The 46,134-nt window shown below is 67.3% G+C and carries 26 protein-coding genes and 7 pseudogenes; 21 read left to right on the top strand and 12 right to left on the bottom strand.

Going from position 1 to position 46,134, the window contains the following annotated elements; all coding sequences use genetic code 11:
• Window positions 1-89: 89 nt before the first annotated feature.
• Both ACFVGS_RS33495 and ACFVGS_RS33490 read right to left on the bottom strand, forming a co-directional pair.
• Entirely contained in the window at window positions 90-536 is a 447-nt protein-coding gene (locus ACFVGS_RS33495; protein WP_385695841.1) for a hypothetical protein, read from the bottom strand.
• A gap of 1,113 nt (window positions 537-1,649) precedes the next feature.
• A complete protein-coding gene (locus ACFVGS_RS33490; RefSeq protein WP_385695834.1) occupies window positions 1,650-2,906 on the bottom strand; it encodes a helix-turn-helix domain-containing protein in 1,257 nt (418 codons plus the stop codon).
• Window positions 2,907-3,140: 234 nt separating this feature from the next.
• Here ACFVGS_RS33490 and ACFVGS_RS33485 point away from each other — a divergent pair, with 234 nt between their 5' ends.
• The 7 genes from ACFVGS_RS33485 (at window position 3,141) to ACFVGS_RS33455 (ending at window position 8,908) form a co-directional block, all read left to right on the top strand.
• A complete protein-coding gene (locus tag ACFVGS_RS33485; RefSeq protein WP_385695832.1) occupies window positions 3,141-3,266 on the top strand; it encodes a hypothetical protein in 126 nt (41 codons plus the stop codon).
• Window positions 3,267-3,371: 105 nt separating this feature from the next.
• Window positions 3,372-4,631 carry a TfuA-like protein gene (locus ACFVGS_RS33480; RefSeq protein WP_385695829.1) on the top strand — a complete coding sequence of 420 codons (1,260 nt, stop codon included), beginning with the start codon at window positions 3,372-3,374 and terminating at the stop codon, window positions 4,629-4,631.
• On the top strand, window positions 4,618-5,766 hold the full coding sequence (locus ACFVGS_RS33475; RefSeq protein ID WP_385695825.1) for a YcaO-like family protein: 1,149 nt from the start codon (window positions 4,618-4,620) through the stop codon (window positions 5,764-5,766). Before ACFVGS_RS33480 ends, ACFVGS_RS33475 begins: the two co-directional genes overlap by 14 nt.
• A complete protein-coding gene (locus ACFVGS_RS33470) occupies window positions 5,763-6,626 on the top strand; it encodes a class I SAM-dependent methyltransferase (RefSeq protein ID WP_385695822.1) in 864 nt (287 codons plus the stop codon). The genes ACFVGS_RS33475 and ACFVGS_RS33470 overlap by 4 nt, the downstream gene beginning before the upstream one ends.
• Complete coding sequence (locus ACFVGS_RS33465) at window positions 6,623-7,636, top strand: NAD(P)H-dependent glycerol-3-phosphate dehydrogenase (RefSeq protein ID WP_385695820.1); 1,014 nt, start codon at window positions 6,623-6,625, stop codon at window positions 7,634-7,636. The genes ACFVGS_RS33470 and ACFVGS_RS33465 overlap by 4 nt, the downstream gene beginning before the upstream one ends.
• A 77-nt stretch (window positions 7,637-7,713) precedes the next feature.
• Window positions 7,714-8,070, top strand: a complete 357-nt coding sequence (locus ACFVGS_RS33460; protein WP_385695818.1) for a hypothetical protein — start codon at window positions 7,714-7,716, stop codon at window positions 8,068-8,070.
• Window positions 8,057-8,908 (top strand): hypothetical protein, encoded by an 852-nt coding sequence (locus ACFVGS_RS33455; RefSeq protein WP_385695816.1) that lies wholly within the window; start codon window positions 8,057-8,059, stop codon window positions 8,906-8,908. The genes ACFVGS_RS33460 and ACFVGS_RS33455 overlap by 14 nt, the downstream gene beginning before the upstream one ends.
• Window positions 8,909-9,360: 452 nt before the next feature.
• Here the strand turns inward: ACFVGS_RS33455 and ACFVGS_RS33450 are convergent, their stop codons facing one another.
• The 4 genes from ACFVGS_RS33450 to ACFVGS_RS33435 form a co-directional block, all read right to left on the bottom strand.
• Window positions 9,361-9,852 (bottom strand): Imm1 family immunity protein, encoded by a 492-nt coding sequence (locus ACFVGS_RS33450; protein WP_385695839.1) that lies wholly within the window; start codon window positions 9,850-9,852, stop codon window positions 9,361-9,363.
• Between the two features lie 11 nt (window positions 9,853-9,863).
• Entirely contained in the window at window positions 9,864-16,829 is a 6,966-nt protein-coding gene (locus ACFVGS_RS33445; RefSeq protein WP_385695837.1) for a polymorphic toxin-type HINT domain-containing protein, read from the bottom strand.
• Between the two features lie 176 nt (window positions 16,830-17,005).
• Complete coding sequence (locus tag ACFVGS_RS33440) at window positions 17,006-20,689, bottom strand: LamG domain-containing protein (protein ID WP_385695813.1); 3,684 nt, start codon at window positions 20,687-20,689, stop codon at window positions 17,006-17,008.
• Window positions 20,690-21,428: 739 nt separating this feature from the next.
• On the bottom strand, window positions 21,429-21,920 hold the full coding sequence (locus ACFVGS_RS33435; protein WP_385695812.1) for a MarR family winged helix-turn-helix transcriptional regulator: 492 nt from the start codon (window positions 21,918-21,920) through the stop codon (window positions 21,429-21,431).
• 172 nt (window positions 21,921-22,092) lie between these two features.
• Here ACFVGS_RS33435 and ACFVGS_RS33430 point away from each other — a divergent pair, with 172 nt between their 5' ends.
• The 7 genes and pseudogenes from ACFVGS_RS33430 to ACFVGS_RS33400 all read left to right on the top strand — a co-directional run bounded on the left by ACFVGS_RS33430 (window position 22,093) and on the right by ACFVGS_RS33400 (window position 28,369).
• A complete protein-coding gene (locus ACFVGS_RS33430) occupies window positions 22,093-23,223 on the top strand; it encodes a GDSL-type esterase/lipase family protein (RefSeq protein ID WP_385695809.1) in 1,131 nt (376 codons plus the stop codon).
• A gap of 248 nt (window positions 23,224-23,471) precedes the next feature.
• Window positions 23,472-23,663 (top strand): annotated as a pseudogene (locus tag ACFVGS_RS33425) (IS21 family transposase); the annotation flags it as partial.
• 87 nt (window positions 23,664-23,750) lie between these two features.
• A complete protein-coding gene (locus ACFVGS_RS33420) occupies window positions 23,751-24,329 on the top strand; it encodes an ATP-binding protein (RefSeq protein WP_385695806.1) in 579 nt (192 codons plus the stop codon).
• A gap of 141 nt (window positions 24,330-24,470) precedes the next feature.
• The gene (locus tag ACFVGS_RS33415; RefSeq protein ID WP_385695803.1) at window positions 24,471-25,268 is read left to right on the top strand and encodes a DUF5958 family protein; all 798 of its coding nucleotides are present in this window, start codon (window positions 24,471-24,473) and stop codon (window positions 25,266-25,268) included.
• A gap of 246 nt (window positions 25,269-25,514) precedes the next feature.
• A complete protein-coding gene (locus ACFVGS_RS33410; RefSeq protein WP_384408046.1) occupies window positions 25,515-27,086 on the top strand; it encodes an ISL3 family transposase in 1,572 nt (523 codons plus the stop codon).
• Between the two features lie 25 nt (window positions 27,087-27,111).
• Window positions 27,112-27,465, top strand: a complete 354-nt coding sequence (locus ACFVGS_RS33405) for a hypothetical protein (protein ID WP_384408048.1) — start codon at window positions 27,112-27,114, stop codon at window positions 27,463-27,465.
• 346 nt (window positions 27,466-27,811) lie between these two features.
• Window positions 27,812-28,369, top strand: coding sequence for a hypothetical protein (locus tag ACFVGS_RS33400; protein WP_385695800.1), 558 nt, complete (start codon window positions 27,812-27,814; stop codon window positions 28,367-28,369).
• Window positions 28,370-28,476: 107 nt separating this feature from the next.
• Here ACFVGS_RS33400 and ACFVGS_RS33395 read toward each other — a convergent pair.
• Window positions 28,477-28,641, bottom strand: a pseudogene (locus ACFVGS_RS33395) (ATP-binding protein); the annotation flags it as partial.
• Between the two features lie 15 nt (window positions 28,642-28,656).
• On the opposite strand from ACFVGS_RS33395, the pseudogene ACFVGS_RS33390 reads away from it, so the two are divergent.
• A pseudogene (locus tag ACFVGS_RS33390) lies at window positions 28,657-29,061 on the top strand (primase-like DNA-binding domain-containing protein); the annotation flags it as partial.
• Complete coding sequence (locus ACFVGS_RS33385) at window positions 29,058-29,459, top strand: DUF6009 family protein (protein WP_385695798.1); 402 nt, start codon at window positions 29,058-29,060, stop codon at window positions 29,457-29,459. The pseudogene ACFVGS_RS33390 and the gene ACFVGS_RS33385, both read left to right, overlap by 4 nt.
• A gap of 339 nt (window positions 29,460-29,798) precedes the next feature.
• Here ACFVGS_RS33385 and ACFVGS_RS33380 read toward each other — a convergent pair whose 3' ends face one another.
• The 3 genes and pseudogenes from ACFVGS_RS33380 to ACFVGS_RS33370 all read right to left on the bottom strand — a co-directional run.
• Window positions 29,799-30,344, bottom strand: a complete 546-nt coding sequence (locus ACFVGS_RS33380; protein ID WP_385695796.1) for a hypothetical protein — start codon at window positions 30,342-30,344, stop codon at window positions 29,799-29,801.
• Window positions 30,341-30,598, bottom strand: a pseudogene (locus ACFVGS_RS33375) (transposase); the annotation flags it as partial. The pseudogene ACFVGS_RS33375 and the gene ACFVGS_RS33380, both read right to left, overlap by 4 nt.
• 96 nt (window positions 30,599-30,694) lie before the next feature.
• A pseudogene (locus ACFVGS_RS33370) lies at window positions 30,695-30,762 on the bottom strand (hypothetical protein); the annotation flags it as partial.
• Window positions 30,763-31,170: 408 nt separating this feature from the next.
• Here ACFVGS_RS33370 and ACFVGS_RS33365 point away from each other — a divergent pair.
• Both ACFVGS_RS33365 and ACFVGS_RS33360 read left to right on the top strand, forming a co-directional pair.
• A complete protein-coding gene (locus ACFVGS_RS33365; protein ID WP_385695794.1) occupies window positions 31,171-34,755 on the top strand; it encodes a LamG-like jellyroll fold domain-containing protein in 3,585 nt (1,194 codons plus the stop codon).
• Between the two features lie 92 nt (window positions 34,756-34,847).
• Entirely contained in the window at window positions 34,848-41,771 is a 6,924-nt protein-coding gene (locus ACFVGS_RS33360; RefSeq protein ID WP_385695792.1) for a polymorphic toxin-type HINT domain-containing protein, read from the top strand.
• Between the two features lie 358 nt (window positions 41,772-42,129).
• On the opposite strand, the pseudogene ACFVGS_RS33355 reads toward ACFVGS_RS33360, so the two are convergent.
• Window positions 42,130-42,863, bottom strand: a pseudogene (locus ACFVGS_RS33355) (site-specific integrase); the annotation flags it as partial.
• A gap of 18 nt (window positions 42,864-42,881) precedes the next feature.
• On the opposite strand from ACFVGS_RS33355, the gene ACFVGS_RS33350 reads away from it, so the two are divergent.
• Together ACFVGS_RS33350 and ACFVGS_RS33345 are read left to right on the top strand one after the other, a co-directional pair.
• Entirely contained in the window at window positions 42,882-43,910 is a 1,029-nt protein-coding gene (locus ACFVGS_RS33350) for a hypothetical protein (RefSeq protein WP_385695789.1), read from the top strand.
• Window positions 43,911-43,979: 69 nt separating this feature from the next.
• On the top strand, window positions 43,980-44,978 hold the full coding sequence (locus ACFVGS_RS33345) for a DUF4238 domain-containing protein (protein WP_385695786.1): 999 nt from the start codon (window positions 43,980-43,982) through the stop codon (window positions 44,976-44,978).
• A gap of 63 nt (window positions 44,979-45,041) precedes the next feature.
• Here ACFVGS_RS33345 and ACFVGS_RS33340 read toward each other — a convergent pair whose 3' ends face one another.
• Window positions 45,042-45,584, bottom strand: coding sequence for a helicase associated domain-containing protein (locus ACFVGS_RS33340; RefSeq protein WP_385695783.1), 543 nt, complete (start codon window positions 45,582-45,584; stop codon window positions 45,042-45,044).
• A 137-nt stretch (window positions 45,585-45,721) separates the two neighbouring features.
• Here ACFVGS_RS33340 and ACFVGS_RS33335 point away from each other — a divergent pair.
• A pseudogene (locus ACFVGS_RS33335) lies at window positions 45,722-46,134 on the top strand (hypothetical protein); the annotation flags it as partial.

Below are 46,134 nucleotides of genomic sequence, written 5' to 3'. Positions count from 1 at the left end.
CACCTGCCGCAAGTGGCCCGAGGCTACCAGTGCTTCGAACTCGTTCAAACAATGAACGCGAGGTGCGGACCTCGTCGGTGGCGACCACATCAGATAGCCCTCAAGGTCGACTCCGCGCAGCCCGTTGGACTCAGCCGCCCTGGCGGCACTGAGCAGACCGCCGGAGCCGAGTGACTCTCCGGTGTGTTCAGTAGACGGCTGATCAAGTTTTTGTTGGCGAGCGTGACGACCAGGTCCAGGAGGGCTGCGCGGAGGGGGCGTAGGTGTTGACATCGAAGGCGCGGGAGGCGCTGGTCGATACGGGCATGCGGGCCGCGGTTGCGCCGCGAGGGTCGATGCCGCGGGCCGGGCGGCAGGACGCGGCCGGCCTTGCCCCCGAGGATCCGGCACACCACGGTCTCGCCAACCGCGGCGAGCGCGCCGACGGTGTGCAGGCCGTAGCGCTGGAGGGCGGCGGCCTGGGCGGGCCCGATGCCGTGGACGGCCTGGACCGGCAGCGGGGACAGGAAGCGCTCGACGGCGCGGTGGTCGGGCAGGGACAGTTCGCCGGAGCGGTCGACCCGCGCGGAGGGCGGTGGCCGCGGTGGACCAGGCGCCGGCGACGCCGAACAGCCGGCGGGTGCCGGTCAACTGAGCCAGTCCGGCCAGCGGCGGCACGGGCTGAACGAGCGGCGTGCACTCGCCGAGCAGGTCAAGGACGTGGCGGCGGCCGTCCGGGGCGGTGTCGGGGCGGCACCGCGCGTGCCAGATCAGGCGATCCCGGCCCTCGTGGTCGTGGTGGCTCATGCCGCGGTCACCTCCTGGTGAACGGCGCGGGCGGCGAGCGGCAGCTCGGGGCGGCGGCCGGCCTGTCGGTCGAGCTGTGGTGGCATCCAAGGCGGGCTGAGCGTGACGGACGGTCGGATTACTGTCCCCGCACCCCGTGGTGCCGCAGCGTCCGGTATTGGCATGATGGGGTCTACCACGTCAGTGCGCGCTCACCTTCAGGTGACCTGCGGCGGCGTACGCGAAGGGCCCCCTGCCGGCAAAGCTACGAGGGCCCCTCGCGGTCATACGGTGTGTCGGCTTCTGGCTACCAATGCCAGGAGCCGACCGCCCACCAGGGGATAATCCCGGCAAGCTTGAGCGTCCAGTACACGGCGATCACGATCGCCGTGTACGTTGCGATCCACCGGCGCGCTCGTGGCGACCGGCGCCGCGGCGGCGCATACTGCTCCCGCTTCACCGGGTTCTCCGGACGGCGGTTCTTCCTACGGCGACGACGACCCACGGGGTCGCCCCTTTCCCCCCTGCCTGGTACGTCCAGGCGTCCGGGGCCCGCATACTTTCGGGCCCGGCCGGAGCCAGAAAGCGCGCTCCCGGACCGGAGGTGAGGGTCTGTCACCGCGACCTATCGAAGCGCACTCCGAGGGCCCCCGTCGACACGCCTCGCAACGCTCTGACCTGCGGAAATGGTCAAGTGCTCAGTCAACTTCCTTTATCTGCAAGGGAGTTAGAGGGACCGGCGAATTTTGAAGGATTCTGTCGCGGGGTTCGCCCCGGAACTCTGGGACCACCTGGCACTAGTGTGCCAGCTGCGTGACCGGCCAGACAGGGCCCGGCGTGCGGGCCCCCTGGTGTCCCAGGCCGTCCTCGGTCGCGGTAGCCGTTCAGGCGGCGAGCACCTGGTGTAGCTCCCGTACGACGCGCTCGTGGTGATGGCGGGTGGGGATCGACTGGTACAGGCCCATGGCCCGTTGGTGGATCAGGCCGGTGCGGTAGGCGGGCGTGAGGCCCGTGAGGACGTCGATCGTCTGCCGGCAGGCCTGATGGGTGTCGCCGTCGTGGTGGAGGCATGTTGCGGCGTCGATGGCCAGCAGGGAGCGGGTCATGGTGCTGGTCGGTGCGGACAGCTGAAGGGCGCGGTGCTGGCTCTCGCGGGCCCGGCGGGTGTCGCCGAGGGCGGTGAGGGCGTGGGAGAGGTGGACATGGTGCTTCTGCTCGCCGTGGGTGAGCCAGGTGTCGGCCCGGGCGGCAGGGTCGAGCTTGCCCATGAGGGTGTCGGCGGCCTGGAGGGCCTGGCGGGCCTGCTCGGGCTGGTGGGCCAGGGCGTAAGCGCGGGCGGCAACGGCGGCCGCGAGGGTCGCGGCGGCCGTGGGCCGGTCTCCGGCGGCCTGTCGGGCCTGTTCGGCGAGGGTTGCGGCGGCCCTTGGGGCGCCGTAGTTGAGCGGGACCATGGCCTCGCGCGCGAGGACCCAGGCGTGCAGCTGACGGTCGCCTGATTCCCGGGCGGCCGCGGAGGCGGTCGCGAACCACTTCTTGGCTTCGGGCCGGGCGCCGAGGTCGTGCAGCACGATGGCGACCATGCCCGCCATCTGGCCGGCGGTGTGGCACACCCTCATGCGGGTGGCGACGGGCTGCGGCCGGGCGAGCAGGGGCTTCAGGGCTGCGAAGTCTCCGGCGAGGTCGACGAGGACTTTCGTGGGGGCCTGGCCGTGGTAGCCGTAGCCGTATGCCTCGGCGGCCAGTTCGAGGTCGGACAGTTCGGCGGCCTCGGTGTCGGCGGCGAGGGCGACGTCGAGGGACTGGCGGGTGTCGGTCAGGGCGGTGAGGGCGGGTCCGGTGAGGCCGGCGGCGAGCGCGCCGCGCAAGAGCTGGCGGCGGTTCATGGGGTCGTCTCCATCGTCAGACTCCGGGTGTGGTGTCGGGGAGCTGTTCTCCCAGGGTCGCGCAGCCAGGCCCAAAAGGGCACCGGGAATCCGCAGTCCGTCCGCGACGCGTTCGATCGTGTCCATCGCGGTCACGGTCGCCTCGCCACGGGCGACCTTGGAGACGCGCTCGGGTTTCATCCCGCACGCCTCGCCCACCTTGTACCAGCTGAGCCCATGGTCGTGGGCCAGGGTGAAGACGGTGGTGAAGTCGCGCATCCGGGCGGCCTCGGTGAATGCCGGGTCGCGCAGGAGACGGTGCGGAATCTGAGCTGGCCTGGGCCGTAAGACGTCCACAAGTCCCCCTGAGACCTCACAACGTGACACAGCGTCGGGTCCCGACGATACCCCCACGGCGGGGCCCTCTTGGTGGGACTTACCGGCCATGGCGGCCGCCGGTTCACTGTCGGTGCCACGGGCCGCAAACGGCCCCCGAACCGAGGGAGAACCTCCATGGCTTCCAAGTCCCAGACCGTCGCCGCCAAGCCGGTGACCGCCGCCGCCTCGCCGTCGACCGGACCGGTCGCTGACGTCGACGGCCCCGTCGTCGTCGCCGTCGACGTGGAGGACGAGGAGTAGTCCTCGCTCGCCCGTCCGCGTCCTGACCTGGGCGCCCCTCCCGTTTCGTCTGCCCTTGCGGGACTGGGGGAGGGGCGCCCTCGCGTTTCACCTGGAGGTGCAGCAGTGATTCACGTCTACATCGGGCCGACGCTGCCGGCGTCCGAACCGCTCCTTGACTCGCCGCGCCTGCGGGTGCTGCCGCCGGCCCGGCACGGGGACTTCTTCGACACCGCAATCCGCCCGGGCGACACGGTCGTGCTGATCGACGGGGTGTACCACCAGGCTCCTGCGCTGCGGCACAAGGAGATCCTGGCCTTGCTGGGCCGGGGCGTGACGGTGCTCGGAGCGGCGAGCATCGGGGCGCTGCGAGCTGCCGAGCTGGCGCCGTTCGGGATGGTTGGCGTCGGCGCCGTCTTCACCGCGTACGTACGAGGGCAGATCACCGGCGACGACGAGGTGGCGGTGGGTCAGGCCCCGGACCGGGCGCGGGATGCGCTGACCTGCCCCCTGGTCCGCCTCCGCCGCATCCTGGAGCTGGCCGAGGCGGCCGGGGTCCTCGACGGCGAGCGCGCCGCGCGGCTTCTGGCGGGCTTGCGCGCCGTGTACTACCCGCAGCGCACGTGGGCGGCCGTACGGGCGGTGTGCCGCCGTCTCGGGGAGACGGCGTTCGCCGACTGGCTGGCCCAGCAGCGTAAATCAGACCCGTACTTCGGGGATGTGAAGCGGGCCGACGCGCTCGCCGCCGTCCACGCCGCGCTAGGCGGCGCCGCGGCCGCCGGCCCGGTCGCCGTCCAGCGGGAGGACTGGGACACCACGTACTTCCGCCGCTGGTCCAACGCCGCCGCGCGGACACGCGTCGGCGGTCAGGAGCTGGCCACCGAGGACCGCCTGGTCTATCAGCAGGTCTTCGATCCCGCGTTCAGCGAGAGGTGGGCCGCCTACCTCGAGTACCGCTCGCGGCATCCCGCCGACGGCGGGCCGCCAATGGCGTTGGCCGAGCGGCTGGCCCGGGCGACCAGCGGCAGGAATGGCCTGCCCGCCGACCGCGTGTTCCATCCGCCGGTCGACCTGCGCGACAAGCAGACCGTGGCCCTGCTGCTGGCCGGCGAGAGCGCCGAGGACCGGATCTCGCTCGTGCGGTACGCGACGGCGCTCGCACGTTTTCGCCGCTCGCGCCCTGGGCTCTGCGTCGAGTCCGTCCGCGACGACGTCGCCCGCAGCCTGCTGTTGCGCGTGTGGGACTGCACCGAGGCGGAGTTGCACGCGCAGGCCTCGGCCCGGGGGCTGGTGTCGTCGGCGCGTGCCGTGGTGGAGGCCAAGCGGCTGGTGCCGGGGTTCCTGGAAGAGGTCGAGAGGACGGAGGTGGCCCGTGGTGGGCGTTGAGGAGCTGGTGGCGTTGCCGGGCACGGTGCGTGCGCGGGCACCCGAAGAAACGTGGGAGGCGGTCCGCCCGCTGCTGGGGGAGTTCGGTATCACCCGGGTCGCGGACCTGACCGGCCTGGACTGTGTCGGCCTGCCGGTGTGGACGGCGATCCGGCCGACGTCGCGGACGCTGTCGACGTCGCAGGGCAAGGGCGCCACCTCGCTGCTGGCGAAGGTGTCGGCGGTCGTGGAGGCGATCGAGCTGTGGCACGTCGAGCAGCCGTTGCCCGTTGCCGCGGTCGGGCCCGCCGTCGAGGTGGCCCCCGACTGCCCGGTGTCCGCGCTGCCGATGACCGTCCCTCACCCCGAGCCGGCTGTGGCCCGGATCGTGTGGGAGTGGACAGCTGCCACCGGTCTGATCAGCGGGCGTCAGGTGCTGCTGCCGGTCGACCTGGTCCGCCGCCGCGTGCTCCGGTCGGAGTGGACGCCCGACGTGCTGCGCGCGACCAGCACGGGGCTGGCCTGCGGCAACACGAGGGATGAGGCGCTGCTGCATGCGCTGTTCGAGGTCGTGGAGCGCGACGTGCTGCATCGGGAGGGTCAGGACGGCGGGCGACGGCGCACGCTGATCGATCCGCTGTCGGTCGACGACCCACACGGCCGGGAGGTGATCGGCCGCCTCGCGGCTGCGGGCATGGAGTTGGAGATCGCGCTGGTCGGCGGCCCGTACGGGCTGCCGGTGTGCGTCGCGTACCTGTGGTCCGAGGACTACCCGGTCGTCTTCGCCGGGGGCGGCTGCCACAGCCGCCCTCAGATCGCGTTGACCCGGGCGGTGACCGAGGCGGCGCAGTCCCGGCTCGCCGCCATCGCCGGAACCCGCGACGACCTGCCCACCGACATCGGCGCCTTCGACGCCGTCTCTTTCAGCCCCGCCCGCACCGAGGGGCTCGCTGCCTGGGCGGAGGCCACCGGGCACTTCGCCCAGGTGGGCGGCGGCTTCGCCGAGCACGCCCGGGATGTCGCCGACCGCGTCGCGGCCGCCACCGGGCACGAGCCGGTGGCCCTGGACCTGTCCGCCCCCGGCTGCCCCCTCCACGCCGTGCAGGTCATCTGCCCTGGCACCCGCTCCCGGATCCGAAGGTCGATGCCCCGATGAACACCACCACCGTGCCGGCCCTGAGGTCGGCGCAGTACGACGCCTTCTATACCGCTCGCGCCCGCACCAACGTGGTCGCCCGCCTGTACGCCGCGGCGATGGGCGAGGACTACCCGGCCGAGGTCGCCGCCTCCAGCTCGTGTGACTGGCCCCTGCTTGGGCTGCTGACCGCGCGCCTGCGCCTGAGCCCGGGCCAGCTCCTCGTGGACGCCGCATGCGGCACCGGCGGCATCGGCCTATGGCTGGCCCGCGCGCTCGCCGTCCGCCTGGACGGCTTCGACCTCTCGCCCGTCGCCACCACCCGGGCCGGCGAGCGCCGCGCCGACTTCCTCGGCGCCGACCGCGACCGCGCGGTCTTCCGCGTGGCGGAGCTGGAGAACACCGGCCTGTCCACGGGCCACGCGCACGGCATCGTGTGCGTGGACGCCCTCGGGCGGGCAGCCGACCGCGGGGCGGCGCTGCGTGAGCTGGGCCGCGTCCTTGTGCCCGGCGGGCGCCTGGTCGTCACCCGCGCGCTGCGGCAGGGCGCGGAAACGACGTGGCACAGTCAAGTCTCGGCTGCCGGGCTGGTCGAGGAGCACGTCGACGAGCGGCCCGGCGAGCCCGCGATGTGGGAGCGGCTCTACCGGCTGTGGCTCGCGCACGCCGACGAGCTGCGGCGCGAACTGGGCGAGGGGCCGGCCGAGCGCATGCTCCGCGAGGCACAGCAGACCCTGCCCCACCTGCGCGGGCGGCGGGCCGTGCTGCTGACGCTGCGGCGCCCGCTGGACGGCCCGGCCGGGGTTGGGGCCAGCGATAGGATGGCCGAGCCCGGGCGCCCGACCATGACGCCCGTGTCCAGCGAGAGGACCCCGCAGTGACCCAGCACCACGTCCGTGCGGCCGTCTTCTCCGCCGGATCCTGGGGCACCGCCATGGGCAAGGTGATGGCGGACGCCGGTACGCGCGTGGTCATGCACGCCCGGCGCCCCGAGATCGCCGACGCGATCACCACGACGCACCGCAACCCCGGCTACTTCCCGGACATCGCGCTGCCCGACTCGGTGGCGGCCACCACCGACCCGGCGGCGGCACTGGACGGCGCCGACTACCTCGTGCTGTCCATCCCCGCACAGTCCCTGCGGACCAACCTCGCCGCCTGGGCCCCGCACATCGGCCCCGACACCGTGGTCGTGTCGCTGATGAAGGGCATCGAGACCGGCAGCGGGCTGAGGGCGAACCAGATCATCGCCGAGGTCACCGGCCTGCCCGCCGACCGGATCGCCGTGCTGTCCGGCCCCAACCTGGCCGGGGAGATCATGGCCGGCCAGCCCGCCGCGGCGACGGTCGCCTGCCCGGACGAGACTGTCGCCCACCGCGTCCAGCGGGCATGCCACACCCCGTACTTCCGGCCCTACACGTCCACCGACGTGATCGGCTGCGAGCTCGGCGGCGCGGTGAAGAACGTCATCGCGCTCGCGGTCGGCATCGCCTCCGGCATGGGTATGGGCCACAACTCCCAGGCCATGCTCATCACCCGAGGCCTGGCCGAGGCCAACCGGCTGGCCGTCGCGATGGGCGCCCACCCCGCCACCCTCGCCGGGCTCGCCGGCGTCGGCGACCTGGTGGCGACCTGCTCCTCCCCGCTCTCCCGCAACCGCACCTTCGGCACGCATCTCGGCGAGGGCATGACCATGGCCGAGGCGACCGCCGCCACCCGCCAGACCACCGAGGGCGTCAAGAGCGCGGCCGCGATCCTCGCCCTGGCCCACGCCCACGGTGTCGAAATGCCGATCACCGACGTCGTCTCCGCCCTCCTGAACGAGAAGGTCACGCTCACCGAGGCAGCGGCCGCGCTGATGCAGCGGCCCCCCAAGCCCGAGCACCACTGACCCCCGCGGCGGCCCGCAACACCCCGGAGCCGCCGGCGCCCACACCTTCACCCTCCCGACACGGAGGTCCCTCACCCATGCACGGATCCGTGCTGCCCGCCGTCCAAATCGCGCTCACCCTCGCCCTCATCGCGTGGATGATCACCGGCTTCACACCCCTGCCCGGCCGCTGGCTGCGGTGGAAAATGTTCTGCCGCGCCACCTTCACCATCGTCCAGCTCACCGGCACCACCACCGACGGCCGCACCGAGCCGGTGAACGTCTACGCCCACCTCTCACCCGGCTCGTTCATCCTCGGGCCGCCCCAGCTGCAGGCCGTCCTCGACCACCTCACCCGCAGCGGACGGTACGAACGGATCGACGGCACCGGCCGCGTCCTGTCCGCCCGCCGCGAGCAGCGCCTGGAAGTGAGGGCCAGCCGTGTGGTTCTTTGACGCACTTGCCTCCGGCTTCCGACACCCCACCGACCCCGGCGCCGTCCAGTGGTTCCGCATCCTCTTCGGCGCCGTGCTCACCGCCCGCTTCGCGCTCGCCTTCGGCCAGGGCGGATGGGACCGCCTCGCCCCCGGCTCGCTCAGCCTCCACCTCGCCGCGCAGCGCTACGGCCCGGCCCGGGCCCGTCTCCTGGCGACGGTGTACCGGCCCGCGCTGGTCCTGCGCACGATCGCCGCCGCCGCCCTGGCGGCCGGGCTCGCCCCGCGGCTCGCGCTGCTCGTGGTCCTGGCCGGCGCCGCCATGGAACTGCTCTATCTCCGCAGCCCCAACGCAGTGCGGTACACCCTGCTGACCGGCGCCTGCCTCCTCGTCGCTGGCAACCTCGGCCACGGGTTCAACATTGAGCACACCCCGAGCACCGCGAACACATGGGCGCGGTGCCTGCTCGTGCTGATGACGACCAACATCTACTGGAACAGCGCCTGGCAGAAACTCCACAGCGACCAGTTCCGTACCGGCCTCTACCTGGCTCAGTGGATCCACGCCTACGCCCAGGTCAAAGACCAGCTGCCGCGCGGCCAACACGCCGTCCCAGCCCCCGTCTGCCGCCACCTGGGCAATCTGACCGAGCGCGACGTCCAGCTGTGGCGCTTGGCTGCGGCCGCCGTGATCGCGGCGGAACTCGCGCTGCCGGCCGTGCTGCTCATCCCGGCGGCGGTGCCGTACGCAGTCGCCGGCGGCATCACGATGCACGCGGCCTTCAGCCTCTTGAAACCGCGCCAGCTCATCACGTTCTCCGGGCTGACGACCGGAACCTACGTGGCGTTCGTTCTCTGAAGGCATGCACCTGCCGCCGGTGATCGCACGTCCTTCGCCTACCAGCCGGTGACGCGGACCCTCAGCTCGTACGGGCGCGGCTGCTGATCGTCTCCGCCTGGTCGACGAGGTCGGCGGTGGAGAAGCCGAGGGAGTGTCCGGCCAGCCGTGGCGCGCAGCAAGCGGCACGATCTCCGGCGGCCGGCCGTGGGGCGTCCCCGCGAGCGCAAGATTCGGCGAAGTAGCGGGCCATGGCGCGCCTGCGGGGCTGGTCCTGGGTGGGCTGCGGACGGGCGCTGGGCGCCCTTGGGCTGGTTGAGGCCCCGCACGCCGGGGGGTGTGGGGCCGCTCCCTGCCCCCGAGCCGAGGGCGACGGCGTCTATCACGTCACGCACGGCATCGCCCGGATGCACAAGCTGCCCCCGCCGGTTAGACCGGCGGGGACAGGGTGACCATCATTTACGGGACAACGATTAGCTGTGACGCTGTCCGTTCATTTCCCCGTGAACCCAGGCTACGCACTCGGGTCGATTTCCCGTTCCAGACCTGCAGAACTCTTCCACGGCCTCTCGAATCTTCCCGGAAGGGAGAGTACTTCTCGGGTCGAAGAAGTACGGGACGCCCGGATCTGATACCACACGCGGATCAAGTGCAGGAGGATTCGGGTTGTCGGACACCCAGATATGCTCGGAGATCTCATCCTTTGCGGCTCGGTCTTGGGTTGCGAACCAAACGAGTCCACCGTATCCGGATTGAGTGTTCACCGACACCTGGAGGTAGTTATCAGGCCACCAGTCATGCACATCCTCCGAGTGCTTTCGATCGGCGAACATGAGGGTTGCAACCTCTCCTGGGTCGACCCATGGAGAATCGCTTCGCTCGTACTGAAGATTGTCCATCACTTCCGAAATCAACGAGGCCATCTCTGCCCAAGTCTCAGCGTAGCGATAGGTTCCATGAACCACGGCGTTCAGTATCACCCTACGACAGCCCTTCCCTTGATGACCTCTGGCGTCTCCGCGTTAGGGTACCAAACGGTCATCGTGTAGCCGAATGGCAGAATTTGCTGAACTGCTCCCTTGCAGCCGAACGGACCGCCGCAAACGCCAGTCTTTTTGTTGATTACAACTGTCGCTGACGTCGTTCTAGTCTTACGCATTACTGCCGCGAATTGCGTCTCGACATGCTGAGAGGCTGGGTAGTATTTCGTTTTCGGGTTGATGGGAGTCCCGTGATTCCTTAGGTACGCATCGGTTGCTTGAACGAGCGGACCGCTTCCACCTGCCTGTATTTCGCCGTGCATTTCCTTCCCGGACGCGTCAAAGATCCGTCCGTGCGTTTCGCGCTTGCCAGCGAGTTCGCTCAAAACCTGGGGAACATCGAGGCAGGTGTTGTGCACGAGAACGGGCGTTCGGCCCGCCAGAACGTAGTACGTGTGGAGATCGTCAACCGTGAAGTTGTACGTCTTCACATGCTTGGTGAAGGAAACGTTACCGTTGACCGCAACGGTCTCACCCTTGTCAGTGAGCAGGGTCATGCCCGGCTTCAGGTTCTTCGCGGCAACCCAGGAGTGCTGCGAAGCCGACCAGAAGGGGTGCTCAGCCGTTGCCGTAAGGGTTTCCGTGCCGTCGGGGGTGGCGATGGAGATTGTGTTGAGGTGCTTGGTCTCCTCGGTCCGGATCAGTTGAGTGACGGGACGCGCACCGGATTCCCCGGTTTCGGGGTCCGTCGCCAGAACCTCGTCACCGATGGCGATATCCTCGATTTTCTTGCTTGTGCCGTCGGCCAGGACAACAAGAGTTCCGGCGAGGAAGCATTGACCACCCGCCTTCGGCATCCACTTGACCCGGGTGCCACCCGCGCCCGGGCCGGCCCCGGCGCGCCCGTGCCCAAGCAACGCGACAACGAAACCGGGCACCTGATACCAGTCGGAATTCGTATCGACACCTTGCTCAAGCATCCACTGGTCGTAGTCGGCGGCGTAGTCGCAGCCAGGTGCCCCGGCTCCGCCATTCCAGCAATCCCCATCCGCCAGCCAGCCGAAGTACGAAGCAGTGTCCGGGGCGTTTCGGATCAGACCGTAGAAGACCTGGTCGACGGGCGTGGACGTGCTGGTGTCATAAGTAACGGTACCGGTGTCGCCACTGTCACCAGTGCTGGAAGTGCCTCCGTTGCCCTTCTTTGGGCAGTTGTAGTAGCAGCCGCCGGGGCCGGTTCCGCCTACCGGTTGACCCGGAGTGCTGCTTTCGTGGCCGCCCAGGGGGCCACCCGGTTCAGCGTGACCCCAGCCGTCGTCGAGCCACAGGCCGGTGCTGTCGCTTGAGGTTACCGGGGTGTTGTTGGCATAGGCGTAGCCGTTGAGGGACTGGTGCTGGTCGACAACGAGGGCCGGGTCGACGCTGATGAACTGACCGATCGACGGGTCGTACTCGCGGGCGCCGATGTGGGTGAGGCCCGTAATCTTGTCGGCCGTCTTGTCCAGGAAGCCTCGGTCCGTCGGCCAGGTGCCGATCGCCCCTCCACGCTCCGCCCCGAAGGGCGTCATGTAGCGCTTGGTGATCTTCTGGGTGGCGTCCGAGGTGACCGCGAGGCTCTGTGTGCCGTGGTGGTCGCCGGCCAGGTATAGGACCTGAGCGGTGCCGGACTGGTTGGTGCGGACCGCGATCGCAGCGCCGCCCGCCGTGTAGGTGCGCTGGGCCCAAGCCGCCTTGCCCGTAGGCAGGTGGAGCTCGGTGGCGCCGACATACAGAATCCGCTCGCCGTTCTTGGCACCGCGGATCAGCAGAGTGCCGTCGGCGTCGTAGACGTAGTCCGTGACCTCGGTGCCCTCCGCGAGTGCAGCGAGCTGCCCCGCATGCGACCAGGTCAGGTTCTGCTGCCCCGTCGCACCCGGTCGCTTGGTGGTGTTGCCTGCTGTGTCGTAGTCGTAGACCTTGTCCTTCGCCGGGTCGGCTGCGGCCTTGCAGTCCACGTCCGCGCGGGTCGTGGTGTACCGCAGTGCGTGCGGCTGCTTGTCCGGGTTGTAGCAGTACGTGGTTGTGGTGTCCCCACTCGCCGCATGCTGCGTCTCCAGCTGTCGCTGACCGCCCTGGTTGTAGGTGTACGACGTCCAGTACGGGGCCGGGCCGGCGAGCGTGCTCGCGGAACGAGCGTCCGAGCATTTCTGCGACGCGGGGGTCCACGCCTCCGTCAGGCGCAGGTGGCCGTCGTAGGTGAAGCACTGGGTTTCGGCCTTGCCAGTCCCGCCGAGGGTCGCCGGGTCGGCGATCGAGAGGACGTTGCCGACCTGGTCGAAGGTGTAGGTGAGGTCCTGCAGCATGTACGGATGCGTCTGATCCGTAACGTTGCTGCGGGTCAGCCGACCAGTGCCTGGTTCGTAGGAGTTGGAGACGTAGACGCTGCGGTCGCCGGTACCTCCGAGACCCAGGGTCATCTGCTGGACTTGGCCAAGGGCCGAGTAGTCGGCGTACTGCAGGTAGCCCGAGAGACCCTTGACGGACGTGAGCTGGCCCACCGAGCCGTATCCATACTGGACGATCTCTGACGGCAGGCCGCCCAGTGCTGGCTCGCTCGTGCTTCCGACAGTACCGTCGAGGCGGTAGCTGGTCGTGAAGGCGAGCTTGCCGTTCGGGACGGATGCGTACAGTGCCTCCGTGGCCGGCAGGGCCAGCTCGGTGGTCGTGGGGCGGCTGAGCGCGTCGTAGGACGTCACGGTCTTCGTGTACGCCTTCGAGCCCGCCTGCCCCTTGCCTCCTACATAGCGGGTGGAGGTGGCGGGCTGCCCCTTCAGGGGTGTGTCGTAGGTGCGTTCCGTCAGGAGCGTCTGGTCCGACATGCTGCCGGCCCAGGTAAAGGTGGGACGGCCGAGCTGGTCGTACGCGGACAGGACAGTCTTGCCGTCGGTGGTCGACTGCGTGACGCGGTCCATGGCGTCGTACTCGGACCAGGTCGTGCCCTTGTCGGGATCGGTCGCGGTCTTCTGACGACCGTACTGGTCGTAGGTGTAGGACCACACGGCACCGTCAGGGCCGGTGATCTTGGTCTGCTTGCCGTCCAGCGTGTACTCGAACTTCGTCGAGGTGTAGGCGGTGCCGAGAGTCGCCCCGTACTGCGCGTCAGTGGGGCTGGTGCCCGCATACTCACGGGTCTCGAGGGTCCGGCCGCGCGCATCGACAATGGTGCGGCCGGCCGTGCCACCCTCCACCGCGGTGATGGCGGTTGAGTCACCGGTGTATGTAGTGGTCGTCGTCCACTTCTCGACGCCGCCGACGAGCAAGGTGCTCGACGTCTGCCTCTCCGCACCGTCGAAGACGATCTGGGTCTGCGTCGGCGCCGCACCGTACGCGACACGCATGTAGGCGCCGTTCGGCGTGCTTCCGCTGTCGAAGATATCGGCATGCGTCTCGTACGCCAGACCTCGACTGTCGTAACGTGTGTCCGTCAGCAGCCGACCGCCCTTCGGGGTCGGCGACTGCGTCTGGAGCGGCCGTAGGAGTGCGTCGTAGATCGCGTAGCTGGTGTTGTACGTTGCTCCGTCAGCCTTGAGAGTCGAGGTCGAGACCCAGGACTGCTTGGTATTGCTGAGCGTGTACTGGAAGGTGGTGTTGGGCGACTCGCTGCCCCGGATGCGGTTGGGAAGCCAGACGTCGGTCAGGCGGCCCAGTGCGTCGTAGGCGAGCTCGGTCTTCTTTAGGTTCGGGTCGAAGGTGCTCACCGTCAGCCCGCGCCGAGGGTCCAGGTAGTTGAAGACCTTGTGCGAGGCGGCGTTGGTGGCGACCCTCCTGGTGAGCGGGCCGGCCTCTGTGGGCGTGTACGTCGTTGTCGTGGACTTTCCGTCGGCATCGCTGACGGCCGTCGGCCGGCCGAGCGCGTCATACGACGTCGACGCGATCTTCTGCCACTTGATTGGGGTGCCGTAGGTTTCGGCCCGGCCGGTCCATGTGGCAAGCCCCTTGGTGGGCTTCATCGTGTCTGACCACGCCAGATTGTCGTAGGCCATTGCCTTGTCCGACATGACGTTGCCACGGGTGCCGTCGGTGTTCTGCAGCTTCAGGTCCGCCTCGGCAAACGAGCAGTCGCTGGCGACGGTCCGCACGCGCGAGACGAGGCTCGTGAGCCCCAGGTCATCGTTGTCGGCGTACCAGGTCTGGGTGCAGGTCTCGTCACCTTCCTTGGAGAGGTCACCGTTGTCGACGACCTTGACGGCACGTCCCTCGGCGTCGAATGAGACGGTCTCCGAATTGCTGGAACGCCACTTCTGTGCCGCGGTGAGGTAGGTGTACGAGGTGGTCTTCTTCGTCCGGACGAAGCGGGCCACGTGGTCGCCTGAATCGGGCACGCCAGCCTGCCGTGCGGTCTCCTTCGACCACGGCTCATTGGCACTGGCCGAAATCGGGGTCGCGCCGTCGTAGGTGACCTGCTCGCGGAGGGTTCCGCTGTACTGGTCGCTATCTGTCACCGTGGCGAGGCCGATCGGCGGCTGGGCGAGCGGTGCGACGGGGACTGACTTGGTGGTGCCGTCCTTGTTCGGGTCGCCGTCCATCCCCTGCATGTACAGGGAGACGGTCTTGCTGCGGACAGGAGCGTTCCGCGAGCCCTTGTAGACGGTGACCTCTCGGTAGCCGCGCCATTCGGACCAGGTCCGCTCAGCCTTCGGCGTAAAGGGGTCGTCGCTATGGTGCCAGGCAGCCCCGCTGTAAACGTATTCGTTCTCGACGGCGTCGTTCTGGCCCGCCGGGTCGGTGGTGACGACGCCGAGGACTCGGTACTTGTGGAACCAGTCGACCGAGGCTTCCTTGGCACCGTTGATGTTCCAGTACTGCGGGTAGCAGTTTCGGGTGTTGGAGTCCTGCGGCGCCGTGAGGACCTGGCTGCGGACGCACTCCTGGGCGGAGAGCGTCACCGTGGTGATGGCGCCGGTCTCGTTGGTGATCGTGGAGATGCGTGGGCGGGTTAGCGGCAGGATGTCATCCGTGCCGTCCACGCGGTTCGGGCGCATCTGGTAGGTGAACGAGATCGGGTCCATCTTGATCGCGGTCGTGCCGGCCTTCGCCGTACGGGTGATCGACGTCAGCGTCAAGACCTGGTCCGAGGTATCGCCGATGTCGCCGCCGTCCAGATACTCCTGCCCGAACTTCCATGAGTCGACCGGGTCGTATGTGCTCGTCGAGGTCTTCCAGGACAAGGTGTCGATACCGGTGAGCCGCTTGCGGCTAAAGAACGACGGGGACTGCGACAGACACTCAGTGGAGTCCTGGGCGCAGATCGCGTCGAACGGGACGTCGGGCCAGTTCTCCGCGGTGTCCTTCGTCAGGGAAGTACAGTCCGCGGCAGTGCACCGTTCGGCGTAGCCGAAGGTGACCTTCGCGTCGGCACTGTCCGTGAACAGGCTCCCGTTCGCGTCCTTGCGCAAACCGTATTGGATCTCCGTCAGGTAGCCGCCACGGGTGTACTCGGCGTCGGCCTTCGCTGCCTTGTTCTTTTTGTAGTAGTTGGATTCCTTTGCGTACCAGTACGTGGCCGCGTTGCCGCGGGTGTCCTCGACGTAGTCGAGGTTCCACCGCCACGCCTGGAGCGCAGAGCGTTCCGCAAACGTGCTGCCCTTGTCGTATCCGGGCTCGCCCGCGTCGTCGCCGAACACGGGAACGGCCCAGGCGGAGTTGGTGCGCTGGGTCGTGGCGCCGTCGAGTTTGTTCAGGCCGAAGACGTGCTTCGTGCCGTCGCCAGTGACGACCGTCCAGTACTCGCCGTTGTCGTCGTCGTTTTCTGCCCCGGTGGAGCGAGTCACCTTGGAGGCGTCATCGTTCTCCAGGCGCCAGGTGGCGTCGGAGACCTTCACGAGCCGGGACGACTTGCCATTGAGGACGAGGCGGGCGTTGTCGTACTTCCAGCAGCGGTCAAAGACATCAGTCTGACCGTCGTCGTCGCAGCTGCCATAGGCACGCTCGATATAGGACTCAGTCAGGGAGAAGCCCTCACCGACCGAGGTGCCCTGGTTGTTCGTGGTGGCGGTGCGCCCGTCAACGCTTCCGGAATCGTAGGCAAGGTGGAGCGACGGTGCCGGTCCGGCCGCGGCCGGAGGCACCGTGAAGCCGTGCGACCAGGTAAATGACCCAGAGCTACCACCAGCAGACCAGGAGGACGACGCGGCCAGCGGGGTCGCGCTGTGGTCGCCGGTGCCCTTCGTCGACTGACCGCTGGCTGAGCCGGTCAGTGCCAGGACCGTTGGTCCCGAGGTGCTCGTCCCCAGCTGGGTCGCGATGCCAGCGTCGGTGTTGGGAACCGCTACGTCGGCGCTGACCGTGTGTTTCTCAATGTTGTTGCGCGAGCCGAGGAAGGTCTGCGTTCTGCACGCCGGCTTCTGCGGAGTCGTCAACGCGCAGCCGGGCAGTTGTACGAGCTGCAGGCGGCCCGACCAGCCGCCACCGATCGCGGAGGCGAACGCCCCATAGTCGACGCTGATCCGAGCCTTGCCCGAACTCTCCGCCCCGGCCGTCAGCACGACGCCGGTGATGCCGAGCTTGCCGGCGACCGCCTGGTCCAGGACCGTAATCGCGGTCTCCGTGCCGGCCTGCAGCCCCTCCTTGCCGGCCGAAGGGCCGACGCTGACCGGAAGGCCGCCCGGAGCGGCTGTCTGCGCCTTGTTCACAGCCAGGTCCAGGTTCGCAGCGCCTGCCTTGGGCCAGACCGCCTGCTTCTGCTCCGCGCGAGCCCGTTGTACCTGGAGGCCGTTTTCTCGCTGGTCCTTCGCCACCTGTTGGCGGGCCTTGTTGGTCGCTGGACCGCTGAACGGCTTCACCTTGGTGACCAGCTCCGAGGGAAGGTTCGGTCGCCCGAGCCCGCCCTTTCCGTCGGCAGCCGCCACCGGCGTAAGTCCGAGCGGCACCGACAAGGCAACGGCCAAGGGCACCACAACGAGCGAGCGACGACGTCGCTGTCGCATTATGTCCGGCGAGATGCCGGATCTATTTCTGCTGAATATCACAGATACTCTTCCCACCCTTTGATGGTCGCGAATGGCGTTGTTCCGGTGCCGCGGACGGCATCGGTGTGGAATCGGGTGGTACCGCAGAAGCGGTACCACCCGAGCGGTTCATGAATGCGAGGTCACGAAGCCAGCTACTCCAGCAGCTGGTTGTCGTTGTCCATCGCGCCGACCCAGACACGCACCTGCGAGAGGGTGGCCGGCAGATAGCTCGTCCCCGCTCCGCCTGTCATGGCCTTGCCGAGGGTGAACTGGTCCGTGCTGGCCACGAGAGGCGGTACAACGGTCGACGGCAGGTTGAAGGTCTTGAAGGACTCCGAACCCCGACGAAGCGAGATCGTCATTGCATGGGCGTCGAAGACAGCGACGAGGTCGACCGCCGTCGGCTCTGCCTTGGCAGCACTCGACTGCACCGTCTGGGAGGTTCCGTCTGCGTTGAAGCGGGTGAACTGCCACACTCCGACGGGAACCTCGGGCCCCGGCACCGCCGGATCCTCGGGATCGGTGCCCGGGAGCGTCTCGGTGCCCGTCATCTTGTACGACAGGCTCCAGGAGGATCCGTTTGCGGCGCGCTGCCCGGCCACCTGGCCGACGTAGCCGACGCCCTTCTTCATCAGCTCTGTGGGGGTCAGGGCGACGTCTGCCGCGATGGTGAACGAACCTGTGTCGTCGAGCAGCGGCCGACCGGACACGGCTGCATCATTGACGCCATCGAGATCGATGCCCTCGGTCTTGAGCGCAGGCTGTCCCTCCAGCGCCAGCGCCTGTTCGTATCCGGAGCTGTCCGCCAGGGTGGTGCCGCTGACTCCGGAGACCGACCAGTCGGCGACGAGCTCGCCGGCCTTGTAGCCGCTGCCGGAGAAAGCCAGCTTGGATTCGTCCAGAATCTCTCCCTCTCCGAGGGCTCGCTGCCACACGGTGACCTCGTCGATCTGACCCTTCCAGTAGTCGTAGTACGCCCCACGCCACCAGGAGCGGCCGATCTGGAACGCACCCGTGGAGGCCCAGGAGGGGGCAACGTCGTCCGAGCCTTGGAACTTGCCGTTCACGAAGAGCGAGATGCTGTGTGTGGTGTCCGACTTGCTGTAGACCGCGGCCAGATGGGTCCAGGCGCCGATGACGGCGGGACGGGTCGCCTTCACGACCTGGTTGCTGATGTCGCCGTCCGTGGCGTCCTTAGGCGAGGTGCGCAGCTCCCAGGTCTTGGAATCCGCCCGGTATCCGAGGTAGAAGGCGCTGTACCAGCCGTCCGGCGTCGGGCGCGGGTCCTGTGAGAGGGCGGTGTAGTTGTTGTTCCCGTCTGCCAGGCGGACCCATGCGGAAACGGTGTACGACGCCTCTGAGTGCAGTACCTGCTCCGCGGTTGAGGCATAGCCGGGGGCTCCTGCGAGGGTGAGGCCCTTGTCGATCACCTTCGGATCCGCTGTGGTGTTCAAGACTCCTCGTCGGCCGCGATCGTCGCGGACGGCGGTGCTGCTGAGGCTTGCGTTGGAGACGGGTTCGGCCGGCGCGCTGTCCAGGCCGTTGCCGGACGATTCGTCGAAGTGCCACTGGGCGATCGGGTCGTCGCCTTTGGCCACGTTGAACTGGGCCTCGGACTCGGTGCCGGGACGGTTGAGCGTGTCGACGGCACGCACGTGCAGTGTGTACATGCCGGCGACCGTCGGCTTGACGGTGGCCTTCGTTTCTCCGACGTTCAGCTTGGTCCAGCCGGGCGACTCTGAGCTCGCGGCGGGCGCCGACAGGGAGTACTCGTAGTACTTGACAGCGGAGTCGGTTCCGCCTGGCCCGAAGGTGAAGGTGCCGCTGAGGTCCGGGGCGCCCTGCGCCGGGCATTGGTTGGTCTGGCACAGGTCGTAGGTGCCGTCGGAGGTGATGGACGGCGGCTTGGGCCCTTCACGGTCCACCGTGAAGTAGCACCAGTTGCTGTAGCCGGACGACTGCGAGTACGTGCCGTCGTCGTAGAACGCCTGGGTCAAGGATGCGACGCGACGCGTTATCCCGTCCTGCGTGGCGGGGAATTCCGTGGGCCAGGACGTCGTCAGCTTGATGTTGTCCCCGACAAAGTTCGTGCCCGTGGGACTGCTGATGCCCGAGCCGGTCCAGGTCGTTCCGTCTGCGCCCAGGGTCTCGACCCGCCACCACGCGTGGAGCTTGGCGCCCGCCTCGCCACCCGCCGCGGTCTGCGGGGTGGAGGTCAGCGTGGGTGTCGGGTCGTCCACGACAGTGGGCTTGTCTTTGTTGGTGCTGCACGTCAGGCTCGAGCCGCTCATGATCTTCACGTCGGTCGGCGTGGCCGGGTAGGCGACGTAGTTCACGGCCAGCACGGCGTCGTTCTTGAACCGCTTCCAGGCCGTCGGATCAGTCTCGTCATGGGCCCGGAGCTCCAACGTCAGCCGGGAGAACTTGCCGTCAGCGAAGTCCTTCACCGTCGGCGTCAGGTTCTCGTTCGTCTCTGCCGGGTTGTCGTTGAACTCGATCGGCGCTTCCGGCTGCGAGGGGCTGCAGGCTGTGCCCCGGCCGGCCGAGACGTACCGGTCCCCTAGCCAGTCCAGCTCCGCCGGCCGGGACGACCAGGTCGTGGTCGAGGAGATGTTGTTCGTACGGACCAGGTCGACCGTACGCGCGTCACAGGTGAACGACCATGTCTCCGTTGCGCGGAAGGTCGCGTCCAGCACTCGCTTGCCTCTGAGGCTGTCCGGCGCGAACTCAAAGTACAGCTTCTGAACGTAACCCGGACCGCAGTAATAGCCGTTCCACGAGCCGCACTTGCCCGTTCCTTCACCCCTGTCTTCCGGGCCATTGCTCCAGCCATACGACACGTGGCCGTCCGACCTGAGCAGCGTGCGCTCGGACTCGCCCCACGTGACGGTCGGGTCGATGAAGAGCGGATACGCATCCGTCGGGGTGCTGGTCAGCATGTCGGCGTCCGGGACAACCGACAAGGTGTCCTTAGTGACCTCAACGTCCATGCGGGAGACGTTGTCGCCCTGCCCGGGCCCCATACCCGTCCCCGAAGTCGCCTGCTCGGACGGGTCACCGGGCGTCGACTCCGCCTCGTTCGCGGCGACTGCAGTCCGCTGCATCAGCTGGGTCGCGGCACTGGCATCAGCAGTCGGGGTAGCGGATGACTCCGCGGCGGTCTTGCCCGCGGAGTCCCACATCTGTGCTGGCGGGGAGCGGAACACCGTGTTGCCGTTGCCGTCGACGGCGGCGAGATTGCCCGCAACACCCTTGCGGACCGCGAGGCCATCCGTCTTCAAGTCGAACGTGAGCTGCTTCAACGCCGGATTCGCGGCGGCCTCGGGCGTCTTGACGACCAGAACCTGCTGGAAGCTCTCGACAGTGGCCGTGACCTTGAGATCGACGTCCGGCAGGACATTGCGGTAGATCGCGTTGGCTCCATCGAGCTCCGGAGCGGGAAGATCTCCCTTCCAGTCCAGCTCAAGAGACCGCCCCTGCTCCGAGATTTTGACCAAGGGTTCATCGGCAGCACCGCCGGAAAACGACATCTCGGCAGATACCGCCTTCGGACCGACTGTCCCGTCGGCGCGCCGCTCCAGCGTGGCGTCTGGGGCCTGCCATCCGCCGCCGGGCTTGGCGACGCGCACCGGCACGGTGTGCTGCTCCAGCGTGAAGGTGTAACCGTCGGGATTCGCAAACACGGTGGTGCGCTCCCCGCGCTCGCTCTGGACCTCGACGCGGTGACCGGTCTGCTTGGCCTCTTCGAGCGCCTGGTGCGCTTCGTCGACTGCAGGCGAGTCCACGGTTGGCAGGGCCGCGTGGACCGGAACCGGAACCACCAGACCCACGGCCATAGCCGATAGGGCAACTACGGTGCTTCGGGCACGCCGAGGCACCCACTGTCTCTTCACAATCCCCACCCCTGCATCGCGCAAGTCACAGTAGGTGGGTCACCCAATGACATGACCCGTCATCGCGTCAAGGCGATATGTCATGTCCGGAAGTCATGGTTCCGCCCGCCTAAATCAAGGCATAGAGCGACACATCCGAGCCGGATCAGCGCGGGGATCGAGCAGGGATGAGTTACAGCGAGTAGCCGACTGTCGCAAGAGGCTGGAGGGCTAGCCGTTCGCCTCTTCAGTCGGGCTGCTCGAAGCGGCGGCGATGTGTTTGGTCGACGACCGTGGGGTGAGCCAGTTAGTGGAATGTAATTCTCCAGTATGAGTGCACAGCGTGATGCGAAGCGCTGTCTGACAAACGTAATGAAGATCACTTCCTGAGGCGGGCCTCGCACTCGGCAGGGTCCAGCCCATATGGTCGCGCTCGGCCTCGCGCAAGCCCCCTCCGGCGGGCGGTTTGGCACGCGCGGAGGGCGAGGGTCCCGTCACGAGGGCAGTCAAGATGCCTAGCGTCTGATGAGGAAGGTTTCCGCGCGCAGAGCGTGCGGGGTGATCCAGGTAGCGAATGGTGCTCGGCGGTGGCCGGTGCTCTCGGCGATGGACTCGGGGCTGCATCCGGCCTTGGTGTGTCCGAAGGCACCTGGGCGGGTCGGCGCGCCGGACTCGTGGTCGCCTGGCGGGGCGCGTGCTCCTACTACTTTGCGTGAGAGGGGGGTGGAGCGGTGTTTTTTGCGGCGTTGGGGTGTACGGCATCGCGCAGGGTCCGCAGGTCGGTGACCAGGTCGCGCAGGCGTTGTGGGGTGAAGAGGCCTGTGAACCAGCGCTCGATCTCGTCGAGGTGGTCGGCCAGTACCCGGCGCAGTCGGTCTGAGCCTTCGGCGGTGAGGACGGCGTAGGTGCTGCGCCGGTCCTCGGTGCTCGACTCTCGGCGTACCAGGCCGCCGCGCTGCAGGCGGTCGACCAGTCGGGTGACGCCGCTGGTCGACAGGAGCAGTTGGGCGGCGAGGTCGGTCATCCGCAACTGCCTTTCGGGGGAACGGCTCAGCCGCATCAAGGCGCCGAAGTCCAGCGAGGACAGGCCTGCCTTCTCCAGGGTCGGCGCCAGCTTGGCGTGCAGGCCGTCGTGGGCTTCGAAGAGGAGGCCGGCCGCGGTCAGGCGGGGGTCGTCGAAGACATCGGGGTCCATGCCCCGCATCCTAGCCGAAGGTACTTGCTGTGCGGATAGTTGACGTGCGGAATATATGCAGGGTAGGTATTTACTTGCCGCGGGGATATTCCTCGCCGCAAGTAAATGGGGCCTGGTCATCGGACTCCGCCGGACTGTGCAACGCCCGAACCACGACAAGGAGTTCACCACCATGACGACGACCTGGGTCGCAGGCTTCCGCTCCGCCGTCCTCAGCCCCTACGAAGGCATCCAGCTCAAGCCGTCTCGCGGTTTCCACGGCCACACGCTGCGCCAGATCCTCCACCTCGACGGCGGCGGCGAGGCGGTGCGGGTGCTCCTGAGCAACGAGTACGGCAAGGAACCCCTGGTCATCGATGCGGCAGGGCTGGCCGTCCGCACCACTGGCAGCGCCGTCGACCCGGCCACCGACACCGAGCTGCGCTTCGGCGGCGCGACGGAGGTGGTCATCCCCGTCGGCGAGCGGCTCCGTAGCGACCCGGTCGCCTTCGCGGTGTCCGCCGGGACCGATCTGGCGTTGACCCTTCACCTGCCCGAGGACACCGGCCTGGCGACGTACTCCCACACCCCGTCGCAGAACGCCTACGTGCTGCCCGGCGACGTGGCCGCGGCGGACTTCACGGGCGCCGAGGAGATCGACGGCCGCTACTACGTCACCGGCGTCGACGTCCTCGCCCCCGAGGACACCGCGATCGCCGTCGCATTCGGTGATTCCTGGTTCGAGGGCGTCGGCACCTCGACCGGCACCAACCAGCGCTTCCCCAACCAGCTGAACCGGCGCCTCGAACGCGGATGGGTGGTCAATCAGGGCATCGGCGGCAATCGCCTGCTGACCGACGAGGTCGGCCCGCGCGGCCTGGACCGCTTCGAGCGCGACGTCCTGCAGGTGCCTGGCGCCACCCACGTGCTCTTCCACTTCGGCCTCAACGACGTGGGGCTGCCGGGCACGCTCGGCGAGCCCCCGGCGACCGCCGAGGACTTGATCGCGGGCTTCACCGCGCTCGCCGGCCGCGCGCGCTCGGCCGGACTGGCCACCGTCGGTATGACGATGGGCCCGTACGCCGGCACCGTCTACCCCGGCGTCGACACCCCCGAAGGCCGCGCGGTCCGGCGCGAGGTCAACGCGTGGCTCCGCACCTCCACCGTCTTCGACGCCGTGGTCGACGTCGCCGCGGCCGTCCAGGACCCCGCCGCACCGGACTCCATCCGCGCCGACCTCGACAGCGGCGACCACCTCCACCTCAACGACGCGGGCGCGCACGCGATGGCCGCTGCCGTCGACCTCGCGCACGTGCGCCTGTGACAGCACTCTCGGGAACCGGCCGGGCCGGACGTGCTGCCGCCGCCGCCGTAGCCTGGAGCGGCGACACGACCGTTTAAAACTCCCTCGTCGGCCGCGGCAAGTCGACGACCGCAGCGTAGGTGAAGAGTTTTTAATAGATCGCCTTCCAGATGCGGACACCGGTCTGGTGACGTAGCCAGGCGTCAGAGATCGGCGACGCCTGCCGCGACGTCGTTGACCAGCTGCTGGAAGTCAACGTCCCCTATCGGCTCCGAGCTGCCCAGGGGGTCCTCGGCCTGCGGAAGAAACGAGATGCGGCTGGAAGCCGCCTGCGCGATGGCCATCGCGGTCGGCGACCCTCCTACCGCACCATCAAGGGCATCCTCATCGCCGGCACCGAGACCGATCCCGAGCCCGAGACCAGCGGAGACGCCGGGGCCGCGGCCTTCTTCCATGGCCCCGCCCGGCTCTTCGCCGCCGTCGTGACCCCGAGACGACGGACGACGACCACAACGACCAGGCCCACGACGAAGCCGAGGTGAAACCCGATGACCGTGATGGACGCCGCTCTGCGGAAGTTGCTCAAGACCTTGCGACTGTCCGGCATGCTGGAAACCCTCGACGCCGCTTGGCCCAGGCCCACGGCGGCGAGCTCGGTCACCTCGACTTCCTCCAGTTCTCTGCCAGGACGAGATCACCCGCCGGGAGACCGTCGCGTTCCAACGGCGCCTGCAGCGGGCGAGCAGCAGGTAACCCTGGAGGAGTTCGACTTCACCGCCTCATCGAAACTGCCCGCCGCCCAGATCCGTGACCTGGGTGCACTGCGCTGGCTGCATGCCGGCGAGTCGGTCATCCCCTTCGGCCCCGTCGGCGTCGGCAAGACCCACATTGCCCAGGCCCTCGGCCACCTCACCGTCCGGCAGGGCGCCCACGTCCGCTTCGCCAAGACCAGCCGCATCCTCGCCCAGCTGGCCGGCGGCCACGCGGACCGCACCTGGGAGAAACGGATCCGCGAACTCGTCCGTCCCGACGTCCTCATCCTCGACGACTTCGCCATGCGGCAATGTCCGCGGCCCAGGCCGACGACCTCTACGAACTCGTCTCCGAGCGGCAGGGACGCTCGCTGATCATCACCAGCAACAGGGCGCCCAGCGACTGGTACCCACTCTTCCCCAACCTGTCGTCGCCGAGTCCCTCAAGCGGCCCGGGAATCCCACCGACAAGACCAAGTAGGAAAAACCGGTGGACGTCGTCGCGATACTGCCGTCATGGCCGTCACTCAGCAACTCGCCCGCATCGCGGCGGAGTATCTCGCCTCCTGCCGCCAGTCAGCCGACGCATCACCGGATGGAGATCCGCTCTGGGATCCACCGTCGGCGGACGTCCTCGACCTGGACTGGGCACCGTTCCTGATCGAACGGGTCTGCGAGCTGGGAGGTCTCGACGGCGTTCATCGGAATGCTCTCCGGCAAGCTCTCGAGGGCGAGACTGCCATCGACCTCGCCTTCCTCAACACGCATCCGCATGCCATCGCCCCCTTCGGGCCAGACCCCACGACCCTCTCAGCGGTTCAAGTGGATCGTGTTGCGCAACTGCTCGGAGAGATCGGCTTTCCGGCCCTCCTGGCCGCCCTGCCGACAGACGAAGCGGAGGCCGCCACGTTGATCGGCAACGGCGCGGACAAGATCGTCGGGGGCCCGAAGAAGTACGTGCTGGGGCACTTCAACGCCATGCGCAAGTTCTACCGGGGTGCATCCCAACGGCAACTTCTCGTCGTGCTCTGGTGGGACTGTCGCCGACTGCCTCACCGTCGGCTCAGGTCAGCAGCTAGGGAATTACGTGAACTTCCGCCTGGGGAATTACGCGATCCTCGACATGCGGTGATGATGTGCATGGACCCGCCCCGCTACGGGTTCGTGGGCCTGCCCTCCGCCGAACACGTCACGGCGTTCCGCGTCCTCGTTTCCGTGTTCGCCGTGACTGGCACCCGCCGCCGCGAGACGTACTGCAAAGGCGCCTGCGGACATGCATGGCACAACCTGCCACCGACACCCGAGCGATCGTAGTATCGGCCATTCCGGCTCTGGCTGGGCTGGCCATCGGGCGGCCCCCTCCCGAGTGACATCCCTCGGCAGGCCAGCGCGCGTTGCGGGTGGGGAGAAGAGTGAGCAGGTCCGGGGAATCCCCTGAGTACCGGGTGGGGAAATTCAAGGCTCTGACCGCTATTTCGTGAATCCCCAGGTCGGCAAGGCGCGTGCGGGAACGTTTCGTCAGGGGATCTCTGGATTGTGGGGGTCTGCTCGCTGGAAGATGTGCTGTTCCCGGAAATCGATGTGCGGTTGGAGCAGGTGGACTTCACCGCGGAGACTGTGGTTGTGGTGGCGGTGGCATGCGGCCCGGCACCGCGGTGTCCCGGCTGCCAAGCCCGTGCCCGCCGTGTGCACTCCTCGTATGAACGCGGTCTGGCTGAGCGCCCGCTGACCGGGAGGAAGTTGCAGGTCAGGTTGCGGGTCCGTCGCTTCTTCTGTGACCGCTCCTCCTGCCACAGGAAGACGTTCGTCGAGCAGGTCAGAGGGCTGAGCGAACGCTATCGACGCTCCAGCCTCGGTCTGAAGAGGTGGCTTCACGCGGTCGCGGTCGAACTCGGCGGCCGTCCCGGTGAACGGCTGTGCCGCCAGTTGTCTCTCTCTGCGGGCCGCAGCCGGCTCCTTGAGCTGCTGGATTCGCCACCGGTGCCGGAGCGGGCCCCGCGAGTCCTCGGCGTCGACGAGTTCGCATTCCGCAAGGGCCGCACCTACGGAACGCTCCTCGTCGACGTGGAAGCCCGGCAGGTCGTTGACGTCCTGCCCGACCGCACCTCGGAGACCTTCGCCAACTGGCTTCGCGACCATCCCGGCGCCGAGATCATCTGCCGCGACCGGGCCTCGGCCTACACGCGAGCGGTCAAAGAAGCCGCACCACACGCCCTGGAAGTCGCGGACCGCTGGCACCTGCTCCAGAACCTGGCCGCAGCAGTCGAGAAGACCTGCCACCAGCACCGCGCCTGCCTGCGCAAACGCGCCGACGAGGAGACCGGAAACATCTCGGCGGCACCACCGCTGATGGACCTGCCCCTCCATGAGCTGCCCCGGACGCAGATCATCGAACGGACCCGTCACCGCCACGCGGACATCCACCGCCTGGTGGCCGCCGGCTGGACTATCAGCGCCATCGCCCGCCGCCTGAACCTCGACCGCAAAACAGTACGACGCTTCCGCGACACCGACCTCGACCAACTTCTCGCTTCCGCCTACGAGCGACGCCCGGCAGGCGTACTGGAGCCGTTCAAGCCGTATCTCAACACCCGGTTCACCGAGTCGCTCGGCCAGGTCAGCGGCAGCCGCCTCTTCCTCGAAATCCGAGAACGCGGCTACCGCGGCAGCCGCCAGGTAGTCCGCAAACACCTCGCCGCCCTCCGCGCCGGCAACGCCGAACCCGTGCGAGCCGATATCCCCAGCCCCCGGAAGATCACCGCCTGGATCATGCGCCCTCGCGAGACCCTCACCGACCAGCAGGAGGAACGACTGCTGGAAGTCCGGCTCGCCTGCCCCGACATCACGCGGAGCTGTGACCTGGCGCGAACCTTCTCCGACCTGGTCCGCAACCGCCGCGGCTTCTTGCTGAACGACTGGATCCGCCAAGCCGAACAGGACGCCCCGAAACCGATGAGCGGCTTCGCAGGCTTCCTCCGCCAGGACCTCGACGCCGTCATAGCCGGCCTCACCCTCGAATGGAGCTCCGGCGTCGTCGAGGGCCACGTCAACAGGGTCAAGACCTTGAAGAGGGCGATGTACGGCCGGGCCTCGTTCGAACTCCTGCGGACCCGCATCCTCACTCAGCCATGACGCGGAATGCCCGATACTTACGCGGGTGGGCGTACCTACCAGCGACAACAGCGACCGGCCGCTCGATGCCGCCTTCGCCGACATGGCCAACAACGTCTGCGGCGTCCTCGAAAGTGGCGTCGACCCCGCCCTGGTGGCATCCCGCTTGGGCTCACTTGGCTGGAGGACACGGTCCGCCTCCTGGTACTCCTACCAAGCCGAGACCGCTTGGTGCCGCATCGAAATCGATCAGACCGACGACGGGGTAACGCTGATCAATGGCGTGATCGCCCCTCATCGGATCGGCGACCTGTCCACGCTCTTCGCCAGACTCGGCTGGCAGCACAGCGTCGAACTCTCTGACGAGAACGACAACGTCGTCGAAGAGCGCCGCCACTGACCGGTGGCATCACGAAACTGCGGTCAGAGCCATTATCAACGAGCCTCAATGGATCCCGAGTCCCGCCGGCCGGGCCGGCCGAAGCCGGGCATGCCCCTGCCGCTGACCGCACTGCCGCACGTCCCCGCGCCCCGGTATGGCCGCTGGCCGCACCGGGCACTGTCGCCGGGCTTCCTGAAGACAGGCCGTTGCCTGCGGCGGCCACGAGAGGGCCGTCCCTCCATGGTCGGACGATGTCCGGGCCGCGATGCACGAGCCCGGTATCTCGTCGGTCGCTACGTAGGTGGGAACCAAGAACGTATGTAGGCGGGTTTGGAGACGTTCTGGCCTCGGCGGTGGCCTCCCTGTGGGCGAGTTCTGGGAACGCCCTCCCGGCAGGCTCGCGGTCGATGTGCTCCGTGAGGCGGAATGGGGGCGCTCGGCGTCGCTGGTGTCGATAGAACGGGGGTGCGTGGTGGGGACGATCCTCAAGGGCATGAGCCGTGTTCGGTGGCACGAGCTGACGCACGCGTATGGATCAGCGGAAGAGGTCCCGAGCCGGCTGTCGCGGGTGGCGTGGGGCGATGCGCTAACCAGCGCTTCAGCTTTGAGTGATCTCGGGCTCTGGCTTGGTGAGCTGTCCGTCTTCGATGCGACTGCCGAGGCGGTTCCGTTCCTGTGGGATCTCGCGGTGACTGACTCTGTCGCCAGCCGCTCCGGTGTGATCCAGCTGCTCATGACGGTCCTTGAACAGACCAATCCTCCTCGGCTCGACATTCCATACGCGGTCCACCAGGCCGTGCTCGACGGCCGAGGCCTGGCAGACAGGCTGGGCGGTGACGGAGATCCCGCCGTGCAGGCAGCGGCTCAGGACTTGATGGCCGCGATCGACAACCACGTGTGTGAGGCCTGCCGTCCCGCTTGACCACAGGCCTGTTGTTGCTGCCCTGGTGACCGTCCACCGCACCGGGGAATGTGGCGCCAACGCTTTTCGTCACTGACGCTCTGCTGTTCGGCGCGTGCTCGGTTGGTGGCCAGGTGGTAGGAGTCGGTGCCGGTCTCGATGATGTTGCCGTTGAAGGTGAGGCGGTCGACGATGGCCGCGCAGAGGCGGGGGCCGGTGAAGGTCTTGGTCCAGCCGGAGAAGGACTCGTTGGAGGCGATGGCGACGCTGTTCTTCTCCTCGCTCTGGAGAAGTGGCCCACCGGGTCCCGCATCGACAACCTCGCCGACATCCTCGTCGCCGAGGAAGGCCCCGGCATCCTCAACTGGCTCATCGACGGCGCCCGCCGCTACCTCGCCGGCGAGAAGGACCTCACCGGCCCCGACAAGGTCCGCATCGCCACCAACGCCTACGCCGAGACCGAGGACCACACCGGCCGCTTCTTCGACGAGGCATGCCTCATCAACCCCGACTGCCGCACCGAGCAGAAGACCCTCTACGACGCCTACCGCGGCTGGTGCCAGAGCGAGGGCTGCATCCCCATGAGCAACCGCACCTTCGCCGCCCGCGCCCGCGAACTACTCGGCCTCGCCTCCCCGAAAGAGATGATCTTGTCGAATTCGAGGAAGTACTACCCTGGCATCGGACTGCTCGCCAACGAGGAGACGGCATGAGTTCCCTGATCAGCGAGAACGATCTCAAGCACGAGAACGAACTCGTCTGGCTCGAGGACATCACCCACCTCGACTACGTCCGCCAGAGCCTCGACCGCCTACCCACCCGCACGGGCAAACCCGCCTACCACCGCGACGGCCGCATGGTCGGCTACGCCACCCTCGCCACCGACGCCAAGGCCTCCCGCGCCTCCGGCACCTTCCGCCGCCGCGTCTTCTGGCTCCTCCCGCACGACCGCGACACCGAACCCGACGGCCTCTACGCCAGCTCCGCCCCGGCCGAGGCCATCGACCCCGCGACCCTGCAGCCACGCACCAAGGGCAGGAAGACCGAACGGTCAGAAGGCGGCCCACCGTCCAGCGCGATGCAGGCACTTGGGATAACGCTCCCACTCTGACCCAGGCCCGCCGCAGCTACCGAAGCGACTCAAGCGACCGAACTTCCGACATCACCACACCTTTCTGAAGCAGCCCGTCCAGGACTATGTGCTGCGCCAGGATGAGGATCATGAGCGCTGTCGCCATACCAAGCCGGCCGAGCTCCTGGCCGCGCTGCGCCCAGAAGCCGAGCGATCGTCCCGGTGATCGGCCGCAGCGAGGACGGCGGCCTGGTGGTGGTTGATGCCGTCACCCTGGGCCGGGCTCAGAGCATTCCCCTCTCTGCCCTTCGGCCCGCCGGAAGTGCTCTATCGGAGCCAGCCTGCGAAGTTGGATACGTCCTGGTTAGAAGTTGTTTCTTATGACTGAGCGAGCTCCGGTTTCTCGCATGAAGTGCGGAGTTCTGTCAGCGCGTCCCAGCCGCTTCCCTGCGTGAAGAGGCGGCGGATGGTGCCCTGGTCTGTGTTCAGGATGACGTAGTGCTCAGGACGAAGGGACATACCCCAGGGCTCGCGGCTGTGGATGCGGGCCAGACTCTGGCCGCATGCTGTGCAACTGGTCCAAGGAACCAGGACGAGCTGCTCGCCCAGGCCGACTGTGGTCGCAGGCAGGGGTGTGCTGGCCGTATTTTCGATCAGGTGCAGGGCTGAGGTGGTGCCACTGCCGGGGCACTGGGAGAGGCGAGGCTCAAGTGGAAGGGGCCACATTCCCCAGGCCTCGCAGACAACCGCGATCTCGGCCCGAGTGGTCTCGTCTATGGGTACTTGGTGCTGCAGCAGGGCGGAGACAAGCAGTTCGAGGCCGCCTTCCTGTTCGCCGATGCCCCAGGAGTCCACGACGACCTGGGCGTCGTCGGGCGGCAGGAGAGCGGCGAGCCGGTGCCATACGGCAGCTTCATTGGTCATGTCGGGAGAGTAGTGCGGGCGAGTCGGCGGTGGCCGATCAGGGCTGCGGCTATACCGACGAACGCGAGGAAGTGTTCCGCCTTGCGTTCGTAGCGGCGGGGGAGGCGCCGGCAGCCTGCGAGCCAGGACGCCGTTCTCTCGACCACCCAGCGATGTCGGCCCAGCCGTTGCGCAGACTCGCCCTGCGGGCAATGCGGTGGCGGATTCCACGCACGCGCAGCCACCGGCGCAGGTAGTCGTAGTCGTAACCCTTGTCGGCGTGCAGCTTCGCCGGCCGCCGTCGCTGCGGCCCGCGTCGGGACCGTATGGGCGGGATGCCCCGCACGAGCGGCTTCAGGCCCTGGCTGTCGTGCATGTTGGCCCCGGAGATGCCCAGGGACAGCGGCAGCCCGTTCTTGTCGGTGTCGCCCGCGCTCACCCCGACTGGGCCTCAGGCGGCATCGCCCGACTCTTGGTGGGCCGGCGACCAGCGGCCGGGCGGGTTCGCGCGACGCCAATGCACTCGTTCAGATGACCTGTCCTTCCAACCTCTGGCAGCGGGCTGGACGGGCCGAGATGTCAGTGGGGCGTCGTACGGTTCGCCCAAGTGGCGTTGTTGTAAGGCCCGCTCGCAGTTCGCTGCGGGCCTGGCCTTGGCTGGCGCTGTTCTTCAAGGTGGCCACATCCGCGCTTGCACCTGGATGAGCGCATTGTGCCTGGTCACAGGCTTGGGTGACCCTAGACCGCGCTGTAAGGACGGTATAAGGTCACTCTCCGCTTCATGGTTTCTTCAGATTGTGAGTGCCAAGTGAAAACGTTCAGGCGTCGCTGGGGAGCGGCGCGGGGGGTGGCCACAGCAGCGGTGTCGCTGCTGGCGGTTGCTGGGCTTACGGCCCAGGCCTCGGCATCCTCGACCAACACCGAGTCGGGCGCGGAGTTTCCGCTGACGCCTGCGTCTTCTCCGGCGGCCGACGAGGCCGGGCAGGGCAGGGCGTTCTGGCAGGACGACGCTCTACCGCAGGCCACAGCGGAGCAGGTGGCATCACGCAAGGCGGTGGCCTCGGGGCAACGGGTGCCGGTTGAGAGCCTGACCAGCGAGACGAGCGAGGTGTTCGCCAACAGCGACGGCACGTTCACCGTCGAGACGTCCCCAGTCGTGGAGCGTGTCCGCAAGGACGGGCGCTGGACGCCGGTCGACACGACCCTTGTGCAGCGAACAGATGGACTGATCGAGCCGAAGGCCGGCCAGGAGGTCACTTTCTCCGGTGGCGGTTCCGGTCCGCTGGCGCGGATGACGAAGGACGGTCGCGCCTACGAGCTGGGATCGCCGTGGGCCCTGCCTCGGCCGACCCTGACCGGTTCCACGGCCGTCTACGCCTCGGTGCGGCCGGGGATCGACCTGGTGGTGCAGGCCCGACCTGACGGATTCACTCAGAATCTTGTCGTGCATGACCGGACCGCCGCGGCCGATCCGGCGCTCAAGAGCGTGCGCTTCCCTGTCAGGACCGTAGGGCTCGAGGTGCGGGAGTCCGGCTCAGGGGACATGTCGCTGGTCGATGAGCGCGGGCACGCCGTGTTCTCGAGCAGCGGCGCCCTGATGTGGGACGCGGGCAAGCCTGCCGCCACTCAGTCAGGCGTGAGCACGATGTCCCTGTCGTCGCCGGCGGACGCCGAGACCGATCCGGTCGAGGCCGTGGACGCCGCTCCCGACGCCCGCACCGCGGTGGCCGATGTCGCAATCACTGCTGATGCTGTGGCCGTCACTCCGAATCAGGGCTTCCTCGCGGATCCGGAGACGACCTACCCGGTGGTGATCGATCCGCCGTCGGTGACCGCGTCGCTGACAGGTTGGACCACGGTATGGTCCAACCTGTCTTCCACGTCGTTCTGGAAGACCTCGCACACACTGGGGGCCGGGTATGACGGCTGGGTCGACGGCAAGCTGACGCGCGCTCTATTCCAGTTCGACACCCGCCGGGTCGCCGGCAAGAAGATTCTGAACGCCACGTTCACCGCGTACGAGGTGTGGGCGGCGAACTGCACGCCGCAGCCTGTGGACCTGTGGCGTACGGGTGCGATCTCGTCCAGCACCACGTGGTCGAAGCAGCCCGCCTGGTCCTCGAAGGTCACCACCGTCTGGGCGGCCAAGGGCTACGGCGACTCCTGCAAGGACGGTGACGTTGAGTTCAACGCCACAGCGGCCGTCGCCTACACCGCAAAGGCTGCAGCGACGACCACCACCTTGGGTCTGCGCGCTGGTAGCGAGACGGATCGCCTGCAGTGGAAGCAGTTCATGTCGCCCACCGACCCTGACACCACTTCGACGCGCAAGCCCCGCCTGTCGATCACATACGTCTCGCCTCCGGACACCAAGCCCTCGTATGTGAAACTCGCTGACCCGAACATGGCGTGCTCGGCGTCCTCCAGCCCGGCCATGATTCGGGACACGACGCCGCGCCTGACCGCTACGCCGACGTCCGCCGACGGCGCGAACGCGAGCCTGCGCCCCAACTTCGAGCTGTTCGACTCCGCCAACACCAAGATCGCGTCGCTGTCCCCGAGTACATGGACCGCCAGCGGAACCGCGGGCAGTGTCACCACGGCCGCCCTCGCGGAACAGAAGACGTATAGCTTCGCGGCGCGCACCGAGTACCGCTACACCTACGGCGGGACGACCACCTCGCTGTACGGGCCGTGGTCCGCACGCTGCTACTTCAGAGTCGACTCGCAAGCCCCACTGGCGCCGACGGTGACATCTTCGCCGTACACGGAGTGCGCCAGCCTGGAGTGTGCGAGTGATCCTGAGCTGGGCAGCGTGGGTATGACCGGCACGTTCACCATCACCACACCGGCGAGCGACATCCGCCGCTTCGACACGTTCCTCAACGGCACGCCCTTCGAGTCGAAGGTCTATGGCACCGACACGAAGACGCACGAGGTGAAGCTCGCGCCAGCCAAGAAGGGGCTCAATATCCTGCGGGCCGTCACCTATGACGCTGCAGGAAACTGGAGCAATACGGACTACAAGTTCAACGTGGCGGCCGGCAGCAAGCCGCTGGCTGCGTGGGCTTTCGACGAGACCGCTGGGACGACCGCCGCAAACACCGCCGACGGCGCCGGGGAACCGCTGACCTTCAGCAGCACGACGTCCTGGGCCGAGCAGGGCCGCCTCAAGGGCGCCGTGCACTTGGACGGCACGACGTCCGCCGGGCAGACCTCGGCACCCGTGGTCGACACGCTGAACAACTTCTCTGTCTCCGCCTGGGTCCGCCTCACCGACCGGACTCACGCTGCAGGCGTCGCCGGCCAGCCCGGGACCGTCATGTCGTCGTTCCAGCTCTACTACTCCTCCTACGCCGACCGGTGGGTGTTCGCCCGCTACTCCTCCGACACCACCAGCGGCGTCACCATCGGGGCTTCCTCTCAGAAGCCGCCCGTCCTGGGCGCATGGACCCACTTGCTCGGTGTCTACGACCAGCAGGCGGCCAAGGTCCGTCTCTACGTCAACGGCCGCTTGCAGGCCGAGTCCGCCTACACCACACCGTTCGCAGGAAACGCCGCACTCCGCGTCGGGAAGTGGGCGGCCGGCGGAGACAGGGACTTCTTCCCCGGTGACATCGACCAGCTGCAGGTCTGGAACCGAGTCGTGTTCCCCGACGAGCTGGGCGCACAGGTGAACCTGGAGAACGAGTCCACCGCGCTTTTTCAGCCGCGCCTTGAGGCGCAGTGGGCCCTGGACGAGCCGGCCGGGACCACGACCGGAGCAGACAGCAGCGACAACGCCCGCACGATCACCCTGGACAAGGGCGCCTCGTTCGTCGACTCCGAGGCACAGGGACACGGCAATGTGCTGAAGCTGACCGGCGCGCTGGACTCCTCCGCGAGCGCCGGCGTACCGCTGGACAACTCCGGCAGCTTCACCGTCGCCGGCTGGGTCGACGTCACCGACGACACCCGTCTGGACGACCTCAGCATCGGCCACGCCGCCACCATCCTCGCCCATCCTGGTACGCAGACCAGCGCCTTCCGCCTCATCTACTACCAGCCCAAGGGCCAGCCGGACGGCTACTGGATCCTGGAGATGGCGGAGAACGACGTCGCCGGCGGCCCGCGAATGCTGCTGTACTCCGAGGTGACCGAAGCTCCCAAGGGATGGGTGCATGTCGCCGCCACTTACGACTCCGTCACTGGTGCGGCCAGGCTTTACCTCACGGGTGTCCGCCAGGGCGACGAGGACGGCGCGCTGGTGAAGAACACCTACCAGCCGACTGGCCCTGTGATCACGGGCAAGTCGCGCATCTATCCGACGGGCGCTTGGGGTGACACTCTCCTCGGTCAGGTCGACGACCTGCGCGTCTACAGCGGAGTGATGTCCCAGCAGGACATCACTCAGCTCTCGCTGAAGGACGAGCCGCCGGTCCCGATCGAATAGCCCTTTCTTTCTCACAGACCACTACCTGTCACATTCACCTACCGGGGTGTGCCTCAACGGCACACCCCGGCCTTCAGAATGCGGAGAACCACGTGTTCGGCACCAAACAAGTGCTGCCCACACGGTCCTGGCGCAAAGCGAGGCGGCGGCGCATAGCCGCCGTCGCCCTGCCAGTGACCACAGCGATCATCACGACACTCCTGGGCGCGGCGCCGGTCCAGGAATTCGAGCGCGACCACACGCCCCTGCAGAAGGCCCAGTTCGGCAGGGCCGAAACGTTCCAGCCTCGCAAGAGCACCTCTGCTGACCCCGTCCGCGCCGCCGAAGCCAAAACCCGCAAGCGAGCCCAGACCAAGGTTGTCTGGCCTACTGCGGCGTCTGCACGTGTGACACTGCCGCCTACCACCGGCAAGCACGTCAAGGCGCAGGGCCTTCCTGTGGAACTGGCCAAGCCCGCTCCGGCCAGGCCCAGCGCGCCGAAGTCCGCTCGCGCCGCCACAGCGAAAACACCTCCGCTCCCCGCGGCACCTCAAGCCGCCAAGGTCCAGGTTGCCGACCGCAAGACCACGGAGAAGCTCGGTATCCAGGGTGTCGTCCTGAGCGTCGCCCGGGCGGACGGCAAGACCGACACCTCACAGCTCGACCTCACCGTCGACTACAAGGGCTTCGCCGGCGCCTACAGCGGCAACTGGTCTTCCCGCCTGCGCATGGTCCAGTTGCCCACGTGCGCCCTGACCACGCCGGACAAGCCGGCCTGCCGCACCACGACCCCCGTCCCCTCACAGAACAACACCGAAGACCAGAGCGTCAGCGCCGAGGTCACCACTCCCAAGACGGCCTCGGCCCTGAGCGCGTTCACGGTCCTGGCGCTGTCGGCCGGTGCGTCCTCCGATCAGGGCAGCTACGAAGCCACACCGCTGTCCCCGTCGGCCACCTGGGCAGGCGGCGGATCCAACGGTGACTTCACCTGGTCCTACCCGATGGACGTCGTACCGGCCCCGGCCGGCCCGGCACCAAGCCCCTCGATCGGCTACTCGGCGCAGAGCGTCGACGGCCGGACCTCCGCCACCAGCGCCCAGCCCTCCTGGGTCGGCGAAGGCTTCGACCTGCCCACCTCCTACATCGAGCGCTCCTATGGCTCCTGCGACGACGACGGACAGGAAGGCAAGGGCGACCTGTGCTGGCGTGAGCACAACGCCTCCATCGTCCTCAATGGCAAGTCCAGCACCCTCGTCAAGGACCAGACGTCCGGCGAGTGGCACCTTCAGTCGGATGACGGCGAGCGCGTGATACGCGGCACCGGCGCCAAAAACCCCGACGAGGGCGACGCCGATGACACGGGCGAGTACTGGACCGTCACGACCATCGACGGGACCCAATACGTCTTCGGCAAGAACCAGCTGCCCGGCTGGACCTCCGGCAAGCCCGAGACCAACTCGGTGTGGACCGTGCCCGTCTTCGGCGACGACGCTGGCGAGCCCGGCTACTCCGCCGGCACCAGCTTCTCCGGCCGCGCGAAGAACCAGGCCTGGCGCTGGAACCTCGACTACGTCGTCGACCCGCACGGCAACGTCATGACGTACTGGTACGACAAGGAGCTGAACTACTACGCCAAGAACAGCTCCACCGGCAACGGCACCGAGTACACCCGTGGCGGCTACCTCAAGCGCATCGACTACGGCCAGAGCACAGACACCATCTTCTCCACCACCCAGCCTGCCGCCGCACGAGTCAAGTTCGGCGTGGCGGAACGCTGCATCCCGGTCACCGGCGGAGAGACCTGCACCAACCTCACCTCCACCAACCAGACCGCGTGGCCGGACGTCCCGTTCGACCAGATCTGCAAGAAGGACACCGTCTGCACCGACCAGCCGACGCCGTCGTTCTTCACGCGCAAGCGCCTGACCGACATCACCACCCAGGTCTACAAGGGCACCGGCACCGGCGCGGACACTGACTACCGCGACGTCAACAACTGGCACCTCGAGCACTCCTTCCCCGACCCCGGTGACGGATCGAACGCCGGCCTGTGGCTGAAGTCCATCCAGCACACCGGAAAGTCCACCAACGGCACCCCGGTCGCCCCCCTGCCGCCCGTCACTTTTGAGGGCAAGCAGATGGACAACCGCGTCGACAAGACCGGCGACAGCGTTCCGCCGTTCATCAAGTGGCGCGTCCGCAAGGTCACCTCGGAAACCGGCTCGGTCCTGACGGTCAACTACTCCGACCCGGAGTGCATCGCCGACACCAACATCCCCACCGCGCTCGACAAGAACACCAAGCGCTGCTACCCATTGAAGTGGATCCCGCCGTCCAACCCCACCCCCGGCACCGATCCCCAACCGCGCACTGACTGGTTCCACAAGTACGTCGTCACCCAGGTGACCGAGTCCGACCCCACCGGCGGCGCGCCGCTGAAGGAGACCAACTACATTTACGACCCGGCCGGCGGCGCCTGGGCCTACGACGACCAGTCCCCCATCAACCAGGACAAATACCGTACCTGGGGCACCTGGCGCGGCTACCAGAAGGTCACCACCCTCGTCGGCGCTGCCGAGAGCATCCGGTCGAAAACCGTCAGCCTCTATTACCGGGGTATGGACGGTGACAAGCAGCTCGACGGCACCACCCGCGTGGAGAAGGTCACCGACTCCACGGGCACAGTGACCGACTCCGAGCAGTACGCCGGTCAGACGCGTGAGCAGGTCACCTACAACGGGACCACGGGTAGCGAAGTCTCCGGAACCATCACCACCCCCGCGTCAAGCACGACGGCGACCGCCTCCCACTCTTACGGAACTGTCCGCGCGTTCCGAGTGCGCACCCAAACCCAGACGACGCGGGTCCCGGTCGCCGGCACGGCGGACATGACGTCCAGGAGCACGACGACCTACGACTCCAAGAGCGGCCTGCCGCTCACCGTCGAGACCGAGGGCGGTGGCAAGAAGGACTGCACCGTCACCAGCTACGCCCAGAACACGACGGCGTGGATCCTCGACAAGCCCAAGCAGGTCGAGAAGCTGTCCGTCGGCTGCGGTGTTGCCCCCAAGCGCACAAGCGACCCGGCCACTACGGACGTCATCTCCGACACGCGGACCTCATACGACGGCCAGGCCTGGGGCTCCGCCCCAACCAAGGGGGACCTCACCGCGACAGCACGTGTCACCGGCTACAACGCCGACGGCACCGCACAGACGCCCCAGGCAGTGAGCAAGACGGCCTACGACGCTCTGGGCCGTGTCACGGACCAGTGGGATGCCAAGGACACGCTCGTCAAGCACGTGGACTACACCCCCGCAGCAGGCGGACCACTCGCGTCGACGAAGCAGCTCAACGCCCTCGGACACACCGTCACCACGGAGTTCTACTCCGACTGGGGCATGACCAAGGCCAGCGTCGACCCGAACAACCGCCGCACCGAGATGGCCTACGACGCCCTCGGCCGCCTGAGCGATGTCTGGCTCGCTGACCGGCCTCGTACGGAGACGCCCAGCAAGAAGATCGAATACAAGATTCAGCAGGGGAAGGCCTCCTGGGTCGCGACGAAGTCCCTCAACAACGACGGCACGACGTACCAGACCGCCTACACCATCTACGACGCACTGCTGCGACCTCGCCAGACGCAGACGCCCGCCGTTGGTGCAGGACGAGTCATCGCCGAAACCAAGTACGACACTCGCGGTCTGGCTGTCGAGACCGCAGCAGACTTCATCGACACCACCGCCCCAACGGGCGACCTCGCAAACCTACTGACTGCCGCGCCTGGCGGAACCCAGACCATCTACGACGGCGCGGGACGACCTGCTATCAACATCAACCTTGCCAATGGCAAGGAACACTCCCGCACCACCACCACCTACGAAGGCAATGCCACCACCGTCGAGCCTCCGGCCGGCGCGTCCGCAGTCCGCGAGCAGGTCGACAGCCGCGGCATGCTCACCGAGAAGCGCGAGTACGAAGGCAATAAAGCCACCGGCGCCAGCACCACGCTGACCTACACCTATGGACGCGCCGACCAGCTCACCAAGGTTCAGGACAGCGACGGCAACGCCTGGAAGTACGAGTACGACTTCCTCGGCCGCAAGACGAGCACGACTGACCCGGACACCGGCACAACGAAGACGGAATACAACGAGCTGGACCAAGTCGTCGTCACCGAGGACCCGAACGGCAAGATCCTCAGCTACACCTACGACGCGTTGGGACGCAAGACCGGCAAGCTCCGGGACCGCATCCCGCTGGTGAACAACGTCCCGACGATCGATGAGACCAAGTACCTGGCGCGCTGGTCCTACGACACGATCGCCAAGGGGCGCCCCACCTCCTCCATCCGCTACGACGGAGGAAAGACCGGCAAGGTCTACGCGATCACCAACGCCGCCTATGACCCGCTCTACCGGGTGACCAAAGAGCAGTACACGATCAGCACCCTGGAAGGCGCCGTCGCAGGCACGGGCACCTACACCATCACCAACGCCTACAACGTCGACGGAACGCTCCAGCAGCGCATCATTCCCGCCATGGGCGGCCTCGCGCAGGAGATCCTCACCTACGGTTACAACAGCCAGCGCCTGCCCACCAAGCTGCAGGGTCTGACCGGCATCGTGCAGGACACACGCTATCTGCCCGCAGGCGAACGTATCCTCACAACTCTGGGCGTCTCGTCCACCGCCAAGTGGGTCGACATCAGCCAGTCCTACGAGACAGGCACGAAGCGGCTCGCACGGCAGAGCATCGCCTCGGCGTCGCACAGCGGCACCGACGCGGACGTCTACTACAGCTACGATCCGGCCGGAAATCCGGTCGAGATCGAGGACAAGTCCACCGTCGCCGGAGACCGTCAGTGCTACGCGTACGACGGCCACAGCAGGCTCAAGACAGCCTGGACGGCCACCGCAGACTGCACAACCGCACCCACTACCGAAACTGTTGGAGGCGTCGCACCGTACTGGCAGTCCTTCACCTACGACACAGCCGGCAACCGCAAGACGGTGACCGACCACCTCGCCCAGGACGGCCCAGCAACCACCACCTATACATACGACCAGAAGACCACTGACGGCACGGTCCGGCCCCACCTGCTCTCCAACACGGTCGCACCACCCGACAGCACGACCACGCCCACGACCAACTACACCTACGACAAGGCAGGCAACACCGAAACCCGCACCACCAAGGCCAACACCCAGACCCTCACCTGGGGCCCCGAGAACGACCTCACCAAGGTCAGCGATGCCGACGGCAGCGCAACCACCTACCTCAACGACAGCGACGGCAACCGGCTTATTCGCCGCGACAAGGCCGGCTCCACCCTCTACCTCGGTGAAACCGAACTCCGCTACGACAACACCACCAAAGCAGTCACCGCCACCCGCTACTACAGCCACGCCGGCCAGACTGTGGCGGTCAGAACCCCGCAGAACCTGACATGGCTCGGCAGCGACCACAACGGCACCGCCAGCGTTCAGATCGACGCCACCACACAGGCCCTCACTCGCCGCTACACCCAGCCCTTCGGTGAAAACCGCGGCACTGCACCCACCACCTGGGTTGGAGAGAAAGGCTTCGTAGGTGGCACGGAGGACCCCACCGGTCTGACTCATCTGGGAGCACGCGAGTACGACCGCACGACAGGTCGCTTCATCAGCGCCGACCCCATCGCGGACCTCAAAGACCCACAGCAGATCAACGGCTACGCCTACAGCAACAACAATCCTGTGACGTTCGCTGATCCCGACGGCAAGTGGTTTGGTGCAATCACCAAAAGAATCCGAGCCGTCATCAGATTCGTCACGGCGTATAGCGCATTCCGGAACGGAACTTACAGCTCTCTGAGTCCTTCCTATTGGGCGAAGCCCTTCGGGACAGGGAACTACGGAACCATCAAGGACCTGAACAGCCCAGGGCCCTGCCTGTCATGTAAGTCTGCCGGAGACTGGAAGGACTACGGCGCCGGATACGGAAACTATGTCGCGTCAAGCCTCGACTCCGCAGTAATGGTTAATCCTTGGTGCTGGATCGAATCCTGCGGAGGGTACGAGAAAAAGTACGACGAGGTGGCTGGCCAAAACGGCATCGACACCAATAGTGAGCTCTACGAGCAAGGGGCCCACGACGCCTGGTTCATATCGGTTATCGCCGGAGGGGCGGGCCTCGTCAAAAGCCTACTTGGAGGCGCAAGGAAGATAGCCCCGAGTGCGCGAAAATCTGACGATGCGCCACTCCCTAAGCCGGGTTGCAACAAATGCTTCCTGGCGGGAACCGCTGTTCTCATGGGCGACGGGAGAAGCAAGCCCATTGAGAAGGTGAAAGTGGGCGACGAGGTAATCGCAACCGACCCTGTGACTGGGAAATCCGGCCCACGCAAGGTCACGCGATTGATCATCACAGAAAACGACAAGCACTTCAATGAACTGACCATCGCAACCAAGGTCGGATTGAGGAAGCTCACTGCGACTCACGAGCACCCCTTCTGGTCCCCCTCGGGCAATCGCTGGGTTGAGGCTCGCCACCTCAAGCAAGGCATGACCCTACTCAGTCACGACGGCGCCACCGTAACCGTCCAGAGCAACCGGCCGTTCAGTAAGCACGCTCGCACGTACAATCTCACCGTCGACGACATACACACGTACTATGTGCTGGCGGGGGAGACGCCGGTACTCGTTCACAACAGCAGTGGATGCCCCAGATTTGTCGATGGTGACATCTGGGATGACGCATTCGAGGTATCTGGTCAGACGGTTGAGACTATGGCGACGGCACGTATATCCGGCGACACTCTGCATCTAGACGGTTTCATGGTCTTCCCGAAGGGGACTGAGGGACTTAGTCGAGCGCCAGTTGGCCCCGATGCACTCAACCAGATGAAACACGCCTTGGCGACTCGGGCGCATGCTGAGGGGTTTAGGACTGTTGTGCTCAACTATGAGCGTCACATTCCGAAGCCAGATGGAACTATCTTTAAGCGTCCTGGCTCCATGACCTTGGATGTTGGGAAGATTTTGGGAGGAGGGTAGGAATGGACCGACGACTCTTGGATGCGCTTGCATCAAGGTTCGCTGCGGAAGGGATAGCGGAACAGGAGGAGGTGTTTCGGAAATTGCGTGAGCTCGGAATGTCTCCGATCGAGTCGATCTATGTGGCGTCTCGGGTTCTCGGCCTATCATTGCCGGAAGCGAAATCGGCTCTCTATGAGAGCGCATCGTGGCGGGATCAGCATGAGGGATGGCAGGAGATTCAAGCCTCCCTTAGCGATGGGTCGAATTAGAGCCTCCGCCGTTCATGATGTTGCTACGCAGTAGCAAATTTGAAGCCCCGTCAGGTGCGTCCTGGCGGGGCTTCTGCGGTGGGTGACGGCAGTAGTTGACGGCAACGTCAGTGGACGGTGGCTCCGCACAGCGGCGGGTCGTCGCCGTTGTCGCGGGTCGACTCGTCATTGGCCGGGCCGTCAAGGGCGGTGCTGAGAGTGTCGATGGCGTCTCGCTGTAGGCGGAGCCTTACGTGGGCGTAGACGGTGGCGGTTACGCCGATGTGGGCGTGGCCGAGGAGTTCCTTGATCACGACGAGTTCGACGCCCTGTTCCAGGAGGAGCGTGGCGGTCGAGTGCCGGAGGTCGTGGAAGCGGATGCGGCGGAGGCCGGCCTTGCGGAGAAGCCTGGTGAAGGCGCGGGTGAGGTTGGTCGGGTCGATCGATCCGCCCTGCGTAGTGGTGAAGACTGCCCGCTGTGCTGCCACGCGGTGCCTGCTGCCTCGTGCTCGCGTTGCTGCTGCTCGTGGTGGAGCTTCAGCGACTGGACGCAGCGGGTGGGGAGGGCGATGCGGCGTTCGGAGGCCCGCGTCTTGGTGGGCAGCGTGGTGAGGCCGCCCGTGCTGGTGCGCTGCAGGGTTCGGCGGACGGCGGCGGTGCCGGCGTCGAGGTCGAGGTCTTCCCAGCGCAGGCCGAGGAGTTCGCCCTTGCGGAGTCCGGTGTGGAGGGCGAGTTCGAACAACGCGTGCAACCGGTGACCTTCCGAGGCGGTAAGGAACTGGCGGGCTTCGCTGGCGGTGAGGGGTTCGAAGCGGCGGGGCCGTGGGGTGCCGGTACGGACGTTGCGGGCGACGTTGCGCGGCCGTGCGAACATACGCCCATGACCGAGCAGCACGAGGAGCCCACCGAGGACTCGCAGGAGGAGTCCGAGAAGGCCCAGGACGAAGAGGCCGACGGCGAGGACCTCGACAGGATCGAGCCGGTCGACCTTTCACGCTTCTACGAGTCGGCGTTCAACCCGCTGAAGGACCACTTCAAGCAGCAGAACAGCCAGCTCGCCGGGATTATCTCCAACGCCGCACGAGTCCGTGCGCAGTGGGCTGTTCCCAGGATCGCTATCCCTGTGCCGCTCGGCGTCGGCGCAGCGGTGGAGACCCTCCGCAAGCAGATGGCGGACCTGACCGGCTTCAACGATGCGATCCGGCAGGCCCTTGAGCCCTACACGGCTTTCCAGGCGGAACGGTGGCAGCGCCTGTTCTCCTCCATGGCCGAAGCGGTGCGCAGCATCTACCCGGAGAACCTGCGGGAGCTGGCCCCCGGGCTTGACGAGATGGAGACGCTGCTGGTGGACGAGGGCATCCCGCTCATGTGGGTGCCAGCACCACGAACGGTCCAGGCCCTGCTGGAGGCTCCCGATGCCGCTACCCGCCGCCGCCTCATTGGACGGCGCTGGAAGGGGATCACCAATGACTGCGAGGCCGTTCTCGAAGGGGTGGAGCACCCGGCCCTGCAGGATGCTCGCGGCTTTGCCCTCGACGTCGTTGACGCTCTGAGGGGCGGCCACACCAACGCCGCCCAGGCCCTGGCGGCCAATCTGCTCGATTCCCTCCTCCGGGGCCACGTCACCGAAACCCTGCGAGTCCAGCTGACGAGAAACGACTTCAAGGCGAAGGGGATCAAATTCAAGCTGGACGACTATAAGTTCAAGGTCGCCTGCACGTTCGCTCCGGTCTGGTACGCGCACGCGAAGTACTTTCCGGCGAAGGGGGATGCGATCCCGCGTACGTTCGGCCGGCACCCCAGCGCCCACGGTGTTTCCAAGCTTCAGTACTCACGTATCAACGCCATCTACGCCCTGATGCTCGTCACCTCAGTGATCAAGTTCTTTGACACCGAGATGCCTCGCTGAACGGCGGCTCAGACTGTGTCCGCACCTTCTGCATGGTCACTCGAAGGCGGGCCGCTTACTCTGGGTGATGTGTCTGCACCGAAACTTCACCACTATGTGCCGCAGAGCTACCTGGCTCTCTTCGGGCGAGGCGGCATGGTCAGAGTGAGGCGCCGGTGCCCGCCGAAGACGCACCTCGCCAACGTCAAGAACGTCGCGGCTGAGACCGGCTTCTACACGATCACCGACGACAACGGCATGCCCGCCACGGCTATCGAGCATGAGCTCAGCCGCCTGGAAGGTCGGGGGCTTGACGCCCTGCGCCGAATAGACGAGAGGGGCATGCCTCCGGCCGTCGGCACCGACGACCGCGAGGTGCTCTGCCTATACCTGGCTGTTCAGATGGCCCGGACGCCGCGGCAGCGTACGGGACCGCTCTTCGGACGCAACGTCACCGCGCACGCGAACGGACGGGAAGTCGACCTGGCGCTCATGACCGAGTACCTCACCCACAAGCATCTCGGTCACCCGCCCCGAGCAGCCGAAGCCCAGGGAGCCTGGGACTACTACCACGGCACGCGAGCGATGAATGGCGGCAACGACCCCACCCACGACGAAGCGGTCGCGGTGACGTTCAGCTCTGTAGGGGTGTGTATCCCGCAGTACCGTGCTCGGCACTGGCGACTCGAGACCAGTCGCAAGCCGATCTTCCTCACCTCCGACGCCCCCCTGGTTCTCTGGCGCCCGGAAACTGCGAGCGACGCCTACCAAGGATTCGGCCTGGAGGGTGCTCACGAGATCAGGTTCCCGGTCAGCCCCACGGCCCAGCTCGTGCTCGTCCCCGGCCAAGGCGCATCGGTGAAAGAGGTCAAGCCCAGGCGAGTGATCTGCTGCAACCAGGATCTCGCGGATAGCTGCGAGCAGGTCGTCGTCGGGCACCCGGACCGGCACGCGGCGCTCGACAGAGTTCAGCTGAGCAAGCGCGGCCCCACGCTGCGCTTCGCCGCGGCCCCCGGCATCCGGAAGCACCCGGATGGTACGGAAGAGCCCATGGGGGACATCCTGCATCTCTGGACCACACGCCGCTGAGGTCGCGAAGCGCAAAGGGGCCGCCAGGATTATCCTGCCCGGCCCCGCTCACTGCCTGTACGGCTACGTCCATCGCATTCCGATGGCGGAGAGTAGCTCGATCCGTTCCGGGGTGAGTGTGGCGGCCCGGCTGCGTTGGTTGCTGATCCATGCCCCGAGCCGGAGCTCGCGTTCTTTCTGGGTCTCGCCGGCGGCGATGCGTTCGACGTGCTTCCGGGGGACCTGGAGGTGTCCTTCGCGTTCGTAGTACTGGCGGGCGGCCTGGTAGTTCATGGCCCATTTGTCGGCTTGTGTACGGCGCGGCTGCGGCTTCTCCTCCTCGGTGGCGGGTGTGATGCCGAGGACCTGCTCGCACATCCACTGCTGCACGGCCGTGAGTTTGTCCCACCCGAGCCGGACCGAGCGCACCCATCGTCCGAGGTCTTCGCCCTGGTGCATGACCTTGCCGGGTTCGGTTGGCAGCGTGCCGCCGGCCTCCTCCAGGTGGAGCCGGACGAGGTGGAAGGCGCGCTGCCACTCCACCGGCCAGGCCGGGCACCAGGACGGGTCGATGTCCTCGAGCTGCTCGCGCCGCTCCGGCGACAGGGCACCGGCCCACGACTCCACCGGCAGGCCTTCGGTCTGGCGCTGTTCGAGGTCTTGGGCGCGCCGGGCGGCGGCGCGGGGCCCAACGGCTGGATGGTCACCGACTACACGCCCCACGGGGACCGGCAGTGCTGAGGCGTGCGGCAGCAGCCGCGGGCGTGCTCCTGGCTGTCGTCCTCGCCCCGGCCGCCCATGCCGACGGACCCAGCGGCGGGGTCTGCGAGGGCGGCGACATGGAGGTGACCGTGTGCGCCGCCGATGGCACGGTCAACGGCGGCTCGGCAGGGTCTTCGGGGACAACAACCCCGGCCGGGATCGGCGGCAAGCCCTCGTCCGGCAGCTCGGCGCCGCCGTGCACCTACACCCGCCTCAATCCCCAGCCCGCCCCCGAGCACCTTGGGAAGGCCACACCCCCAACGACGGGACCGTCTACCAGGTCGAGTGCCCGGACTCCGGCCGCGTCGGCGCCGTTCGTCCCGTCCGGCGGCGCCGCCCCGGCGCCGCGGATCGATCCGGAGGTCCTGGCGCGCCGGGCGGTCGACTCGATGCGGCTGGACGGCCCGGCGGTCGC

Source organism: Streptomyces sp. NPDC127114 (assembly GCF_042677525.1).
Lineage (GTDB): Bacteria > Actinomycetota > Actinomycetes > Streptomycetales > Streptomycetaceae > Streptomyces.
The sequence above is the reverse complement of the archived record's forward strand: the minus strand, read 5'-3'. Positions and strand labels throughout refer to the sequence as shown.

Bases quoted from the DNA above. Each gene is read 5' to 3' on its own strand.
- ACFVGS_RS33485 (WP_385695832.1), top strand. From the start codon at position 3,141: ATGGCTTCCAAGTCCCAGACCGTCGCCGCCAAGCCGGTGACCGCCGCC.
- ACFVGS_RS33440 (WP_385695813.1), bottom strand. From the start codon at position 20,689: ATGGCCGTGGGTCTGGTGGTTCCGGTTCCGGTCCACGCGGCCCTGCCA.
- ACFVGS_RS33350 (WP_385695789.1), top strand. From the start codon at position 42,882: ATGACCGAGCAGCACGAGGAGCCCACCGAGGACTCGCAGGAGGAGTCC.
- ACFVGS_RS33435 (WP_385695812.1), bottom strand. From the start codon at position 21,920: ATGGACCCCGATGTCTTCGACGACCCCCGCCTGACCGCGGCCGGCCTC.
- ACFVGS_RS33380 (WP_385695796.1), bottom strand. From the start codon at position 30,344: ATGACCAATGAAGCTGCCGTATGGCACCGGCTCGCCGCTCTCCTGCCG.
- ACFVGS_RS33420 (WP_385695806.1), top strand. From the start codon at position 23,751: ATGACCGTGATGGACGCCGCTCTGCGGAAGTTGCTCAAGACCTTGCGA.
- ACFVGS_RS33430 (WP_385695809.1), top strand. From the start codon at position 22,093: ATGACGACGACCTGGGTCGCAGGCTTCCGCTCCGCCGTCCTCAGCCCC.
- ACFVGS_RS33385 (WP_385695798.1), top strand. From the start codon at position 29,058: ATGAGTTCCCTGATCAGCGAGAACGATCTCAAGCACGAGAACGAACTC.
- ACFVGS_RS33470 (WP_385695822.1), top strand. From the start codon at position 5,763: ATGAACACCACCACCGTGCCGGCCCTGAGGTCGGCGCAGTACGACGCC.
- ACFVGS_RS33445 (WP_385695837.1), bottom strand. From the start codon at position 16,829: ATGCGACAGCGACGTCGTCGCTCGCTCGTTGTGGTGCCCTTGGCCGTT.
- ACFVGS_RS33490 (WP_385695834.1), bottom strand. From the start codon at position 2,906: ATGCGCGACTTCACCACCGTCTTCACCCTGGCCCACGACCATGGGCTC.
- ACFVGS_RS33415 (WP_385695803.1), top strand. From the start codon at position 24,471: ATGGCCGTCACTCAGCAACTCGCCCGCATCGCGGCGGAGTATCTCGCC.
- ACFVGS_RS33460 (WP_385695818.1), top strand. From the start codon at position 7,714: ATGCACGGATCCGTGCTGCCCGCCGTCCAAATCGCGCTCACCCTCGCC.